Origin of the sequence: Geobacillus sp. G4 (assembly GCF_040327975.1) — a bacterium.
Lineage (GTDB): Bacteria > Bacillota > Bacilli > Bacillales > Anoxybacillaceae > Geobacillus > Geobacillus thermoleovorans.
Window position 1 is genome coordinate 167,898 of the sequence record NZ_JBEPJY010000005.1, and the last position, 57,671, is coordinate 225,568.

The following is a 57,671-nucleotide window of genomic DNA, read 5'->3' on the forward strand; positions in this document are numbered from 1 at the left end:
ATGTGGTGCGGCCAAACCATTTCCTTGAATCGGCCAAGCAACGTCCGAAACCATAAAAAATCCCCGCCTTAACAGCGGGTCATACGGATCAATAGGCAATGGTAAGTAGCTGTGATCTCCCCGTGCGCCAAAAAGCGCTGTTCGTATTCGTGCATCATGGCTTTGAAGACAGACGGACGCTGGCAATAGCGGCCAATCATGCTATTCGTGGCACCGATATGGCGCAGCGATAGGAAAAAATCACGGACAGATGGAAATCGCTCCGTTTCCACCCATTCAAACCCGTCAATTTGGGCGGCAGGGGCAGCTTGCTGGCAACGGCCCATCCATTCCGCCAGGGTCGGAAAAGCAGGGCCGATGCGAAACGACTCATGGATGTTCCTAGCTTTCAGCGCGAACGAAAATGAAGTATGCAATTCGTGGAACGTGCGGGCGCCGAAAGTGGAAAACACAAGGCACCCTCCCTCACTTAACGCCCGGTAGAGGCGGGCGATCGTCCTGACGGCGTCATTCAGCCATTGAAATGTTGCATTGGAAATGATCAAATCATATCGCTCATCCCATGTCATATCCTCGATATCGGCGCATATCCATGTCACATCTTCGCCGCTAAGTCGTTCTTTCGCAACGGCGATCATGCCTGGTGCAATGTCGACTGCGGTCATGCGCGCGTGCGGGAACATACGGCACAGTTTTTCAGTGAGATAGCCCGTGCCGCAGCCAACTTCTAAAATGTTGTGGGGGCGTATGCCAATGTGGACAGCCAATAGATCGGCCATTGTTTTTTGGACATTAGCAAACTGGTCATACGTTTTCGCCCGCTCGCTAAACCGTTTTCTCATGAGCTGCTTGTCAATCATCAGTCTCACCAACCCATGTCTGAATAAGATGAGCGCATGTCTCTGCTTGAGTCCAAAACGGAACATGCCCCGCATCAGGGAGCAAAGCCATGATAGCGTTGGGAGCGCGTTCAGCGATATAGCGTGCAGCAGCAGGTGGACAAATTGCATCTTGCTCACCGTGAACGATCAGCATTGGAGCGGAGATGTCCGCCAAAAACGGGCGCGCATCGGCCTCGATCAAATAATCAAGTCCGATCAGCAGATCATCAACCCGATCGCGGTAAAAGAAATCAGAAATATCCCTCTTTTCGCTCTTGGACCATAATGAAGCAAGAAACGCAGCGATCGTGTCAGCTGGACGTACTTGCAGCTGTGTTTTCATCCGCTTGACGATCCGTGGATGCCATCCAGCTTCATAACCCTCATCGGCAATAAAACGGCTCGTGCCGCCGATCAAAATAAGGCGAGAGACCCGCTCGGGATAAGCATAGGCCAACTCCAGAGCTACAAGCGAACCGAGCGACCAGCCGATGACCGTCGCACGCTCATGAAGCACCTGTTCCGCCCGCTTTCGAAAGCAATGAACCGTTTCAATTTCCTTCCATTCGACGGCTGTCGCATTTCCCCTTAATGATAACGAATCGAGCAACGGTGCAAAAATATCCGCCTTCATTCCCCATCCCGGAATGCAGACAATATTCATGGGATCCCCCCTAACATTTGTAAACCAAAAACAAATAAATGTTTACATTAATCGTATCACAGGCGACGGATGGCCACAATCTTTTTTCATTCCCAACGAGTTGAAGAGGGTCTCCCGCATCCATCACCGCCAAAAATGGATTGAAACAGAATCAAAGTGGAATGGGCATCGAATTTACCTGACGATGATGTCGAATCAATCAAAAAAATACGCAACTTGTCCTGCCAAAAGACAGACAAGTTGCGCAATACCACCTACTGCTCGAAATTAGAAAGGAATATAGTCAAGCGGATTGACCGCATTTGTTTTCGCTTCGTTCCACCCGCCGCGGTGCAATTCAAAATGAAGGTGCGGACCGGTCGAATTCCCTGTATTGCCCATGTAGCCAATTATTTGTCCTTTGCGGACATGCTGTCCTTCTCCGACAAGACGTGCTTCCAGATGGGCGTACACGGTCGTATACGTTTGTCCGTCAATGATATGGCTCATGAAAATGACATTGCCGTAGCTGCTAGAATAATAGGAACGGAATACGATTCCATCGGCCGCGGCAACCACTGGCACCACCGGCGCGCGCTTGCCGATATCAACGCCTGGATGGAAATCAGTGCCCCCAAACCGGTAGCCAAAGCCCGAGGTGATCGGTCCGTTGGCCGGGCGGGTGAACGCTCCGCTCGATACAGGCGGCGTGCTGCCGCCGGATGGCGTTTCTCCTGATGACGCTCCTCCACCGTTTGGCGAGGCATATGTATGTCCTCTCTGTTTCGCTTCTTCTTCGGCCCGTTTTTGCCGCTCAAGTTCAGCAAGCTGCTCTTTCACCGCCGCTTCTTGCTTGGCGATCAGTTCTTTTTCTTCTTCAAGCGCCATCTTATGATCATGCTCTTCTTCCTCTTTTTGCTTCAAATCGGCCATCAGGCGGTTTTTCTGTTCCAGCTGGCCGGCGAGTTTCGATTGCAGCTGCTTCAATTCTTGCAAATCAGCTTGCAGCTTGTTCCGCTTCTCCGTCAATTCGGCTTCCTTTTTCTCTTTTAACGCTTTATCGGCTTCCTGCTCGCGGATGATTTGTTGGTCCGCTTCCATGATCGTCGTCACGGCGCTCATCCGGTCGATGAAGTCGCTGAAGCTTTGCGCGCCGAGCAACACTTCCAAGTAGCTGACGGCCCCGCCGTTTTCCTGCAAAGAACGAAGCCGCTCCTTCAAAATTTCATTTCGCTTTTTAATCCGTTCTTGAATTTCGGCAATTTCTTGCTTCAATTGGTCAATGGCTTGCTCCGTTTGGTCAATATCGGCGCTGACGTTGCGGATTTTGCCGCTCGTTTCCTCAATGGCAATGTTCAGCTTTTCAATATCGTTGGCGACTTGTTTTTGTTGCGACTGAAGGGCCTCGATGTTTTTTTGCGCCTCGCTGATCTTGTCTTGCACCTCTGACCGCTTCGAGCGAAGCGAGTCGATTTCGTTTCGCTTTTGTTCGATGTCGCGAGTGCTGACGGCGTCCACCGCCGGCGGCAGAACGCCAATCCCAAGCGCCGCAGCGACGGCGAGCGCCATCATGTTTTTCTTTTTCATCGCTTTCCCCTCTCCCTATGACTCTTTTTTTACACTTTCAAAAACTTGCGCACCGACATGACGCTTCCCCAAATGCCGATGCCTGCGCCGATCGCCAGCAGCAGTGCGCTCAACTGCCATATAAACGGCGAAAACGGAAGAAGTTCGAAAAACGGCAAGGAAACCCGCTGTTCATACACTTGATACACGTTGTAGTACACGATCGAAAGCGCCGCGATCGGGAAGAGAGCGCCAAGCATTCCAAGCCATAACCCTTCCAAAAAGAACGGCCAGCGGATGAATCCGTTCGTCGCCCCGACAAGCCGCATAATTTCGATTTCGCGGCGGCGGGCGAAAATCGTAATTTTGATCGTGTTGGAAATGAGAAACATCGCCGTAAACAACAATCCAAGAATGAGCACGAGCCCCACGTTGCGCGCCACTTTCAGCGCGTCAAACAGCTTCTCGACCGTCCCTTGGCCATAATTGACTTTATGGACGAACGGCAATGTTTCGATTTGTTTGGCGATTTTCACCGTATCTTGCGGATGGGCCGCTTTCACGACGTATACATCGCTCAACGGGTTGTCCTGTTCAAACAATCGGAACGACGAACCCTCGTCCCCCATGCTTTTGATCAGCCGCTTCAGCTCTTCGTCCTTCGACGAATAGCGCACTTCCTTCACGTTTGGAATGGCTTCAATTTGCCGGCGCAAAGCGTCTTTTTGCCGGTTGTCAGCCGTCAGCTCGATATGGACGCGAATTTCGACATCGTTTTCGACTTTTTTAGCAAAATGGTTGATGTTGAACATGACGACAAAAAAGACGCCGACAAGCAACAATGTGACCGTGACGGCGCTGGCGGATGCAAACGTCATCCAACCGTTGCGGCCAAGGCTTTTGATGCTTTCCCGGACGTGGCGCTTAAACGTATGAAGCGTCATAGCCGTATTCCCCCTTCGCCTCGTCGCGGACGATTTTCCCGTTTTCGATGGCGATGACGCGCCGCCGGGTCGCGTTGACGATCTCTTTATTGTGGGTCGCCATCACAATCGTCGTTCCCCGGTCGTTGATTTTTTCAAACAGCTCGACAATGCCCCATGAGGTTTCCGGGTCCAAGTTTCCTGTTGGTTCGTCGGCAATCACGATCTTCGGGGAGTTGACGATTGAGCGGGCGATCGAGACGCGCTGCTGCTCGCCGCCGGACAATTCGTTCGGATAAGAGCGGATTTTATGCTTGAGGCCGACTAGGTCGAGTACTTCCATCACTTTTTTGCGGATCACTTTCGGCGATTCTTCAATGACTTCCAAGGCAAAGGCGACGTTTTCGTAAACGTTGAGCTTCGGTAGCAGCTTGAAATCTTGGAATACAACGCCGATATGGCGGCGCAAAAGAGGGACTTTGTTGTCTTTGAGCTTGGCAAGGTTGACGCCGTTGACCATAATGGTCCCGCTCGTCGGCTTTTCCTCGCGGTACATCATTTTAATAAACGTCGATTTCCCAGCTCCGCTGGGTCCAACGACATAGACGAATTCTCCTTGCTTGATGCGGACGTTGACGCCGTTTAACGCCACAACGCCGTTTGGATACGTTTTGTATACATCTTGCATTTCAATCATCGCAATCACCTATTTTCGACTCGTTTGCTGCCATTTCTCGAGCTGTTTCGAACGAATCTTGCAAAATTCCGCAAGGATTATTATAACACGATTTTCTATTGTCGAATTTTACATTTATATTTCAAATGAAGGGACACTGGCGAAACTAGGACAAAAGATTCAAAAACAGAAAACACCGCCCCGTTCTTAGCGAACAAGGCGGTGCACCTTCCGTAAGCGAAACGATCTTTTCCTTTCAAAGAGCCAGGAACATCCGACCACTATTTTTTCGAAGCGAGCCATTCCGCGACTTTGTCGGCGTCTTCCCCTTTAATGATTCCGGCCGGCATCGCGCCGCGGCCGTTGGCGATAATGTCTTTAATCTGATCTTTCGAATACTTGCTTCCAACCTTTTGCAAGTTCGGGCCGACCCCGCCCGACAGGTCTTGTCCATGACAGGACGCACAGTTTTGTTTAAAAATTTGCTCGGCAGCCGCTGCAGTATCCCCTCCGCCGTTGCTGCCGTCGTTTTTCTCCCCAGCGTTGTCCCCGCCACCGCCGCACGCGGCAAGCGCCAACGAAGCGCCGAGAAACAGAGCAGCTAACTTCCACTTCATGGCGAACTCCCCCCAGAAAACAAAAATTTCATTCTCCTTTATTATAACCGATTTTTTCCGCTTTACGTACGTTGAAATCCCTCTCCAAGCACTTCGGCGGCGTTGGCCACGACGACAAACGCTGTCGGATCAATGGTTCGGACCAATTGTTTCAATTTCGTGAACTCGGATTGCGCGACGACGCACATCAGCACTGGCCGTTCGTGTTCGGTGTAACCACCGTACGCCGGCAGCCGCGTCACCCCGCGATCGATTTCGTGCAAAATGGCGCGGCGCACTTTTTCCTCTTCATTGGTAATAATCAAGGCAATTTTCGAATAGCCAAGCCCGACTTGGACGAGGTCGATCGTTTTGCTCGTCACATACAAGGCGATCAGCGCGTAGAGCGCTCGCTCAATGTCAAAGACAAACGCCGCGGTCAACACGATCAAGCCGTCAATCAAAATCACACACATGCCGAGCGACAGCCCGGTATATTTATGGATGATTTGCGCCGCCAAATCGGTTCCTCCGGTCGACGCCCGGCCGCGGAAAACAACGCCGAGGCCAAGCCCGACACCGATACCGCCAAAGATCGCGCCAAGAAGCGGATTCGTCGTCGCCGGCTCCATCCCTTTCGTCAAATAGACGACAAGCGGCAAGAACACCGTTCCGACAAACGTCTTGACGCCAAACTGCCGGCCTAGCAGCACAACGCCAGCGATAAAGAGCGGAATGTTAAGCGCCCATTGGACGTAGGCAGGCTCAATGCCAAACAGCGCGTGCATAATCGTGCTCACGCCGCTTACCCCGCCCGAGGCGATCCGATTCGGCAGCAAAAACACGTTAAACGCCACCGCGACGACTGCCGCGCCGACCAGAACATACACATACTCCAAAGCTCCCTCCACCGTCGGAGGCATCGCTTTCTCTCTTCGCTTCCGCATGCTTCCCCACCTTCCTCTGTGAGTATAGCATGCCCGTTTTGGCAAGTAAATGACAGCCGGTTAACGCGATAACGGTCTGCTATGATAAAGGAAAAAAGGACGATCCGATGATCGCCCTAGCCAAAAAATACAAGCCTCAATACACATCGCCACGGTTGCCGATCGCCTCAATATAGATGATTCGTTCATCATGATCGATGCGAAACAAAACACGATATGTTCCGATTCGCAGCCGATATAATCCATCCTGCCCCTTCAACTTTTTAATATCCCCCTGTGGTGGGATCGCAAGCAGACCTTGCAACCCAGAGGCCAACCGTTCTTGAACCTCTTTTTCTTGCCTAGCGATGAATTTGACTGCAGCCTTACGGTAAATCAACTTGTAGCCCGAATTCACGCTTGGCTTCTCCCCCGGTGATATATCCTTCATCGCTTTGCAGCTGCTGGCGCTCTTCTTCCGTCAACGCTTCTTCATCTGTTTCGTCAATCCGCTCCCATACCATTCGTTCCTTTCTGGATCGATCAAGCAAGTACATCAAAAAATCGTACGCTGTTTGATGATCCGTTTCATCCAACCGGTCAATCAGTTCGTAAAGCAATTGTTTGCGCACAGCCAAAGCCATCGCCCTCCTTTTTCCTTATCATTACCTTCAGCGTATCACGAAAGCATAGATGCGTCAAAAGGCCAAAACACGATTTTGAAGCGAAAAAAGGACGATCCGATGATCGCCCTTTACTTCAACTTCGCACGCAAATACGCGTCAATAAACACATCAATTTCCCCATCCATCACCGCTTGCACGTTGCCGACCTCAACGTTCGTCCGATGGTCTTTGACAAGCGAATACGGATGGAAGACGTACGAACGAATTTGGTTGCCCCAGCCGATTTCTTTTTGCTCGCCGCGCAGCTCAGCGAGCTCGGCTTGCTGCTCCTCGAGTTTCTTTTGGTACAATTTCGCCTTCAACATATTCATCGCTTTTTCGCGGTTTTTGATTTGCGACCGCTCCGATTGGCACGTGACGACGATCCCGGTCGGCAAGTGGGTGATGCGCACGGCCGAGTCGGTCGTGTTGACGTGCTGCCCGCCCGCGCCGCTTGAGCGGTACGTGTCGATTTTCAGCTCTTCCGGCCGGATCTCAATTTCAATGTTATCATCCAATTCCGGCACAACCTCGCACGACACGAACGACGTATGGCGGCGGCCTGAGGCGTCAAACGGCGAGATGCGAACCAGCCGATGCACCCCTTTTTCCGCTTTTAAATAGCCGTAGGCGTTGTGCCCTTTAATGAGCAGCGTGACGCTTTTAATCCCGGCTTCCTCGCCCGGGAGGTAATCGAGCGTCTCGACTTTAAACCCTTTTTTCTCCGCCCAGCGCGTGTACATGCGCAAAAGCATCGACGCCCAGTCTTGCGATTCCGTGCCGCCCGCGCCCGGGTGGAGCTCCAAAATGGCGTTGTTTTGGTCGTACGGTTCGTTGAGCAGCAGCTGCAGCTCGAACTCGCTGAAGTCTTTCATCAGCTTTTTCGCTTCCTCGACGAGTTCAGCTTGGAGCTCGTCATCCGGCTCTTCCTTGAGCAATTCGTACGTCACTTCCAAGTTGTCAAACCGTTCTTCAAGCGAGGAAAATTCCTCGACGAGATCTTTGAGCGCATTCGCTTCGGAAATGACCGCCTGCGCCGATTTTTGATCATCCCAAAAGTTTGGCGCGGCCATTTGCTCTTCTAATTCGCGAATGCGCGCCTGCTTCGCTTCGAGGTCAAAGAGACCCCCTGATTTCCGCTAATCGCTTAGCCATTTTCTCAAGCTCTTGCTTGATTTCCACCAAATCGATCATGTTGTCCTCACCTCATCATCAATATAGTATGCCAACGATGAATGTCTGCCATTCAAAAGGGAGGCAGAGCCTTCCTTTTATATTTATAAACGGTCACACCGTTCTTCCGCAACAATGTTTATATTTTTTCCCGCTCCCGCACGGGCACGGGTCGTTGCGGCCGACGCGCACCGCCTTGCGGACCGGTTTTCTCTTCGGTTCTTCGCCGTCTTCTTTCGGGTGAACCGCTTCGCCTTTGGCCACCTCTTGGCGCTCAAGGTTATGGTGAATTTCCGCCTTCATAATATAGGTGGCGACTTCCTCTTCAATCGCCGCAATCATCTCCTCAAACATGGCGTAGCCTTCCATCTGATATTCGCGCAGCGGGTCGACTTGCCCGTAGGCGCGCAAATGGATGCCTTGGCGAAGCTGCTCCATCGCGTCGATATGGTTCATCCATTTCATATCGACAGCGCGCAAGACGACGACGCGTTCAAACTCGCGCATTTGTTCAGGCGGGATTTGCGCTTCTTTCTCATCATAGCGCGCCTTCACTTTCGCCCAAATGAGCTCGATCATCTCTTCGGGCTCTTTGCCGCGCAAGTCAGCTTCCGTTACATCCCCTTCCGGAAGCAGATGGGCGTTGAGATACTCAACGAGCCCTTTCAAATTCCACTCTTCCGGAACCTCTTCTTTCGGCGTATGAGCGTTGACGACGCGCTCGATCACCGATTGGATCATCTTTTCGATAATGCCGCGCAGGTTGTCGGAATCGAGCACTTCATAGCGCTGGCGGTAAATGATTTCCCGCTGCTCGCGCAGGACATCGTCATATTGAAGCAGCTGTTTGCGGGCGTCGAAGTTGTTGCCTTCGACCCGCTTTTGCGCCGACTCGACCGCTCTCGTCACCATTTTGCTTTGGATCGGCTGCGAGTCGTCCATTCCAAGGCGGTCCATCATCGCCATTAAGCTTTCCGAGCCGAAACGGCGCATCAATTCGTCTTCAAGCGACAAGTAAAACTGCGACACCCCAGGATCGCCTTGACGCCCGGAACGGCCGCGCAGCTGGTTGTCGATCCGCCGGCTTTCGTGACGCTCCGTGCCGATGACCGCAAGCCCGCCAAGCTCCTTTACCCCTTCGCCAAGCTTAATGTCCGTCCCGCGCCCGGCCATGTTCGTCGCAATCGTCACCGCACCTTTTTGCCCGGCTTGGGCGATGATTTCCGCCTCTTTCGCATGGTTTTTCGCGTTTAAGACGTTGTGCGGGATGCCGCGTTTTTTCAGCATCTCCGACAACATCTCGGACGTTTCGATCGCCACCGTGCCGACAAGCACGGGCTGCCCTTTCGCATGGCGGGCGGCGATGTCCTCAACCACGGCGCGGAACTTCCCTTCCATCGTCCGATAAATCAAATCCGGACGGTCTTCGCGGATGACCGGGCGGTTCGTCGGAATGACGACGACGCGCATGTTGTAAATGTTGCGGAACTCTTCCTCTTCCGTCTTCGCCGTCCCCGTCATCCCCGCCAATTTTTCGTACATGCGGAAATAGTTTTGGAACGTGATCGTGGCTAAGGTCATCGACTCGTTTTGAATCTCGAGCCCCTCTTTCGCCTCAATGGCTTGATGAAGCCCATCGCTGTAGCGGCGGCCGTGCATCAAGCGCCCGGTGAACGGGTCGACGATGATCACTTTTCCGTCTTGCACGACATAGTCGACATCGCGCTGCATCGTCACGTGCGCCCTTAGCGCCAGCTGAATATGGTGGTTGAGCGTGACGTGTTTCAAATCGAACAAGTTGTCGATGCCAAACGCGCGCTCCGCTTTGTTGATTCCTTCTTCCGTCAGCTGGACGCTTTTCGTTTTTTCATCGTATGTGTAATCGACATCTTTGCGCAACGTGCGGACAAACGCATTCGCCTGCACATACAGCTTAGTCGACTTCTGCGCCGTGCCGGAAATGATGAGCGGCGTCCGCGCTTCATCGATCAAAATCGAGTCGACCTCGTCGATGATCGCATAATAGAGCGGCCGCTGCACAATGTGCTCTTTATAGAGCACCATGTTGTCGCGCAAATAGTCAAAGCCAAACTCGTTGTTCGTCCCGTACGTAATGTCGGCGTTGTACGCCGCCTGCTTCTCCTCGCGCGACATGCCGCTTAAGTTCAAGCCGACGGTCATGCCTAAAAACTCATACAGTTTGCCCATTTCCGTCGCATCGCGCGTCGCCAAGTATTCGTTGACCGTCACGACATGCACGCCGCGCCCCGTCAAGGCGTTCAAATAGACGGGCATCGTCGCCGTCAACGTTTTCCCTTCCCCGGTTTTCATCTCGGCGATGTCGCCCTCATGCAAGACGACGCCGCCCATAATTTGCACTTTATATGGGTACAAGCCAAGGACGCGCTTCGCCCCTTCGCGCACAACGGCAAACGCCTCAACAAGCAAATCATCGAGCGATTCGCCTTGTTGGTAGCGGGCTTTGAATTCCTCGGTTTTTTGCCGCAGCTGTTCATCGGACAGTCGGGCCATCTCCGGACCGAGCGCATCCACTTGATCCGCAATTTTCTCGAGCCTTGCCAACTGACGCTTGTTCGGGTCAAATACTTTTTTTAAGACTCCAAGCATAGGAAACGCTCCTTATTTTTCATGGACTCACTTATTCATCATATCATTTACAGGGATAGGTGACAACTGTTGCACAGGCTTAGAGAGGGGCATGTCCAAAAGAGGGAATCACGCCTTGGACTGAAGCTGCTCAATCGCCGCTTCCGCATGGTGAAGCCGCCGGTTCAGCGCATAAATTTCAAAACTTTTCTCCTCAACTTTTTCATGAATTTTGCGAAGCAATATTTGCACATCATCCACAAGCGGCGTTTCGACCCGATGAAGCGTCTCTTTCACTTCCGTCAATTCAGTTTCCACACCATCCAACCGGGTCTCCACGCCATCTAACCGCGTTTCCACGCCGTCCAACCGGGTCTCTACACCATTCAACCGCGTTTCCACACGGTCTAACCGCTCTTTCACCGCGCCCATTTCCTGTTCGAGGCCGACGAGGCGTCCGTTCATCTCCGTCAAACGGCCATCCATCTGCTCAAACCGTTGGCGAGTTTCTTCTTGGAACACCAAAAATCCTTTTTCCATGTTGTCCAACTTGGACAAGATTTGACGCAACAGTTCCTCCATCGCTCTCCCCCATTTTGATTTTTCTCATGCATATTATAACATCCCCTGCCAAAAAAAGCAGGGGATGCGCATAGGGAGGCTGTTCAATTTGCCTCGATCAATCCGTATTTTCCGTCTTTGCGGCGGTAGACGATGTTCGTCCGGTTTGTTTCCGCGTTGGTGAAAATGAAGAAGTTGTGCCCCAACAAATTCATTTGCAAAATCGCTTCTTCGCTGTCCATCGGCTTCAAGCTGAAATGTTTCGTTCGCACGATTTCAAACTCCTCTTCATTCTCCGCCGCGGAAGCGCCGATCGAGACAGGGGCAGCCAGCTTCGCTTCTTTCTCGCGGTCGCGCAGCTTCCGATTGACTTTCGTTTTATGTTTGCGGATTTGCCGCTCCAGTTTATCCGTCACTAAATCGATCGCCGCATACATATCTTCATGGCGCTCTTCAGCGCGCAGCAACAAATGCGGCATCGGAATGGTCACTTCGATTTTCCCTTGTCCATCGTTGTATACTTTTAAATTGACGTGCACATGCACGTCTTCGGTGCCATCAAAGTAGCGTTCCAGTTTCCCGATTTTTTTCTCCACGTACTCGCGCAACGCTGGAGTTACTTCGAGGTTTTCCCCGCGAACGTTATACATCATCGCTGACCACTCCTTATCTTATAAAACTGTAAATCCCTACACTTTTTATTACCCATCCAATCCATGTTTCAATCAAAAATATTTTTGAAGATTTTGTGAAAAACATAGGAAAATATGGTAAGATAGGCATAGGTGTTTTTTCTTATGATGTGGAAGGTACGGAGTGTGTGAACGATGCGAAAGGTCCATATTTCCCATGCGAAAAGCGGTGACGTGCTCGCTGTCGACTTGTTTGCCGCCAACGGCAGCGTCCTTTTGTCGCGCGGTGTGCGGCTGACAAGCGGCTACATCCGTTCTTTAGCACAAAAAGGGGTTCAATACATTTATATTGACGACAAACAAACATATGACATCCGCCCGCGCCCGCTCATCAGCCCGACCGTGCGCCAGCAGGCGGTCAAGAAAGTGTACGAGACGATGACCGCTTTGATCGAGCAAAAAAAGCTGCTCCGCCGCGCCTCCTCGCTCGATTTAGGAAAAGAGTACGAGAAGGTGTTCAAAGACATTTTGGATTACTTGCTGAAGCAGGAGAACTTGCTCATCAATTTGTCGGATTTGGTCATCTCAAACGGCTACTTTTTCCATCATTCGGTCAACGTCGCCACCATCGCCGGCGTCATCGGCATCGCCAAAGGCTACCGCCCCCAACAGCTGCTTGACCTCGGCGTCGGGGCGCTTCTGTTTGACATCGGCATGACCCAACTGCCCGATGGCCTTTGGCGGAAAAAAGGGGAACTGACCGAAGAAGAAAAGGAAATCGTCCGCCGCCACACCTATCTCGGCTTTGAGCTGCTTCGGCGCCAGCGCAACATTTCGCTCTTTTCCGCCCATTGCGCCTTGCAGCACCACGAGCGTTGCGACGGCAGCGGCTACCCGCGCGCCTTATCCGGAAACGAGATTCACGAATATGCCCGCATCGTCGCCATCGCCGACGTCTTTGACGCCTTGACATCGGCCCGCTACCACCGAAAGCAATATTCGCCACACGAAGCGGCCGAATACTTATCCGCCGCCGGCGGCCTTTTGGACTATGAACTGATCAAGCTGTTTCTCTCCTACATCGCCATCTATCCGGTCGCCGCGACCGTCTTGCTCAACACCGGGCATATCGGCGTCGTCTCGCAAGTGTTCCCGGGTTTCCCGCTCCGCCCCGTCGTTCGGATTGTTAAAAATCCGGCGGGCGAGGAGCTGAAAAGCCCATATGAGATCGACTTGCGGAAAGAGATGAACATCACCATTGTCAAGGCCGTTTGACTCTTTTGCCGCTCACGGCAAAAACAGGCGAACGAATGCCGGTTTCATTCGCCCTGCCGCACAAAAGCGGGTGCCCTCGATTCCAGCAAGAGGACACCCGCTTTCGCTTGCACGGCTGGCAAAGCACCGCCGTTCGTTCTTCACTGCACAACATACCGCCGCAGACCGCTCTCCATCGCACTCTTCCACGCCTGAAACGCCGGCGACAACCGTCCACAGACAATACGCTCTTTCGCCGCCGCATCGGAAAATTGCCCGTCAAGCGCCGCTGCCGCTTCCAGCACATCCGCAAACCGTTCGATATGGCCGACCAAATCGCTCTCGTCAGCGAACAGCTGGCATAAATAAACGTTCGTCTCACCGATTTTCCCAAGCGCCAATAAAAGATCCGCCAGCAACACATCCGCATGCATCCGCCGCGGGTCAGAAAAACTCGCCTCCACATAATCGAGCCCTTCTTCGACCGTCTCAAGCAGCGCCGCGTATTGGCGGATGATATTCAGCGCCTCGCTTGTCAATTCCGCCATCCTGAATCCCACCTATCGCCGTTTGTCGTAAAACATCCCGTCAAACGAAAGCGGCTGCTCGTACGGGTGAACATAGCGGGCGTTCGCCTGCCGCTTCGCCCCTGTCATCCGCAAGTCGCGGCGAATTTCTTCGCACACCCGAAGCAGCCGTGCCTCAATCTCTTGATTCCAAACGATAATCTCACGGCCAAGCTCTTGTTCTTCCTCGCTGTATGGCGGCCGCAGCTTCCGAAGCAGCTCCTCACGCTCCCGAAGCAGCCGATCGACCGCCGCAAGCCGCTCTTCGCGCTCCTCGGACGGCCACGGCAGCGCCGTCGCCTCAAGCAACTCCTTCGTCACCAACCAAACATCGTGCACAACGCCCATTACGCCTGCCCGCCTTCCGCGTATTGGCGCTGCCGATTGAGCTGAATCACCTGCTTCCACGTATCGCGAAACTCGACGACATACCCTTCCACCTCATCCAAAATCGCCGCATCGTTTTTCACATTCGCCTCGACTAGGCGGCGGTAGATGTAGTCATACATGGTCATCATCGATTTCGCGACGTCATATTCCATTTTCAGCGTCGCCATCAATTCCAAAATGATCTTTTGCGCCTTCAACAAGTTTTCATTACGCGCCGCGATATCGCCCGTCTCCATCGCCTGGCGCGCGAGCTTGATAAACTTCAAGCAGCCGTTATACAGCATCAATGTCAACTCCCCAGGCGACGCCGTCTGCACAGCGTTCGCTTGGTAGTGTTGATACGGATTGTTCGTTGCCATCCCGATCACTCCTCTTCCACGTCAAGTGCTGCACACGTTTCAAGACTGAAGCAAGAACGTTTTTTTCAGCCAAACCGCCCCTTTCAAGAGGCGTCGCGCCTTTTCAGTTGTCTCAGCCTAAAACCTCCATCATCAGGAAGCGGATCGCTTTCCGATGATGGCCAAGCGCCTACGGACGCCTGCATGCCACAGCCGCTGATCGTTATCTTTGCATGCCGCCAAAGGCATTCATCAAATACATGCTTTGTTGGTTGGCGCGCTGAATCGCCTCTTCCATCGCTGTGAATTGGCGGTAGTAGCGGTCTTCAATCTGTTTCAGCCGATCTTGAAACCGGTCAATTTGGTCATTGATCTGGATTAAATCGCGCCCGATCGCAAACTGTTGGTTTGTCCAAACGGTTTTCCCCGCCTTTTGCTCGATTTTCCCGATCGTTTCCTTGATCGTATCGCGCAGGCGGCGGGCGATGCCTTTCTCCGCATCGGTCGCACCGTCTTGGTTAAACAACTGATAGACGGCATCCGGATTTTCCTTGATTTTCTCCCGCAGCTTCGTTTCGTCAATGATCAACTTCCCGCCGTCTAGATAATTTGACGACGTCGTAATCCCGATTTGCGCGAGCTGCGAGAACCCGCTTGGGATGTTCGCCCCTTCGACTTTCGTGTACACATTCATCCGCATTTTGCTTAGGGCGCTGGACAAAATCGAATCACCGCGAAGCATCCCGCTCCGCGCCTTTTCTTCCCACAGCTCAATTTGCTTTTCCGTCATCGCTTCCTTTTGCTCGTCGGTAAGCGGCGGATAGTCGCGGTAGCGCTCTTCTTTCAGCTCGGCGTTGATTTTGGCGATCGTTTCGTTGTATTTGTCGACAAACCCTTTAATGGCGTTAAACATCGCGTCCGCATCCGTCGCCACCGACACTGTCGCCGTGCCCGTCCCTTTCACCGTATACGTCACACCGTTGATCGTAAATGTATTCGACGAGCGGGTCGTTCGCAAGCCGTTGATGGTGATGTCGGCGTCTTTCCCTGCCGTTTTCCCCGTGAGCTCTTGCCCCGCTACGGTATTCGTAAACCCAAGCTTTTGCGCAAAAAAGTCAGCCGTCGCCTGATCGGCGAGCACCAGACTCGCTTGCGCTCCCGTGTCTTTTTTCATGATCGAAACCCGCCCGGTCTGCTCGTCGTAAAACGCGCTGACGCCAAGATCTAGGTTGCTGTTGAGTTGGGCGATCAATCCGTCTAACGTCGTTCCTTGTTTCACCATGATCGACGCCTGCTTCGTCGTCCCATCCCCGTTTGTCACGTTGATCGTCAGCGTCACATCAGCGGCAACGGAAAAACTCGCCTTGTCCACTCTCACGGCGGCATCCGACAGCCAGACGGCCGATGTGGCCACTTGGTTTACTTGCATCGTCGTCGCCACGTTCGCCGCACTCGATCCCGCCGTCGCTGTGACGACCGATTCGTTCGAACTCGAGACAGTTTTTTTGAGCATGCTGCTTTGGAGCGTGATGTTGGAAAACAAGTAGTCGTCAAGCCCCTGAAGCAACGTGTTCATCGCTCGGTAATCATCACGCTGCCACTCGAGCAGCTGCTTTTTCTGCTTCAATTTATCCAGCGGCGCCCGCTCTGCTTTCATCAAATCGCTCACGATTTTGTCAATGTCCATTCCACTCGCGAGGCCGCTGATGCGCATCGTATTCGCCATGTCGACTCACCACCGTTAAATTTTTTTATCCACTAAAAGCCCGACAAACTCCATCATCGCCGCGTACATATCAAGCAGCTTTTTCGGCGGGATTTCGCGGATCACTTCCTGCGTTTTTTCATCCACCACTTGCACGTAATATTCATGCAGCTCTTTATGCAGCTCAAACCGGATTGATGTATGGCTCGGCTGCACGAGCTCATTCAAGCCGTTGACCACTTTCTCCACAGCTTCTTCCGAAAGCGGTTGAAAAAGGGAAGAAGCAGAACCCCCCACCTCTTGAGGCTGCACTGCCGCGCGTTCGACGGTTGCATGCACCTGCTCGCTTCGCGTCGGTTCATAGGAAGGAAAAGAAGAAGACACCCGTTCAATCGTCATACGATCCCGCTCCTTTGGTTTGGACGCTTTCTATGGTTTATATCGGATGAAACGTAGGGAGTGTGAAGGGGGAAAGGGGAATTTCATTTAGGCGAAAGGTGACTAGGGAGTGGTGTATAATCTCGAAGCAACTAAAATCGCTATTCTGAAAATACCCGAACGCCAAAATGTGCAAGGTTGTAGAATTCAACATAGAGGCATTTTCATCCTTCTGATGGTGACAAAATTTTTTGTCATGGGAGTCTATATAGAAAGGTTCCCTAAACATATAAGAATATATTATAATAAAACCAGAACAAACGTTCCCAAAAGAAAGGAGAAACGGTCATGGACGACTTATCCAAATTAACCCCTGTACAACAAAACGTTCTAATTGCTAGCATTATCGGAGACGGAGAAATTACAAAGCTTTATAAAAAGAGCCGACGGAAAAACCATAGTTACCGGGAACATTTCGGCATGGAACAGGCTGAGTATCGAAAATGGAAGATTTCATTTTTCGACAATCTTTTGTACATCACTCCCCGAAGTCAATGTGTTCGATCATCGTCTCTTCCGCTATTTACAAGGCTATATCCATACTTTTACCATGATGATGGTTCTAAACATATCCCGATTCCTTTATTGACGTATTGCACGTTGCCTCATTTCCTTGCTGTTTTATATATGGATGATGGCTCGCTCTGTATTTCTCCTAATATCAATAAACGCAAAAAAGTAATTTACCTGACACCTCATATTTACCTTTATCTACAGAATTATCCTCGCGAAGAATTAAAAAAGTTGCAACAACACATTCTTTCTCATTTCGGTGTCACCTTCCGTTTAAGTAAACATCCAAATGGACAAGGCTGCATTTTACGAACAACCTCTGTGAGGGATACGTTTCATTTTCTTAATATAATCTCCTCAGCAATCTCAACTTGCCCGTCTATGTATTACAAAACCAACTGGAACGAGCGACTCAAAATAGAAAAGGAAAAATGGCAAAAGATATTCCCAGATTTCGAATTGCGGACGAGCAGCCACGAACGTTCAAAGCGATACTCTAAGAAGGAGATTCAACAACTAAAGGACATGAAGCAAAAAGGCGCGACGATTCAAGAAATTGCTGATACCTTGCACCGAAGTTATTGGTCTATCGTGTATAAATGGCGTGAAATACAAAAAGAGTGACAACAAACAAGAGACCCTAGGCCACCCTAAGGTCTCTTGTCTTATGATTAACGAAGCAATTGCAATACCCCTTGCGGTTGTTGGTTGGCTTGCCATGCCTCAACGTCTTTCGACCGTTGTGCAGACTACCTCTTCACCCTCAGCTTGACCTGTTAGGGGCTGGGCGCTTCGGTTCGGCATCGGCCTCCCCTACGGGCTTCATCACCATAGCACTCGCCTTAGGTGGTATGCCCTAGTCGTTGAACCTTCTCCACCCTTTCGGGACAGGAGCTTGGCTGCTGATTGCCCAATCCTTTGGCTTTTTCCGCCGTCACGTCTGCCGTTTCCAGCTCCGTTGTGGCGCCAAAGGCTCTTAGGGTTTCCCAGCAATTCACCCAGTCATCCTCTTAGCCGTTTCCAGCTAAGACGCCCGCCAAACCAGCCTACCGAAGCAGCTGCAACACCGCTTGCGGCAGTTGGTTTGATTGAGCCAACATCGCTTGCGCTGCTTGCGCCAAGATGTTGTTTTTCGTGAATTCCATCATTTCTTTGGCCATGTCGACGTCACGGATGCGGGATTCCGCAGCGGTTAAGTTTTCCGCCGATGTGCCTAAGTTGTTGATCGTGTGTTCGAGGCGGTTTTGGACAGCGCCAAGTTTAGCACGCTCTGCAGATACTGTTTCAATCGCTCTGTTGATAGTTGTCACTGCCTTATTCGCAGTGGCTTGGCTTGTAATATCTACGCCTCCTACAGTAAATGAATCTCCGTCGGCTACAGTTACTCCCGTTGTATCTAGAACAACTTTCCCATTTTTATCAATAAATGTAACTCCACTATCTGTTGTCCAAGCAACAGCGTTCCCATTGCTATCTTTAAGAGCATTTTCAGATGCTACATAAGTATATGTCCCAGCTTGCAAACCATTATTTGTTAGTGAACCAGTCGCAGAAACCTTTGTTCCATTCCCGCTTAACGTTACTGTCCCAGCCTTAACAGCAGCAGTAAACGTAAATGTATCGTCTTTCTCTCCAATAGCTGAAGTCCATGATTTCCCATCGTTGCTTGTAGCTACAGTATTGCCATTGGAATCAACCATTTTATAACTGCCAGTATTGGTTGTTTGAATCTGATAAGTGCCGTCAGCTATATCTTGGAGGGTTCCGGTTTTTGTGAATGAAGCATCCCCATCAGCATCACTAATTACTGTTGTCACATCTCCTGCTACACCTAATGCGAATGCACTCATGTCACTGATATTCAACTTAATGTTTTGTGATTCATTCGCACCAATATGGAAAGTGCCAGAAAACGTCCCGTTAAGAAGTTTTTGCGTGTTAAACTCAGTAGTACTCGAAATCCTTGATAATTCTTGTGCAAGCTGATCAACTTCTTTTTGAAGTTCAACGCGATCTGTAGCAGTATTCGTATCGTTCGCTGCTTGAACCGCCAGCTCCCGCATCCGCTGCAAAATCGAGTGAGTCTCGTTCAAAGCACCTTCTGCTGTTTGGATGAGGCTGATTGCATCTTGAGAGTTTTTCGAAGCCATCTCCAACCCACGAATTTGCCCTCTCATTTTTTCAGAGATCGCAAGACCCGCCGCATCGTCACCCGCGCGGTTAATGCGAAGGCCGGAAGACAGCTTTTCAATGTTTTTAGACGCCTGCGTGTTGTTGAACGTCAACTGCCGATACGTGTTCAACGCCGCGATGTTGTGGTTGATTCGCATAGTTTCTTCCTCCTTGAATGGATATTCTCTTCCACGTCCCTGTGGAAGTCATCGGCACGGGGCGAAAGTCGGCCGCCTTTCGCCGCAAGCCGCGCTCACTTTTTATATCGGCGCATTTTTTGGAAGTTTAATAGGGAACGTTAAATTTTTTGTCGATGATGACAAAAAAGCGCCGCTTGGGCGCCTGATTCGTTTATGAGGTGTTCCATTGTTTCAGCTTGGCGGTCAGTGCGGCGAGCGAGGCTTCGGACGCTTCGGAGGCGGCGCTGTTTTCCGCTTGGATGGCGAGGTACACTTCTTTGCGATGAATGTCGACGTGTTTGGGCGCGTTGATGCCGAGTTTCACTTGGTCGCCTTGAATGGCGAGGACGGTGATTTCGATGTCATCGCCGATTTGGATCGCTTCTTTGATTTTCCGCGTTAGGACAAGCATCAAGCCGCCCCCTTTATGTCGCCACTTTGTCCGGGAAGAGGCGATGTTTCGTTTGGTACGGGGGGTTCGTTAAGATCACTTGCTTGCCGAGGCGCTTATGGACGTTAATGACCACGGGCGCCTGCAAGTTCGCCGTCGTCTCGTGAAACGGGTCGGCGACGGTGAGGATGACATACACGGCGACGTCGCGTTCGCTTTCGATGTTAAGTTGTTCGACCGTCGCTTCATCCAGTTCAAATTCGTACGATGGAAAGTACGAAAACGGCTCAATCAGCACAAACCCGAGCGCAGGGATCTCGACCGACTGCAAGATGACAAACGGCGTGTCGGCGAGCGGAAGAAGGACGAACCGCTTTTCGTCGGCGAATCCGGGCAAGCCATGTGGGAAATGGATAATGTCTTCTTCCTTCACCGCCACGGTTCCGTGGTATTTCGTGTCGATATTCATGAATCGTTCCTCCTGTTTTCTCAAATGACGACGTCAATGTGAAGCGACGGGCGCTGGGCGAGGGCGATCTTGACCGTTCCTTGCTGGTAGCGGATGATCGGCGCATGCGCCTTCACATCAATGCGCGGCGCGTGGGTGTTCCAGTCGATCGCCAGCCGTCCTGGTTCATAGTCGACCTTGACGCTAAACGGCGGCGGGACGAGGGCGATGTTGAACTCGAGCGGCGGGTCTTCACTGTTTACAACGGCTTGGTCGGCGAGCGGGTTGCCGCCGTCCTCGATGCGCATCAGTTCATCGCCTTGGACCGCAGCGCGCTCGATGAAATCGAGCACCGCTTGCCGCCCGTCAGCGGCCGCATCCCGAATGAGCCGAAACACGTGCTTGTTGTTCACCGCCGCCCACGCCTCGGTCTGGTCGATCGTCAGGCGGGCGGGGATGGAAGCGATGCGCATGTCGGCGGACGGCTGCTCGATCGCCATGTCGGCATGGGGCTGGGCAATCTCGAGCCGCGCGGGTTCGCTTGAGATCGCCAGCTTGGCGTACGTCGCTTCCATCCTAAGCTGCGGAATGCGCATGCCCTTCCCCCTTTCAATGGTTGGGATGGATACCAAAACAGCGCGGGACTGTTCGGTGAAAAAAGCCAGCAGGAAGCTGGCTTAGCGCAAAAAGTCAACCAGCGTCGGCTGAATGACGCGCGCGCCGACGGCCAAAGCGGCTCGGTGGACGCTTTCTTGCGTTTTCAAGTCGGTGATGACTTTTTCAAGATCAACGTCTTCGTTGTCCGACAACATTTTTTCCGCGATCACCTGCTGGCTGTCGATGCGGTCTTCCATCAGCTCGATCCGGTTCATGCGCGCGCCGAGTTCGGCGCGGACGCCGAGCAAATTTGTCAAATGGCTGTCGAGTTTGTCTAAATAGCCCGTTAAATCATTACCGGTCGTACTCGGATTTTCGAGGGAAGCGGCCAAGTTTTGCAAGTCGGAAAACAATCCGCTGCCCGCCCCGAACGCTGTGCTCGGCGGAATGTTGACCGGAATGTAAATGCCTTTGGCGAGCTCAATGTTCAGCTGTTGGCTGTTCGTCGACACGGAAATCGTGCCGTCCGGGTTCACAGTAACAGGTGGCTCCGTCGTTTTCGCGCCGTTAAAGATGTATTTGTCGCCGACTTTCGTATTGGCGATCGTGACCAAATGTTCGGTGAGCTGGCGCACTTCTTTGGCGATCGACTGGCGCTGCGTTTCTTCGTATGTGTCGTTGCTCGCCTGCACGACGAGCTCGCGGATGCGCTGCAGCGCCTGCGTCGCCTTGTCAAGCGCCGAATCAGAGTTTTCGACCCAGTTGTACGCTTCCGAGAAATTGCGTTTGAACTGCTCGACTTCGGCTAAATTCGAACGGTAGGCGATTCCTTTCATCGCCACAACAGGATCGTCGGACGGGCGGGTGATTTTTTTCCCCGTCGAAAGCTGGGTTTGATATTGATCTAACTTTTCGTAGCTGCGGGTGATTTGTTTCAACATATTATTCGCCAACATGCTTTGCGTAATACGCATCACCGTTCACCTACCTTCCAACGACGCCCATGCCGTTGATGAGTTTATCGAGCATCTCGTCAATCACCGTAATTTGACGCGCCGCGGCGTTGTAGGCGTGCTGGAATTTGATCATGTTCATCATCTCTTCATCCAGCGACACGGAGCTGACCGACTGCCGTTTTTCCTCCACCGACTGGCGCAGAATTTCACTATTGCTTTTCATCCGGTTCGCCTGCTCACCGTCGACGCCAAGCTGTCCGATCCAGCCTTGGTAGTTCGTTTCGACCGTGCCTGAGGAAAGCGGCAAATTAAGGGACGCCAAGTTGACGGAGATGCCGTCTTGCAGCGAAACGGTCGCATTGGACAGAAGCAGGCTGCGGACGTTGGCGAGGTTGATGGCGTTGTTGCCATTCCCTGTTTCCCCGCTTTTCGTTGACGCCGCGATGTTCGCCAAATCGTCGATGTCGGCGGCGAGTTTGATCGTTTTCGCCGCGCCGCTCACTGCGCCGATCCCGTCAAAAAACGGGTGATTCGTGCTCCCGTTTAGCCCGTAGCCTTGTTGATGAACGTCGTTGAACACCTTGCCGAACGTGTAGGCGAGCTTGTCCAAATTCGCCAGCATGTCTGGGTACAGCCCTTTGACGATCGGCTGGCCGCTGGCGTCGGTTCCTGTTTGATAGCCGTATCCTTCGATCAGCCCGCGCAATTTGCCGTTCGGAAGAGAGGAAAAGGAAACGGTCGTCCCGCTGACATCGAGCGTATTGATGCCTAGATCGGGAGGCATCTCCTTCACCCCGTCGCCGTCGACATCGCTGCCATCGGAAAACGACACGACAGACGCCGTTCGGCCTTGAACGAGATACACTTTCGCGCTCCCGTTCATCACGTAAACATCGTACGTTCCTTCCGCCATGGGCAAGGCGTTTCCGCCAGTTGGATGCTTTTCCACACCGATCTCCATATATTGCGACAGCTGGTCGATCAACCGATCGCGCTCATCGTACAAGTCGTTGGGCAAATAGCCGTTCGGCTCGATTTCGGCGATCCGTTCATTCAATGCGCTGATTTGGTTGAGAAGGGAATTGATTTCCGTCACCGTCGTACCGATTTGCGTGCCAAGATCCGTGCGGATTTGCGCCAAGGAATTTGACAAGTAATGGAACGTCTCGACGACCGCTAACCCGCGCTGGCGGACGACGGAGCGCGCTCCTTCGTTCTCCGGGTGGGTGCTCAAATCTTGAAGCGCCTGCCAAAACTGGTCCATCGTTTTCGCCAGTCCGCTGTCGGACGGCTCATTCATAATGTCTTCCATCTTCGACACCGCATCCGCGCGCGCTTCCCAATAGCCGAGTTTGCTGTTTTCGCCGCGGTATTGGATGTCGAGGAAATATTCACGCACCCGTTCGACCGACGACGCTTCCACCCCTGTCCCCATTTGCCCTGGGATGTTCGGGCGGTTGAGCCCGGGCGTCGGAAACGGCGGCGTCGCCTTGAGTTGGACGCGTTGCCGTGTATACCCTTCCGTATTGGCGTTGGCGATGTTATGTCCTGTCGTATACAACGCCGCTTGCTGGGCCATCATGGCGCGCCGAGCGGCTTCTAATCCGTGGAATGTCGAGAGCATCGTTCTCCCCCTTACGCTTTCGATTCAAACAGCGGGCGGTCTGGCGATGGCGCGTACCCTTGCGTGCGGCTGTAAGTGGACGGCGTTGGGGTGAACGTCTCGATCATGGCGGTGACAAACTGGAGTGACTGCTCAATGAGCTGGCGGTTCAACTCATTCGCTTCCGCCACCGCGTTCACCGCCTGTTTCAGCCGCTCACGGCATTCACGCAATTCCTCGCGCTCCTTGCCTTTCGCCATCGCCTCGCATTGGGCGATTGTCACCGTTTCATCGCCGAGCACCTCTTTCAGCCAGCGCCGCCGCCGTTCTTCGAGTTGACGGATGGCCAAAATATGCTTTTGTTCATCCGTAAGCAAAGCCGACAGCGCCTCGATATCGTTTTTTTTCAACGCTTCCGTTTTCCGCCGCGAAAGCGCCAGCAAGCTTTCATGCAGCTCGATATGCGCCCGCAAAAGATGGATGAGTGCCGCAAACGTCATCACGATCCGCTTCCTTTATCGATGGTTTCGATAATACTCGATCATCCGCTTGGCGACCGCCCGCGGGTCGACTTGGTATGTGCCGTTTTCAATTTGTTGGCGCAGCTCATCCAATTTCGCCTGCCGCGCCTGTTCCCAGCTCGCCGCTTCTTGCAGCTCTTTTGCTTCTTTCGAAATTTCCACTTGATCTCTAGACGCCTTCTCCGTCGCCAGCCGCTCCGTTTTGGCGAGCTGACGCTGGTACGGGTTGACGCCCATCGGTCCAATATGGTGGATTTTCATCACATTCACCTCGCTTGACCGGCGCTTGTTTGCATTTGGCTATTGTTTATATCGGAACGTTGACGGAAATGTTTAGCGTTCTTGATAGTCTTGGGTGTAATAAGTGGCGCGGCGGGAACGAGCTTCTTTTTCCTTTTCCCCCTCCGCCCGTCGCAAGTCGGCTTGCAGCTGGCCAAGGCACTTGGCGCACAGCCGCCCTTCACGGATCATCGCTCCGCACGAGTCGCAAGGGTAGCCGAGATTTGGAAAATGGACGAGCTGCAGCCGCCCCGCGCGAATCCATTTGATGATCAGCTTCTCCTCCACCCCTGTCGCCTCAACAACTTGCGCCATCGTCGCCGTGCGGTTTTCCCGTTTGCGCAAAAACGCGTAGACACGCTCAAACTGCCGCTCTTCCTCTTGGTGGCACGATTCGCATACATCACGCGTCGATAATTTGACAAACAACCGCCCGCACTTCGAGCAATTGGATAGTTCCGCCATCGTGGATCCCTCCCGATCATTGCCTATGAAGCCGCCGTATAAAAACTTATTAGGTTGAATAATGGCGCCCGCCTGGTGGTCACCAACTCGTCGCCAACACCGCCCCTCCTGTCAGTGACGCGTCCCTGCATGCGGCGCCGTTGAACATATTCCACAGCCGCAAGCAGATCGATAATCTGTCAATATTGATGACCAACGCAACATTGCGGAATCGATCTTGTACTCTTAAACGATTCCGTCATGTGTAAATATTAATGATCAGCCCTTGAATCTCGCCGACAAGCCGCAAAATCTCGAGTCCACGCTGTTCTTTTTGCAGCACTTCATTCGTCAGTTCAACGAGCTTTTGATCGACTTCCTTCACGAGCTTATAAATGCGCGCCCGCCCGCCGCGGCTGAAGCCGCGCTGTTCTTCCAGCTGCAGGCCGTTTTTCACCGCATCGTCCAAAAACGACTTGACGAGCTGCTTATATTTGCGCAAATCCTCAACCGTCCGCGACTCGGCAAGCTTTTTCCCTTGCTCCTCGATTTGCCGGACTTGTTCGTTGATCCGCTCCCATACGACGTTGTGGCGCGTTTTCGCCATGACTTCGGTGAAGGACACCGATTCCATCGGGACGTCATCCTTGCGGCTCACGTTCGCCAGCCCAGCGCGCGTTACTTTTTGCACTTCCATCGTCATCACCTCTCGCTACCCCCATTATCGCACAATCATAGCAAAAGGGCGAGGCGTTTATGCCCCGCCCAACGCGGATTCAATTAACTTTTCAACAGCTGCAAAATCCCTTGCGGCAGCTGATTCGACTGCGCGAGCATCGCCTGCGCCGCCTGCGTCAAAATGTTGTTTTTCGTAAACTCGGCCATCTCCATCGCCATATCCGTATCGCGGATGCGGGATTCGGCGGCGGTCAAGTTTTCGTTCGCGGTTGTCAAGTTGTTAATGGTATGCTCGAGGCGGTTTTGGTAAGCCCCCATCTTAGAACGGGATTTGGATACGGAGATGATGGCATTATCCAATGTTGTGATCGCATTCTGGGCATCAGTAATCGTTTTAATATTTAAATTGCTAATGTCTGTAGCATCCTCGCCAAGAGAGTTTTTCAATTGCTGTTTCCAAGATAATGTCAACGTTTGCCCATTGTTGGCTCCAAGTTGGATATCGATATTTTGATCAGTAGCAAGAATATTCATTTTGTTAAATTGCGTATCTTGCCCAATACGGTCAATTTCTTCAATCAACTGCTGAAACTCGCTGTCAAGCGCTTCGCGATCCGTATCTTGGTTCGTCCCATTCGCCGCCTGCACAGCCAGCTCGCGCATCCGTTGCAGGATGCTGTGGACTTCGTTTAACGCCCCTTCCGCCGTTTGAATGAGCGAAATCGCATCGAGCGCGTTCCGTTCCGCCATCTGCAGGCCGCGAATTTGCGAGCGCATTTTTTCCGAAATGGCAAGCCCCGCCGCGTCGTCAGCCGCACGGTTAATGCGCAAGCCGGAGGAGAGGCGCTCCAAGTTTTTCGAAATGCTCGATTGATTGGCCGCCAAATTGCGGTAGGCGTTGAGCGCCTGAATGTTATGGTTGATTCGCATCGAAACCGACTCCTTTGCTTAAGATTGCTCATAGGCGATGAACTGCTCATACTCTGCTGTTTTGGGCTTTCGCACCGTTTGCGCGGGGGAGGCGCCGCTCTTCAGCGCCTCGTTCCACGCGGTGGCGATCGTAGTCGTTAATTGCCACACTTCCTGAACAATCTTCACGTCTTTTTTCATATTCGCCTCGATGAGGCGCTCAGCCATATAGTTGTAGAGCGCATCCAACTGATGGGCGATGATGCCCGCGTCATAGCGCAATCCAACGCCGAGGCGGCGGAGGATGTCGTTTCCTTTTTGCAGCTGTTTGTTCGCTTGGAAATAATCTTTTTGTTCAATGGACGCAATGGCTTCTTCCAAACATTCGATGAGCCCCTCATATAACAACGCCGTCAGCTGTTGCGAGTTTTTTTGGTAAATCCATTCTTCTGTAAAAAAATCCACTATGTATTACCCCCATTTTTATATCGGTCGTTATTTCAGGCATGTTTAGTGATTTTTTTCAAATTCCTGAATTAAAATGAGTATTTCAGCGATGACCGCATACAATTGCGGCGGAATGCGGTCGCCAAGATCAAGCTGAAGCAAGTTTTGCACGAGCAATGGGTCCTCTTGAATAGGGACGTGGTGCTGTTTCGCCAGTTCAATGATTTTCTGCGCCACATGCCCGCTTCCTTGCGCGACGACAGTAGGCGACTGGCCCGTCGCTTCGTCATAGCGAATGACGGCTGCCGTCGGGCCAGTCATTTGCTTTCGTTTTTTTTGATTGAAATATTGCGCCATCATATCGTGAAATCGTACCCTCTTTCCGTAAACGGTCCGTACAGGCGAACGGATGGCACCCGTTTTTCTTCTTCCTGCCGCTTCGTTTCATTCGTCAGCTTTGTGATGTTGACCATTTTGACGTGGTAGCCGATCTCCTCCAATCGCTTTTTCGCCATATCGATGAACGGCGCGGCTTTCTCGGCAAAGTCATCGCGGTCGTTGCGAAAGGTGACGGACAAGCTTCGCTCATTGGCTTGAAGCAAAATGCCGAGGTCTCCCAGTTTTTTCGTCTCCAGCAAGAAATACAGCTGACAGTTTTCCCAATCGATTCGCTCGCCATCTTGGCGGGCGTTGACATAGACGTTGACGTTCCGCACTTCATTTTGCCATCGCAACGGCAAGGAGAAGAACAGGCTTTGCATGCCCACTCCTGCGTCCCAGCGGTTCAACAGCTGTTGGCCAGTCAAATTGGCCAGCGCTTGCACCGACTGGCGCGCGATGGGTTCATTTTCGCTTTGCACAAGCTGCAAGAGCGCCGCCTTCATATTTTGCAGTGTTCCTTCCTCGTCCGCACCTTTTTGCACGAACGATTCAGCCGCCTCATACTCGTGGGTAAAACCAAACCGTCGGAATGCTTCAAACAGTTGCCGTGCTGATGGGCCGTCAACGAACGGCTGCGTCGCTTCGTTTATGTGCCGGAGAAATGCTTTGGACGCATCTTCCTGCGGTTCGCCCAACCCAACCACAAAATGCTTCACTTTTGCTTCGGAAAGTTTCAGTTCCATATTCGCAAGGGTCTCTTTTACCCCATTGACCAATTTTCGAGCGCCTTGCTCATCCCCTTGACGAAGCCGCTTTTTCGCTTCAGCCAGCTGGGAGCTCGCCTTCATCAGCTGCTTTTCCGTCGCCATGTCCGTAAACAGCATCAAATCACTTTTTAAAATGACGTTGTCCAACTGCTTAATTGCGCTTTCCAAGTACTGTTTTGCCTGCAAGCGGGCGGCTTGTCCTCTTTGTTCCGCCCAGTGCAGCACCGTCTCCAAATGGCGCATCACATTGCGCTTCACAATCTGAAAGTCACGGGACGCCTGTGCCATTTTGGCTGTGACCGTTTGCACGAGAAAGTCTTTCGTTTGCATCGGCACACTCACTTGCATCCATGTTCCATTAAGCGGAACATGGTCCAATGATCCCGAAGAAAGGGTTTGTTCCATGTCACTCAACATATCGAATAACGATTTCCGGGCAGCAAGCTCTCTTCCGTTTTCCATCAACTGGCGCACTTCTGTCAATGCTTCGTTGAACGCCTGCCTCCAGGCAGGATGAATCTGAACTCCTTCTCCAATCTCCTTTTGAATCAAGTCAAGCACTTGTTCAAGATGCGGCTCTTTTTTCAGTTGCTCGATGGCATGAAGAACCTTGTCGCGCAATAAATTGATCGCTTGCATCATCTCTGTGCCGTTTGCCTTTTGATGCGGTTCGGACAAAAGAGCTGTTAATCGTTGCAGCAATTGTTGAACGAATTCTTGTGGAGAACCAACAAGGGACATAGAAGTTGACGCACTGTCGTCCAATTTTCCTTCCATGGAAACGCGGACTTTCTTTTGTTCATTCACCTTAAGCTCCTCTACCATATCTACGAGCCTCTCTCCGAGCGGCTTCCCATGCAGCGCCTCATGGACGGCCGCAAGATGAACGTTCGTCAGTTCTAAATGCTTATTGATGACCGCGCGGACGGTATCGAGTTTTTGCTCTACGGTGCCTGGAGCTTCGGCGAAAAACGTTCGCAAGGTGGAAACGATCTCTTTCGTGAGCGGCTGCCCGTGTTTTTGCAGCCAAGCGTCGACCTGCCTTAGCTCGGTCGATAACGGTTCAGAGGCAGAAAAACGAACCGCTTGTTCATTCGCCTCTTGTGGCGGGCGGGGAACGATTCGCGCCACAGGGACTCCCGCTTGTTCACCGACGACCTTGATCGTCACACGCCCTTCCTGTGGCCACTCTCCTTCTGTCCGAACCCGTACATCCGTTCCTTTGAGATGGACGACCGCTTCGTCACCTTTTTTCTCCTTGACCACCGCGTCATACGTTTCACCTTTTTGCAACACAACTGGCTGGTCAGGCGCGATCATCGCTTGCTTCACAAAAATGTTACGAACTTCCATCTCTGTTCACTCTCCGCTCGATCGGTTACCACTGTTTATATCGGCATCCCTCAGGCAAATGTTTAGCCCACTCACGCCCTCACTAGCGTCAACGCCCCCACCTCTGCCGCCCCCGCTTCAAGCAAAACAAGGGCCGCGTGGCGGACGGTGATGCCCGTCGTGTAAATGTCATCGATGAGAACGATTCGTTTTCCGTCAATCGGCGGATGTCCGGAGAGAAAAAACGGGTTGTCGGTCTCGAGCCGCTCACGGCGCGATTTTTTCGATTGTTTTTCGGAATGCTTGCGAGAAAGCCAAGGGAAACACGGAAACGGAAGCAGGCGGGCGAGCGCTTCCGCTTGGTTGAAGCCGCGCTCATACAGCCGTTCGGGGCTCAGCGGGATTGGGACGATGTGCCAATCGCGGCCGAAATGTCGGCGAAACGCTTGGGAAAACGGACGGCGGAATGCCTCGACGATGACATAGTCGCCGCGGAATTTCCATAAGGCGACGACGTCTTTCATCCAGTCGTTGTATATATACACAGATCGGTTTTTCACGAGCACCCTCCCCCATTGTTCATCTTCCTGCCACCGGAGACAGTCGGCGCACAGCGATGGCTTGGCTTCCTCGAGCGGGCGGCCGCACATCTCGCAAAGGCGGCCGTCAATGAGTTTGAACGACCCGCGGCAGCGTGGGCAAAGGACGTCAAGGTCTTCGAGGAAAAGAAGCTGGCGCCAGCTCGCGATCGGGTTGTACGGAGAATGGCAAAGGAGGCAGTTCATCGATGCAGCAACCCCCTTTTCTTTGCTGTCTCATTCATGCGTACAATGTGGCGGCGCGCCCGCACCATCTCGTTCGTTTTCCCGTGATGGAAAAAGCGGACATCGCCATCCGGAAATACGGCGTGGCGGCCCACACGGCCGGCGATTTGCACGAGAGCGCTTTCCGTGAAGATGCGGTCTTCGGCGCCGAGAACGGCGACATCGATGTTCGGCACCGTCACTCCCCGTTCAAGGATCGTCGTTGTGACGAGCAGCGGCACGCGCCCATCGCGAAATGCCTGAACGTGCTCGGCTCTGTCTGGGGCTTCGGCATGAACGCCGACGATGCGGGGATCGACCCGTTGCAACAGGCCGGCGACCGCCTCAAGCTCATCGATATGAGGAACGAACAAAAACGCCTGCTTTCTCTGTTCCAAACGATGGCGAACCCACGCAAGGACGTTTTCGGGCAAGCGGCCGCGCTCGAGCCGCTTGCGCCAATTGCCGCACCATTCGAACACGGGGACGGGGAGCGGATGGCCGTGATAGCGGGCGGGGATGACGACGGCGTTCCGTTTGCCACGCGCAATGTCACGCTGCCAAGCGCGGGAGGGAGTGGCGGTGAGATAGATGAGGCTTGATCGTTCTTTCCGCGCTTGACTGACGGCGTATTCAAGCATCGGTTCAACCGAATACGGGAAGGCGTCGACTTCATCGACGATCATGACGTCAAATGCGCGGTAGGCCCGCAGCAACTGGTGGGTGGTGGAGAGGACCAAAGAAGCGATCCGCCCGCGCTCATCGCTTCCGCCGTGCCATACGGCGAGCGGAACGCGCGGGAACGCTTGGCGAAAGCGGGGAGCAAGCTCGCGGACAACATCGGTCCGTGGCGTGGCGAGGCCAACGCGCCAGCCCTTCTCGAGCGCGGCGGCGATGGCGGGAAACAACATCTCGGTTTTCCCTGCCCCGCATACGGCCCAAACGAGCAGCTCGCTTCGGTCCAGCACCGCCTGGCGGACTGCCTGGGCAGCCTCCGCCTGAGCGGCGGACAGTTCCCCGTCCCAGGAAAGCGGCGCTTCGTGCGGCTCGGACGGAAGCGGCATCGTCACGTGCACAAGGCGGGTGCAGGAGCTGATGCGCCCCATCACGAGACACTTGCGGCAATACGCGCAATCTGCCCCGCAGCGGGCGCACGGAAACGAGGCGAACAGACGACGATCGTCGTTTCCGCAACGGACGCAGCGCCAGCCGCGCGCTGTGTTGATGAGCCCGGGCTGTTCGCATAGCGAACCGGTCTGGATGGCGGCAGCGACTTCTCCATCGGGAAACGGCAGCTGCTCTCGGGGTAGGCGCTGGCCATTGAGCCAGACGACAAGCGGCGAAGCAGCGGTTGATGGGGGGATGTACAATGAGCATCACTCCTTTTGTCATTCAGGAAAAGCATGTCTCTGAGATCCTAACAGAGCGGGTGACGCGGCAAAAACGCCTTGGAAAACACCCTCTCCCCAAGTTGAGAGGCTTGAAACGCATAAAGGGACAGAAAGAGCGATCTCACGGCATTCTTTAGAAGGCTGGTAATAAAAAACAGACGCCATGCACAAAACGGCAACATTCGATCAAAAAAGAAAGTGGAGGTGAAAAGGCCTTTCCAAATGGAACAAGGATGTGGTTTGACCGTCTTTTTCACGACATATCGGTCTTCAAAAGAAATGGATGCAGCAAAACTTGACGCTAGCGAAGATTCACAGAAGAGTCACGGAGTTGATCGACAACGTGTTTCGACAACATTCCCAGGGAAATAGCGACAAATTTTTCAGGAAAGGAAAACGTTCGACAAGTTCAGCCAGCCCCACATCTCCGGTCCGTTTCATAAGGAGGTGAGAAAACGAATGTAAAACAAATTCGCCGCCGCACAAGGCGGAGCACACCGTTCCGCCTTGTGCTCGGCTGCAGCGCCTCGAGGCGGCGCTTTGCGGCCTCGACTTATGGCTGATACCACGTCAACCCGAGCGCCCCTTCGCCGACGTGCGTGGCGATGACGGGGCCGAAATAGCTGATAAGAAACTCAACGTGCGGATAGCGGGCGGCCAGCTCATCGCGCCAACGGCTCGCTTCATCGGGCTGGTTGGCATGGATGATAGCGGCTTTGAGCGGAACGCCTTTGTCCGCATCTTCGTCAAACAGCTCTTCGATGCGGTGGATCGCTTTTTTGCGCGTGCGGATTTTTTCAAACGGCACGATCACTTTGTTTTCAAAGCGAAGGAGCGGCTTGATTTGCAAGAGGCCGCCGATGAACGCCTGCGCCCCGGTCAGCCGTCCGCCCCGCTGCAGATGGGCCAAGTCATCGACCATAAAGTAGGCGCGCAGCGTTTGTTTCATTTCATCCAAGCGAGCGATGATATCCTCAGGAGACCTCCCCGCCTGCGCCATTTCCGCCGCTTCGATCGCATAAAACCCTTGTGCCATGCAGCTGATTTCCGAGTCGTATGCGTAAACACGCAATCCGTCCACCATCGTCCCTGCCGTGACCGCCCCTTGGTACGTGCCGCTGATGCCGCTTGAGAGGTGGATGCTGACGACCGCCTCGTATCCTTCCTCGCGAATGGCGGTGAACAAGTCAACAAACTCACCGACCGACGGTTGGGACGTCGTCGGCAACGTCGGATGCTGCTTGATTTTGGCAAAAAATTCATCGGCCGTCATATCAATCTCTTCGCGGTACGTCTCATTCCCGAAAATGACGCTGAGCGGAATCAGGCGAATGCCCAACCTCTCGCGCACCTCTTTCGGCAAGTAGGCCGTGCTGTCGGTGACAATTGCCGTTTTCACGAACGCCATTCCTTCCTGATTTCAAATTTTCTTCCATTATACCAAAAAGACAAACCGCCCACCACTACGAATCCAAATGGGGGATAGCGCACCGCAAGGACCTAAACAAAGCCGCTTGCCGCCAACTACAAAACAGCTTGTCCTCACCACGGACACACCAACAACGAAGCATCGCTGCCTCGATCCCCTCAACACCAGCCGCCAGACGCCCATCCAATCCGCTGACAATAGGCGGAAACGAAGGGGGCATTGCCATTAGCGCACTTCCACCCAGCCGTTTTTGATCGCAACCACAACGGCTTGCGTCCGGTCGTTGACGTTTAACTTTTGCAGGATGCTGCTGACATGGTTTTTCACCGTTTTTTCGCTAATGTAAAGCGCCTCGCCGATGGCGCGGTTGCTTTTGCCGTCAGCCAACAGCTGCAGCACTTCGCACTCGCGCCGCGTCAGCAAATGAAGCGGGCGGCGCACCTCCTGCTTAACCACTGCGCCGCCTTTTTCCGTCGTCAATCGGCGGTATTCGCGAATCAAGTTGTGCGTCACTTTCGGATGCAAGTACGAACCGCCTTCCGCGACGATTCTCACCGCCTCAATGAGTGTATCGGCGTCCATCTCCTTCAACAAATACCCGGTCGCTCCCGTCTGCAAGGCGCGCATGACATAGTTTTCATCGTCATGAATCGACAGCACGACGACTTTCGTATCAGGGTAAGCTTCAATCAGCTGTTTCGTCGCCTCAACGCCGTTGATGTCCGGCATGTTAATGTCCATCAGCACCAAATCGGGTCGGTATGTTTCGACGATTGAAAGCGCTTCGCTTCCGTCGCTTCCTTCCGCCACGCCTTCAAAATCGCCCTCAAATTCCAAAATGCGCTTGATGCCCTCGCGAAACAGCTGGTGATCGTCGATAATCGCGATGCGTGTTTTCATCGTTTCCTTTCCTCCTTGTTCGTTTTGTCAGTCGAACGGTCGAGCGGAACGCGAATGAACACGGTCGTTCCGCTGCCAATCTTTGAGCGGATGTCGAGCGTGCCGCCGAGCAGCTCCACCCGCTCCCGCATTCCAATCAAGCCGAACGCATTTTCCTTTTTGACCGATGGATCAAATCCTTTGCCATCGTCTTTGACACTGACAAGCAGATGGTGGCACGTCACTTCCATTTTGACGTCGATATGGCGCGCTTCGGCATGCTTCAAGGCGTTTTGCACCGATTCTTGGACAAGCCGAAACACGGCCGCCTCCATCCGCGACGGCAGCCGAATTTCTTCGCCGATATGTACAAAGGAAATGTGGACTCCCTTGTTATATTCTTCGGTCGTTTGCAAGTATTTTTTTAGCGTCGGAACCAATCCTAAATCATCAAGCGCCATCGGCCGCAAATCGTAAATGATGCGGCGCACTTCGGACAAAGCCGAACGCACCATTTTGCGAAAATCACGAATCTCGGCGATCGCCGCCTCTGTCCCTCGCTCTTTGATCACCTTTTCGACCAAATCAGACCGAAGAAGGACGTGAGCGAGCAGCTGCGCCGGGCCGTCATGGATTTCCCGCGACAGCCGCCGCCGCTCTTCTTCCTGGGCTTCGATGATTTTCAGCCCAAATTCCTGCTTTTGCTTCGCTCCTTCAATAAGCTCGCCGACCTGGCGGAAATCGCTGTTTAAGTAGTGGAGCACGACCGTAATTTGTCCAACTAAATAATCGGCGCGTTCGATAATTTGCGCAAGGCTCGCCAATCTCCGCTCGAGTTCATCACGGCGCAGCCGCAGCTGTTTCTCCCGCTCGCGCACCATCGTCAGCTTCATATGCAGCTCGTGCGCCGCTTCATACGCCTCGCGAATATCTTGCTCCGAGTGGGTGGAAAAGTTTTGACTCACTTCCGACAGGCGGCGGCGCGCCTGACGCGCCTTCATTTCCAGCTGATCCGCTTCTTCGATCGCCTGCACGGTCAGCCGCTTCACCTCCTCAAGTTCGCGAAGCAAATGGTCGTGCTCTTGACGCGACTGCTCCCCGATGCGGAAAATTTCGTCTTTGCTGTGTTGAACGGTGTCGATCATTTTTTCGACAATCCGATCTAATTGCTTCACGTCCCACTGTTTTGCCTCAGCCATTTGCCAACCTCCAACAGCGCTGCCAAGCGGTGCGCATGGGCGCCAGCAAAATTTGTTTGAAGGAAAAAAGTTGTCGATTTATAATAATAAAAGCATGCCCTATCTATTGCTCTTTTATTTTCAGTTTACCATAATTAGAGTAGAGCGCTAGCCATTCATGCAAAAAAATGAACAAAATTAAACCGTTTTCGCGTTTTTTGTATGTTGAGGTGTTTTGCTTTGTTGCAAACATATTACACGGTCAAAGGATACGGCGAACGCGAGATCGTGATCGAAAAATCACGGTTCATCTGCTATATCAATCGCGCTGAAACCGAGGAAGAGGCCGTCGCCTTTATTCAACAAATCAAGAAGAAGCATTGGGATGCCACCCACAACTGCTCCGCCTATTTGATCGGCGAGCATGACCAAATCCAAAAAGCGAACGATGACGGCGAGCCGAGCGGCACCGCAGGGGTGCCCATGCTTGAGGTGCTGAAGAAAAAAGGGGTGAAAGACACCGTCGCCGTTGTCACCCGCTACTTTGGCGGCATCAAGCTCGGCGCGGGCGGGTTGGTGCGCGCTTACAGCCGCGCCGTCTCCGAGGGGCTGAACGCCGCCGGCATCGTCGAGCGTCGGCTCATGCGCGTCATGCATGTCACGATCGACTACCCGTGGCTTGGGAAGGTGGAAAATGAGCTGCGCTCTTCCGTATATACTATTAAAAATATCCAATATGCCGACCGCGTCACGTTTGATGTTCTCGTTCCCGAGGACGGCCAGTCTTCGTTCGGCGAGTGGATGACCGAACTGACAAACGGAAGGGCGGACATTCAGGCGGGAGCGATGGAGTATGCCGAACGGTTGCTTCCGTCTTCCTAAAACGACACCGTAAAGGAAAGAAGGGTTAAACGATGAATCATACAAGAAAAACGGTGAAAAAGCGAAAGAAAAAAAAGCGGCTCCGCCGATTATTTTTGCTCGTGTTTCTTCTTTTGCTCGGGGGTGTCGGCGCCTTTGGCTACAATATTTACTCCGAGACGAAACAGGCGTCAAGCAAAATTTATCAAGCGCTTGATCCATCAAGCAAGCCTGCAAGAAATATTGAAATGCGCAAAGATCCGTTTACCGTGCTGTTGGTTGGAGTGGAAAACCAGTACCACGACGAGGAGGGGCGGTCTGATGTCGTCATGCTTTTGACCGTCAATCCGAAGACGAACAAAGTGTATTTGTTGAGCATTCCGCGCGACACGCGCGTTTACATCCCGAGCGAAGGGCGGAAAGACAAAATCACCCACTCCTACAGTCATGGAGGCATTCAATCGACGATTGCAGCCGTCAATGAGCTGATCGATGTTCCGATCGACTATTACGTGACAACCGATTTTGACGGGTTCCAGAAAATTGTCGATTCCCTCGGCGGCGTCACGGTAGATGTTCCGTTTACATTCAAAGCTCAGCTGACAGGTTCGCTCAAATGGCATACGTTCCATAAAGGCAAACAAGAGTTGAACGGCAATGAAGCGCTCGCCTATGTGCGCATGAGAAAATCGGACCCCCGCGGCGATTTTGGCCGAAACGAGCGGCAAAAACAAGTCATTCGCGCCATTATTGACAAAAGCACGTCCATCACCTCGCTGCCGAAGCTGGATGACGTCATCGCCGATTTAGGGGATCACGTGCGGACGAACATCCCTCCGTCCGATTTGTTGTCGTTCATCTATGTCTATCAAAAAATGAAAAACGCGGATGTAGAAAATTTGCATTTGAAAGGATACGACGAAACGATCAACGGCGTGTACTACTACATCCCCGACGAGCAATCGGTCAGCTCAATCAATGAAACGCTGCGGCAAGCGCTCGAGACGTCCAACGCCTCCCTCACGCGCAGCGATTCACCATCCACACAAAGCCAAAATTAACGATCACAAAGAAGGTGCTCCCAAAAGCAATGGGGCGCCTTTTTCCATTTACAGCGTATATCATGCCGCAATGATGATGAAAGAACACAACTTTTCATGTCCTCTGCTTTTTTTCTCTCTTTTTCAACAAAACTTTTCATTTTTTCTCATAATAGGACTGAATTCGGGTTGGATAAAACGGCAAAATTCGCTATGATAGTATAGAAAACGCAAACTTGAGAAAAAAGGGGGGATCGAATCCTTGAAAAAAACGCTTCTTTCCGTCTTGTTGGCGACTTGCCCGCTGTGGCCGTCGGCCGCCTTGGCCGCCGATGGAAGTCCGTCCTCATCCTCACCGACACTCATGGTCGCTGAGCATAACGCTTTGCTGAGGAGAGGAGCGACGGATTCCTATCAAATCGTCGAATCCATTTCCGCTGGCCAACAAGTAAAGGTCATCGACAAGTTCCAAAACGCTGCTGGCGAAACGTGGTATCGCATCGAATATAAGGGCATCACGGGCTGGGCGCGGGCAGACGACTTTTCTGAAGCGCATGTCTCTTCCGCCTTCCCTAACGTGATGTTCGCCAAGCAAGACTCGTTGCTGAGAAGAGGGGCAACCGATTCATATCGGTCCGTTGGTTCGATTCCCGCTGGCCAACAAGTGAAAGTCATAGACGAGTTTCAAAATGCCTATGGTGAAACGTGGTACCGCATCGAGTACGGAGGCGTCACCGGCTGGACGCGTGCGGACAGCTTTTCCAACCAACCGCCTTCCATGCTCGTCGGAAAGCGTGCGGTGATCGCCGCCAACGACATCGCGATGCGCAAGGGGGCATCCCCTTACTATCCGGTCGTCAAAACACTGTCTAACGGCGATGTCGTCTCCATCATTGCCGAGTTCACCAATTCGCTCGGGGAACAGTATGTGCGTGCGGAGTGGGCGGGAGTCAAAGGATGGGTGAAAACGGAACAGATCTACATACCCAAACAGCTTCCGACACTTTTGCCGACATTCATGAACGTTGTGCAGTCCTCCCCGGTTCGCCGCGGGGCGAGCGTCCATTACCGCGCCGTCGCCACAGTGTCACGCGGTCAATCTGTCAAAGTGATCGATTTGTTCGTCACAAATGGTCAGGAACTTTGGTGCCGCGTTGATCTCGGACATGTCCGGGGATGGGTGTCGGAAAAAGTGTTGACGATGTCATCAACCATGTCGGTTCCAAGCGGTGTCTCGGATACGTCCAGCGTCTCAGGCCAGCCGCTGACGGTCAGCGTTTCGGTCGCCAATGTGCGGCAAGCTCCATCTTTAAAAGCAAAAGTCGTCACCCAACTGAAAAAAGGAACCAAACTGAACAGCCTGTCAAGCGCCAAAGATGCGTCGGGAGCGCTTTGGTACAAAGTGTCCCTCAATGGAAAAACGCTCGGCTGGGTGCACGAGACGGTCGTAACCAAATCCTACCTTTCCCCACCAGCCAGCCAGGGGATGCAAAAGCAGGTGACAACCGCTAATGCGGCGCTGTTTGCCGAACCTTCGTTGAGCGCCGCCGTCATCGAGCGGATTGCGAAAAACCGAACGGTCACGGTTTTGAAGACGACAGAAGCATCTCCGTTCGACTGGGTGCAAGTCACCTCTGCATCGGGGAAAACGGGATGGATGCCGGTGTTTGAAGTAAAAGCCCCATCCTACGTATACGTCAAACAGGCGGGCACTCCGCTGCGCCGAGGTGCATCTTCGAACTATCAATCGTTGAAGGCGTTGGCAGCGAATGAGCGGCTTGCTGTCCTTTACGAATATCATGGATGGCTGAATGTCGAAACATCCAATGGCGTCCGCGGATGGGTGGAGGAATCAAGCACCTCTACCGTCGCCTTAAATAGTCTCGTTGAACCGACGTTTTCGACCATCAACGAAGATGCCTATTTGACGTGGAAAAAAACTTCTAATTTCCGCGTCTCCTATTCGTTGTTGCCGGGCAATCGTCTGAAAATCACCGGCTCGTTTTCCTACGCTGAAGTCCCGTCGACCGACATTCCAGGCATACAAACGGTGGAGTGGAACGGCAGCAGCCTGCTCATCACCTTTGAACCGGGGTACACGTTCACCCTTCGCCATTACAGCGACCGATTGGCGCTGAAAATTCTCGAGACCGGACTCAAGGGCAAAAAAATCATCATTGACGCAGGGCATGGGGCGCACGACACCGGGGCGATCGGCCCTGGCGGCACGCGGGAAAAAGATATTACTCTCGACACCGCCTTATTGCTAAAAGAAGAATTGGAGCGGGCCGGAGCGATCGTGAAATTGACGCGAAGCACCGACATCTTTTTGGAGCTGTCTGAACGGACATGGATCGCCAACAGTTCCGACTACGACGCCTTTATCAGCATTCACGCCGACTCGTACTCGCGGACATCTCGCGGAACGACAACGTACTACAACGTATCGAGCAACTTCAATGGGCCAAAAAGCGAGCAGTTGGCCGCCATCGTGCAAAAACATCTTGTCCAACAGCTCGGAACATATGACCGCGGCCATAAAACGCAAGACTTTTACGTCAACCGGAAAAACGAGCTGCCGAGCATTCTCGTTGAGCTCGCCTTCATCTCCAATCCAAATGAAGAGGCGCTGCTCAAAACGAAAGCGTTCCGCCAAAAAGCGGCCGTCGGCATTCGCGAAGGACTGGAAGAGTATTTCAGCCAATTCTAGTTTGTTCGCGTTCGGAGAATAATAGCATGAGAAGGCCGGTAATGCAACGGATTGCAAAGCTTTACGACGGAGTTCGTCAAACTGAGAAACATGGCAGCATCGCGTTTTCATTCCTTGCGATTCCTCATGAACCGAGCGAATCCGTTGTTTTTCACTGGCCTTTTAGGAAAGCTATTATTCTCCTTTCTTTCCATATCCAAAAACGGGGGAGATGAGCATGATGAAACGAAAATCCAAATGGGCCGTTGCTGCCAGCCTGGCGGTCGGAATGACGGCAGGCGCCCTCTTGTTTACGCCATCGGCGATGAAAGCATCGGAAGAAGTCGTGTTAGCGAGCGTCGACTGGGTGACTTCCCAGCTCAACCCGATGAAAAACGACATTGCCAACCTGAAAGCACAACTGGCCGCCCAGCAACAACAAATTCAACAACTTCAACAACAACTTGCCAGCAAACCCGCTTCGCCTTCTTTGCCTTCTGTCGTCTATGTAGTGAAAAACAATGCGGCCGTCCGCAGCGGAGCGTCAACGAGCTACCGCGTCATCACTTATAAACAGGCAGGGGCTTCACTGCAAGTGGTCGGGGCGCACCTTACTTCCCAAGGATTGTGGTACAACATCATCCTCTCCTCATCGTTGAAAGGTTGGATTTATTCCGGCGATGTCTCGACATCCGCCGTCAGCAGCGACAGCACCAAGCACGTCATCGCCACGGCCGCGGTCAATATTCGAAAAGGAGCGACGACTTCTTATCTGATTATTGCGACCGTTCCAAAAGGGACAGAGATGGTCTATATTCAGCCGTTTACCAACAGCAAAGGGGAGAAATGGTACAACGTGCAACTGTCTGATGGGCGTCGGGGTTGGATGGCCGCTGAATTTGGTGAGGTGAAGTAGACGGTGAAAAAATTGGCGTGGTTGGCCGTCGGCCTGTTTTTGCTCATCGTCTCTCCTTCCGCGTCGAACGCCGCTGGGGTGAAAACGTACAACAATCCCGTGCAAGTCCTTTTATATAAAGGGACATCGGTGACAGTCGCCGTCGAAGGAAACTATCAAATCGTCAATAAAGAGACGTTGACGATCACCCCGCTGCCAAGCGGGACAAATCTGACATTTCAGTCTTCCTCTTCGACCGTGTTTGTCACGTACAATGGAAAGACGGATTTTTCAAGCACCGGATTTACCATTCAAGAAACGATCGGCGCTGCGCCGTTGTCGCTTGTGAAAGTGAATCAAACCCGTTATCGCGGCAGCGTCGACATTCGCCGGCAAAGCAACGTCTTGTATGCTGTCAATATTTTAGATATGGAAGATTATTTAAAAGGAGTCGTGCCGAGCGAGATGCCCGCCTCTTGGCCGCTCGAAGCGCTGAAGGCGCAAGCCATTGCGGCCCGAAACTATGCCTATAAACATAAAACAAGTTTGACGACCAATCCAAACACACAGACGTATAAAGGATATGATGGAGAATCTCCACGATCGAACGCGGCAGTGGATGCAACAAGAGGATTGTATCTGAAATATAATGGCAGTATCATTGAAACGTATTACCACTCGACAAGCGGCGGCAGAACCGCCAATGTAAGCGACGTCTGGAACTCGTCGCAAACCGCCTACCCATATTTGGCGAGCGTCGATGACCCGTATGAATCATCGCCGTACAGCCGATGGTCATTCATCTTCTCCCCAGCTGTGCTGTTGCGTTCGTTCGGGTTCACCGATCCATCGGTTGTTTTATACGACGTCTCGATCGCCAAAACCGGCGCGAACGGAGAAGTGGGTGCCGTCACGATTGAAACCTCGGCAGGCGAAAAAACGGTGAAAGGCAATGAAACGACCATCCGCAAACTGTTCCCGCTAGACGGCAATCAATTTTACGGCATCTTGCCGTCCAACTGGTTTGACATTCAAGTGCAAAAAAGCGGTCCATCCGTGTCGATTCAAACGGCCAGCGGCAACATCGCCGCCTCTTCCTTGTCATCTTACTCCGTCCAAACAGGGAGCGGAACCGTTTCGCTCGCCGGCGTCGAAGGAATCAAGGTGCAAACAACGGATGGCATCGTGCCGCTTTCCGCCTCGCCGTCAGGGGTTAGCTCGATCACTGTCACTGGAAAAGGATGGGGGCACCGGATCGGCATGAGCCAATACGGAGCAAAAGCATTTGCCGAGCGTGGATGGACGGCGGAGCAAATTTTAGAGCATTACTTCCGCGGGGCGGAAGTCTCGTTCGAGTGAAAGCATGACGATTGTGAAGGAAAACATCACTCGCATTCCAACACTCCCGACGCGGTCGGAAAATATCTTTCCAAATGGAAACATAGCCGCTTTTCACATAAAGGAAAGGGCATCCTGCTTATGAGCGGGACACCCTTTTCTTTTTTATTGTTCCGTCGGCCAAACGGATTCGCGTTTTGTTTCATCGCCAAGGGCGTGAAGCAAATCGTCGACAATGCGAATCCATGAGTATTGCTCCACCGCCAACTTGCGCCCATTTTCCGCCATCTTTTCGTATTCCTCGCTCGGAAGGCAAAGCAACTCGAGAACCGCTGCAGCGATCTGTTCAGGATTTTCTGGAGGAGCGATTTTTCCGCAATGATATGTTTCTAAAATCTCAGCGCTCTCCCCTTCGCCGCAATACAGCACCGGGGTTCCGGTGGCGATCGCCGGGAAAATTTTCGACGGCCTTGCCCCTTTAAACAAATCGATGTTGCGCAGCGAAACGATGCTGTAATCGGTGATGGAGAAAATCTCCGGCATCTTCTCAACCGGAACGGATCCGTAAAACGTCACATTGTCAAGGCCGAGCTCTTCTTTTAACGCCATCAGCTTTTCTCGCTCTTGGCCGTCGCCGACAAACAGGAAATGCGCCCGTTCATCTTTTGCTTTGACGATGGCCGCCGCCCGCAGCACCGAATCGAGCCCTTGGGCGTATCCCATCGTTCCGGCGTACGTAAACACCACTTTTCCTTCGAGCCCTAATTCCGCAAGCAGCTTCTTGTTTTTCGGCAGCGGGCGAAACACATCCGTGTTGACGCCGTTCGGCAATAAAAAGACATCCTCGGGCGCCTTCCCTTGCTCAATCATATAATCGCGAATGCCTTCCGTCGCGGCGGCGATTTTCCACGCCTTCCGGTATAAAAACAGCTCGAGCCATCTCGCCATTCGGATGAACAGCCGATTTTTCAAAATGCCGAGCTCAACGGCCGATTCCGGCCAAATGTCGGCGACGTTGAAAACAAACTTCGCCCGTTTCAACTTCGCGCCCACGTACCCGGTGATCCCTAAAAACAACGGCGGGGAATTGCAAATGATCACATCCGTCGGCTTCGCTTTCACAAGCAGCGAATAAAACGAGCTGAACGTAAACGAAAAATACGAAGCGAGCCGTTTCCAAAAGCTCCCCTTTGGCGACGGATAAATCCATGTCCGATGAACGGGAATGCCGTCCCATTGTTCGAACAAATAAAACAGGCCGCGGTATGGCTTGGGGATGACGCCGTGCGGGTGATGCGGGAACGCCGTGAGCACTTCCACTTGATGCCCCCGTTTGATCAGCTCCTTGCTCACCTCATACACACGAATTTGCGGTGCGCCTGTTTCCGGCGGGAAGTGTTGGCATAGGTAAATGATCCTCATGGCCCGCTCCACACCACTTTCCCAAAAAATCGCAAACGAACGTTCCATTTCGAGCGCCAAGAGGCGAGCGCAAACGAGGCGTGGAAAAGGGGAAACGCCCCCCTGGCATCGTCCCGCTGTCCTTGGATGTATAATCGTTGCCGCGAACCGACGGTCATCATGAGCTTGCCAACGGAAAGCCGCCGGCTTCGCGACTTAGCCTCCGCTTTCGGCAACAAACGAGCACCAACCGCGGCGGCTGATATGACGGCTTTGTTCCTCATCGACTCCCTCCACCGCCTTTCAACGTTTGCTCATACAATCGGATCATGCGCATCGCATTTTCCGTCCAATCGTAATGTTCATGGACATGGTTGACGCCGTTTTCCCCCATTCGTTGCCGCAGCCTCTCATCAAGCAGCAGCCGTTCGAACGCCTCCGCCAGCTTTTCCGGACTGTTTTTCGGCACGATCAACCCCGTTGTTCCCTCACGGACGACTTCCGGCAGCCCGCCGACGTTGGAGACGACAACGGGAACGCCGCACGCCATCGCCTCGACGGCGGCAACGCCAAAACTTTCGCTGTCTTCAGTCGAAGGCACGGCGAAAATATCCATTTGATTGATATACAGCGGCACTTGTTCGTTCGGAACTTTGCCGGCAAACGTCGTCACGGATTGGATGCCGAGGCGGGCGCACAGCTCCTCGTATTCACTCCGCTGCGGCCCGTCGCCGACGATCAACAGCTCCGTTTGCGGATGCCGCTCGTGCACAATGGCAAACGCCCGAATCAAATCGGCGATCCCGTACTTGTCGGAAAGAGCTTTCACCGTGCCGATCGTCACGGTCCGTTTCGGCTGTTTCGGCAACGGTTTGAAGCGGGCGACATCAACACCAAACGGCGTCACTTCGATCGGTTTGTCCGTATACTTTCCGGTTTCTTTCGCCATCACACGGCTTGTCGAACAAATGACATCCGCACGCTGGAATGTATATTCAAGCATCCGTCGGTTCCAACGATTGGCATTCGGAAACTGATACACGTCGCGCCCCCAGACGGAGACGTAAAACGGATGATACCCCGCAAGCGCCCCGATCAACCCGTAGCTGGAGGCATAATGGGCGTGCAAAATATCTGGTCGAAACGAAGCGAGCAGCCGCTTTAATGAAAAGACAGTGGAAAAATACGACAACTTCCCCGGCAGCCATTTCGGCAGCACGACTGTCTCGACTTCTTTCGCTTGCTCCGGCCCGTAATGGTCTTTAAACGTCACGACTTTCACATCGATGCCTTGCGTTTGGTAAAAGCGGGCCCACTTATGCGTATGGATCGATTTGCTTGGAGCCAATAAGGCGACTTTCATCGGAGGCCCCCCACCAACGTTTCTTTCACCTTTTCCACTCTCGCTTCCCACGAATGTTTCGCCATAAACGTCTGCTCAATGCGCAAGCGGCACTCCTCGAGCATGTCCGCCATCTTGGCGATCGCTTCTGCCATCGACGACGGGTTGTCGTCGCAAATGACGCCGTACCCATCCGCTTCAATCAACCGCTTTTGCGCTGAGCAAGCGGTGGCGACAATCGGCAGGCCGCTCGACAGATAGTCAACCAGCTTGACGGGAACGGAAAAATCATTGTACTCGCTCCGCCGCCGCGGGATGAAGGCGAAATCCATCTCCGCATACAAACGGTCGAGCGCTTCGCCGCTGACGTGCTCGACGCGCACTTGCAAGGCGGCAAGCTCTTCTTTCACCGCAAGCGGCTGCCGCTCGTACTCGTCTTTTCGGCAGACGACGGTGAGCGAAACAAGCGGCTTGCGGCGGTTTGCCAAGCGAATCGCCTCAAGCAGGAGCAAAAGCCCATAGTCGGCATTGTTGATGCCGCCAACATAAATGGCATTCAGCGGCTGTTTCGCCGTCCCGAACCGCTGAAACGGCTTTTGCTTCCCACCCGGCGGCAAATCGACCATCGGGCGGCGGATCGCGACATATGTTCCCATTTCGAGGCTCGGCAAAAAGATGACATCGCAGTACCGCTCGTAAAACCGTTCTTCCCAACGGTACATCATTTGCATGGCCGCTTTTTTCCAACCGCGGAGCGGATACAAATCAGGAAACTTCCAATAGACGTCGCGGTAAAAGACGCCGATCGGAACGTTGCGGGCTTTCAAGTAGCGGAGAACGTCCCGATCGACGAACGGACGTTGCGGCCGGTGTCCTGGGTCAGTGAGCCAAAGCGGAATCGTCTGGTTTTCCATATAGCAAAACCAGACATCATCGAGCTTGCCTTGGCTGCGGAGCTCTTGAAATTGCTTCTCCCGCTCGGCTGACGTGCCGGCGATCAGAAGAACGTCCACTCCCTCTTTCGCTCCCCAGCGCAAAAACGCCTGATGCATTTCATACGGCCGCAGCTTTGACCCGCTGTTTCGTTCCGCGGCGAGTGAAAACGGGTAATAAATCAATACGGTTTTCATCATTCATCCCTCATCAGTGATTCGCCTTTTCGTTGCAAACCATGCCCGTAAATCCCCCTGCACCCGCAGCCATAACGCCATTCCGCCAAACAACGCCACGAGCAGCACCCAGGTCGGATTGAACAAAAAATCGGTGAACCCACCGACGAGCGTGCGGGGGATGTTAATGGAAAAATAAACGAACAAACTTAAAAACAAAGGATTTTTTGGCAGCCGTAGAAACCCAATGTACAACAGCTGCGTCACGACACCGACATACAGCGTGCCGATGACGATTCCAACGTAGCCAAAGTTCGCATACGCCTCAGCGACAAAGAGCGTATTGAGCACCCCTCCCGTTCCATCCTCGATCCGCTCCGGGAACACGTGCGCCATCACGAGGCGGGCGGAGCGGACGTTCTCGACGTCAAACAACCCTGTTAAAATCGAGGGCAAGCTTTTTCCATAAAGAAATGGCAGCGCTTCGCCGAACAAATTCAAATGAAGAAACGTCGGCGCGATTTGCGCCAAAATCATGCGGCCGATCGGGCCCTTGTTGTAAGACAAAAAGGTCGTGGCATCTTGCACCCCTTGAATGACGATGTACATGCCGACGAGCACCGCCGCCCCCACTCCCCCATACAGCGCCAGTTTCACCGCCGACAGCCTTGTTTTTCCAATGTAAATGCGAATGAGGAAAAACATCATCACATAAAAGAAAATCGGCGATTTGGCCAAATCATACACATTGACGAACACCGCCCCGACAAACAGACAGATAAACAGCAGCTTCCACCGCCACTCGTGCGTCAGCTCGGCAAACAAATAAGCGATAAACGACAAAAGCGGCGTGAGCGTAATGGCAAAAATATTGCGAACGAGCACGTTTCCGGCAAAATGGCGCGACGCCTCAATGCGCAACGCAGCCAAGCTCTCATCCGTCCCTGTCAAGAGCGCAAACACCGGAATCGTCGGCGTTTTCCAAATCATATACGCAATGGCGGCAAAACTGAGCAGCGACAGCGCCAAAAACGCATAAAACACTTGGCTGCCCGTCGCTCCGGCCAACGGGGAAAGCGGCTTTTGCAAATAGGCGCGAAACTCCTGCCTGGCTTCAAATCCGCACAGCCTTGAAACGACCACCATCGACAGCGGGAACACGATCATAACGAAGCTGACGACGAAAAACCCGATCTGCCGGTATTCCTCGGGCCGAAACAACTTGCGAATCATGTAGTAATCATCCATTCCCAATGCGATCAGCAGCGCGCCGATGAAGCTCGACAGAAGGAACGAGTAATAGTACACAATCGACACGAGATTCGGCGCCGTCCATGAAAGCGTCCCCGCTGCATAGCGAAACATCAAGGTGGAGGCGACAAGAACAATCAACCAGATCAACACGTCCAACATGCCGACGCACCCTTATCGCTGTCCGATCGCCGCCACGATTTTCTCCGCCGCATGCCCATCGCCAAAGACGTCCGCATAAACAGGGGCGACTTCCTTGTGGACCGCCGCGACGATCTTCTCGCGGTCCGTGCCGGTTAAGATGTTCGCCCCGCCTTTGAGCGTTTCCACCCATTCGGTTTGTTCGCGCACCGTCACGCAAGGCACGCGCAAGAAATACGCCTCCTTTTGCACGCCGCCTGAATCGGTGATGATTTTTTTCGCGCCGCTCTCTAGCCGAAGCATGTCCAAATAACCGACCGGATCGATCAGCCGAAGCCCTGGAATCGCCGAAGCGTCCAAGCCGTACTCTTCAAGCTTATGCCGCGTCCGCGGATGAATCGGCCACACTTTCGTCCCGTCGATGTCCGCAAAAGCAGCCAAAATGGCTTTCAATTTGTCGGGGTCATCGGTATTTTCCGCTCGGTGAATGGTAATCAAGTAGTAGGATTGTTCCGCCAGCGACAAATCAGCCAAAATCGTCGATTGGCGCTGTGCGAGCTCCTTGTTGTACAAAATGGCGTCATACATGACGTCGCCGACATTCCAGACGTTTCGCGTAATATTTTCTTTTCGTAAATTTTCCACGGCCGTCTCCGTTGGACAAAATAAGAGCTCGGAGACATGATCGGTCATGATGCGGTTGATTTCTTCCGGCATCTGCTTGTTGAAGCTGCGCAGCCCGGCTTCGACGTGGATGACCGGAATGTGCAACTTCGAAGCGACCAACGCGCCGGCGAGCGTCGAGTTCGTATCGCCATAGACGAGCACATAATCCGGTTTTTCTTGCATGACAATTTCTTCAATTTTCATCAGCATTTCGCCCGTTTGCTTTCCATGGCTGCCTGAACCCACCCCAAGATAGTAGTCAGGCGTCGGAATATTCAACTCCTCAAAAAAAATGGCCGACATATTCGGGTCATAGTGCTGCCCGGTATGGATCAGCACTTCGGTATATTGTTTTCGCAAGACGCGCGAGACGGGGGCAGCCTTGATAAACTGCGGTCTGGCGCCTAACACGGTGGCGATTTTCATCCGAAACACCTCCTAGATCAGATGAGCGGTTATCAAGTATTTTGCGCATTTTCATCCTCGATCGTGCGCACCGGACGGCGCAAATCACGATCAACCCGGCTGGCAAAGAGCGTGGCGGCAAACAAGCCCCAACCAGCGAGCACCCAGCCGTCAGCAAGCGGCGCCTGCTGAACGTAGACGATGACGATGAGGGCGAGCAATGTGCCGACCAAAACCAAAGCCATCTTTTTCCATGACACTGGCACAGGATACACTTGCTGGCTTTTGCGAAAAATGAAAGCCACAGCGACAATATACGTAATGAGGCTGGCCGCGACCGCCCCCCAGCTGAGCCAAAGCGGCACCAAAACGGCGTTCAACGCAAGATGAAGAAGCGCCGCTAGCGTGAACACCCGTGAAATATAGCCGGTTTCCTTTGTCAAAAACAAGCCGGTGGAAACAATCAGATAATAAAAGTTCAAAAACGTGACGGCCGATAAAAACGGGATATAGGACGCTGCATCGCGATATTCCGGTTTGAAAAAGGTTTCCACAAGCCACGGGCTCGCCGTGGCGATCAAAAGCAGCCCAAACGCTCCAATGAGCAAAAGCGCCATATACACTTTCGCAAACAGCGCACGGCTTTCCGGCCGGTCTTTCATCGACATCGAATACGGACGCCACGCCATCTGCACGCCGCTCGTGATGAGCGTGATCACGGTCGCGAGACGCAAGGCAACCCCAAACACCCCGACTTCCTCCAACGACGCAAACCGTTGGATGAAAAACGTGCTGACGTTGGCGATCACCCAAAAGGCGAGCGAAGTCGGCACGAGCGGGGCGGCGTAGGCAAGCAGCTCCTTTAACACGTCAAAGCGCACGCGCCACACCATATACTTTACGGTCAAATGCAGCATCAACAAAAACACGAGCGCGCTGCTGACGAGCCGGCCGATGAGCAGCCCTTCCGGCGTCGCCGCGAACCACCGGAGCGCCGCATACGACAGCACAGAGACAAGCAGCATTTTCACGAGCGTCCAAATCACGACTTTTTTCGTCTGAAATTCAAACCGCAGCACCGTCGTCGCCATGACGAAAATCGTATCGAGCAGCAACGTCGCGATACTGATGTACAGCAAATCGACATAGCGAGGTTCTTGAAACAGCGCGCCTGCGATCCACGGACCGGCCAAAACGACAGCCAAAAATAAGATGGCGACGACAAACAGCCGGAAGTACATGACGTTGCGCACATACAAAAGGCGCTTCTCTTTGTCGTCCGTGTCGTAATAGTAAAAAGAGAGCGCCGAATCCGTACCGAAAATGACGAGAAATGTCAGCATCGACGTCCATTGGTCGATCAAGTAGACCGCCCCGTACTGCGCCTTTGACAAATAGCTTGTATAAATCGGCAGCATCAAAAAGGCAATCAGCTTCGTGCCGACGTTCATAAACGCGTAAAGGAGCGAATCCGCTCCTAAACGCTTGAATGCCGAGAACAATTTATAACAACTCCCGCTCGTCGACCATTTTGCTGAAGCGCGCCGGGAATCCTTTCACGACCGTCCTCGGTTCCGTATCTTTTGTGACGAGCGCCCCAGCGGCGACAAACGTCTCTTCCGCCACCCTCACGCCCGGCAGCAAAATCGCTCCGCCTCCGACGCGCGCCCCGCGCTTGACGGTCGCCCCTTTGATTTTGGCGAACCGTTCTTCCGTCCGCCCCATGTAGTTGTCATTGGTCGTCGTGACGCACGGGGCGATGAACACATGGTCTTCGAGCGTCGTGTAGGCCGTGATGTAGGAGTTTGACTGGATTTTCGTCCGATCGCCGATTTGGACGTGGTTTTCGACGCACACCCCGCGCCCGACGATCACATATTGGCCGATGTGCACGTTTTCGCGCACGCTCGCCAAATCAGCGATCAATGTGTAGGCGCCGATCGTCGCGCCTCGATAGATGACGGCGTTGGCGCCGATCGTGCAATGGTCGCCGATGACAAGCGGCGGCAGCTCGCCCGACAGCTTGACGGTGCTCGTTTTCGCCGGCTTCGGCGGTTTGCCGAGCACCGCTCCGTCGGCGATCGTCACGCCGTCGCCGATGACGGTTCCTTCGTGAATCGTGACGCGATGTCCGATTTTAACGTCGTTTCCGATTTTTACATTCGCCTCGATGACAGTGAAATGGCCCATTTCGACACGTTCACCGCAAACAACAGAGGGATCGACAACGTTCATGGTTTCGTCTCCTTCGCTTACAATTTGACGTATTTTGCCGGTTTCGACACATCTTTCATAGCATTGCGTGTGTCAAACACGACCCGGCTGTGACGAGCGACCATTTCATAGTCGATGTTGGAATGATCCGTCGTAATCAAGACAAGATCTGACTGTGCAAGCAGTTCCGGCGTCAGCTCGACCGTCTCAATCACCCGGTTGCACGCCCGGAACGACGGAACATACGGGTCGACGACCGCAAATTCCGCTCCGTATTGCTCGAGCAGCTCGACGATTTTCAACACTGGCGATTCGCGCACATCATCAATGTCTTTTTTGTAGGCGACGCCGAGCACCGTCACTTTCGAACCGCGCAGCGCCTTCCCTTCTTCGTTCAAAATGAGCATCGCGCGGTTGACGACATATTCCGGCATTGCGTTGTTGATTTCTCCGGCCAGCTCGATCAAGCGCGTATGGTAGTTGTATTCGCGCGCCTTCCATGTCAAATAAAACGGGTCGATTGGAATGCAATGGCCGCCAAGCCCCGGCCCCGGATAAAACGCCATAAATCCGTACGGCTTCGTTTTCGCTGCATCGATGACTTCCCAGACATCAATGCCCATCCGTTCGCACAAAATGGCCATTTCGTTCGCTAACGCAATGTTGATATGGCGAAACGTGTTTTCAAAAATTTTCTCCATTTCCGCCACCGCCGGACTCGACACTTCGTGCACATCGCCTTCAAGCACAGCTCGATACATGGCCGCTGCCACTTTCGTGCACGTCTTTGTCACGCCGCCGACGACTTTCGGCGTATTTTTCGTCTTAAACTGCTTGTTGCCCGGGTCAACCCGCTCCGGCGAATAGGCAACGAACACCGTTTCCCCGACGACGAGCCCCTTTTTCTCCAGCGCCGGTTTCACGATTTCTTCCGTCGTGCCTGGATAGGTGGTCGATTCCAAAACGACAAGCATCCCTTCATGGGCGTATTTGGCGACTTCGTTTGCCGAGTTTTCAACGTAGGACGTATCCGGCTGGTGATGCGCATCGAGCGGGGTCGGCACCGCGATCGCCACGGCATCGACTTCCGCGATCCGGGCGTAATCGGTCGTCGCCACAAGCCGCCCTTGTTTGACCATCTCATGCAAATCTTCATCGACGACATCGCCGATGTAGTTGATCCCATTGTTCACTTGATCGACGCGGCTTTGTTGGATGTCAAAGCCAATGACATGAAACCCTGCTTTTGCTTTTTCGACTGCCAGCGGCAGCCCGACGTAGCCAAGCCCGACCACGCCGATGACCGCGTCGCGTTTCTCAAACTTTTGCAACAGCCGTTCCGCGTAGTTCATTCCTCTCATTCCTTTCTACTCAGATAGTTGCACTCTTGTCCCCGTTTCCGCCGAACGCAAAATCGCTTCGATCAGCCGAACAGGAGCCAATCCGTCCCAACCAGTGACGATCGGCTCGCGGTTTTCGCGAATCGCTTGCACCATATCTTCAATGATCCATTGGTGCCCCGGCTTGCCAAACGGGTCGGCGTTGATCTCATCGATGAGCTTTGCCCGTTCTTCCTCGCTGACGCCTTCCGCTTCCCACGTTTCGATAAAGTTGGCCGTCCGGCCGCCGATTTTCACTGATGCCGTTTCGCCGAAAATGGCGATCGATTCCTCCAAGTTTTGCGGATAAATCGTCGTCGCTGCCTCAATGACGCCAAGCGCCCCGCTTTCAAACTCGACGACCGCCGCCGCGACATCTTCCGTCTCAATCTTGCGCAGACGGGTCGCCGCCATCGCTTGCACCGCCTTGACCGGCCCCATCAGCCAAAGCAGCAAATCCAAATTGTGAATGGCTTGATTCATCAGGACGCCGCCGTCAAACTCTTTCGTCCCCCGCCACGCCGCCTGGTCATAATAGGCTTGATTTCGATTCCAGCGCACCGTGGCGTTCGCATGGCTCAGTTTTCCGAACATCCCGCGCTCCATCGCCTCTTTCAGCTTCCGAATAGCCGGACGAAAGCGGTTCGGATGAACGACCGCGAGCTTCACGTCGTATTCTTTCGCCGCGCGGATCATCTCTTCGGCGTCGCTCACACGGAGCGCCATCGGCTTTTCCACAATGATATGACGGCGATAGCGGGCCGCCAGCTTGGCCAGCCGCGCGTGCAATCCAGACGGAACACAAATGTTGACGACATCGATCTGTTCGTTCTCCTTCAACATCGTCTCCATATCAGTGTAAACAGGAACGTCCGACACGTCGCGCAAACGTTCCGGATTCGTGTCGCACACTGCCGCCAGCTCGGCGCCGTCCGCCTTTTCAATGGCATCGATATGTTTTTTGGCGATATGCCCCATGCCGACAATGGCAAAACGGATCATGAAGAATAGTACCTCCTCGCGTCCAATATATACTTCCAAAGCACGAGCCAAACGACCGTCAAAAACAGGCCGAGGACAAGGCCGACGGCCATCAGCTGCCCCGTATACGTTTTCGATTTCGCCACCGTTTCCGACAACACGGCCGGTTTTTCGTAAAAGACAAGATTGCCGCGGATGCGATTGACGCGCTCCATCACTTCGGTCAAGTTGTTTTCCGACTCGACCAACAAGTCGCTGATGTCATTGAGCTGTTCTGGATTCAAGCGGCCCGACTGTATTTGTTCGCTATAATAATCGACTTTTTGCTGCAATGCGCGCTCCCGTTCTTCCAGCGCATGCAAGTATTTCGTGGTGACATCAATCCGCTCTTGCGAATGGCGCTTGAGCTCCTGACTGTATTCCGACACAACAAGCTTCAATTCTCGACTCACGTCTTGTTCATCGTCGCCTTTGACAGTGATTTGCACGTACTGTTCCTCAGGAACGACGACATCCAAGTTTTTCACCTCAGGAAACTTCGCTTCTATATTTTTCGGATCCGTCAACTCTTTTACGTCAATCGATCCGGTAAACACGACAGCTTTCCCCGTATACTTCTCCCCCTGCAGCAAAAACCGCCCTGCGATGACGGTCAAAACGATCGTTGCAAGCGGAACGAGAAGAAACCACCATTTTCGCTGCCAAAAAAAGCGCAAATATTCGTATAGCACAAACGGTCGTTTTTCCGCCGTCAATCCGGCCACCATCCCTTATCATAAAATAACAAAGTGTTGTGAACAAAACAAATGATCCAACGCCAAAGAAAACGCCATTGCTGTGCGCAAGTGACGTCTCCTTTGGCCGGTTGGACGATCAAGCGGAATGACGGTAAAATTCCGCAATTTTCTCCACGACGTACTGTTGCTGCTCCTCTTTCAGCTCTGGGAACATCGGCAGCGACAGCGCTTCTTTCGCCGCTTTTTCCGCCTCCGGCAACTGCCCTTCCTTATACCCGAGCGAAGCAAACACCGGTTGCAAATGCAGCGGCAGCGGATAGTACACCATCGTCGCGATCCCTTGTTCTTTCAAAAACGCTTGCAGCTCGTCTCGCTTCGGCGCTCGAATCGTGTATTGATGGAACACATGATAGCGCCCATCGACTTCTTTCGGCGTCACAACAAGGTCGCCGACCGCCTCCTCGAGCAGGCGCGTATACGTCGCCGCATGCTTGCGCCGCTGTTCCGTCCACCGATCCAGATGCGGGAATTTGACGCTTAAAATCGCCGCTTGCATCTCATCGAGGCGGCTGTTGTAGCCAAGTACATGATGGTAATATTTCGGCTTGCTGCCATGAACGCGGATGACCCGGCATTTTTCCGCCAGTTCGTCATCGTTCGTAATGATCATGCCGCCATCCCCGTAGGCGCCCAAGTTTTTCGTCGGGAAGAAACTGTACGTCGCCGCCGTCCCAAGCTCGCCGACGCATTTCCCGTTGTATTTCGCGCCGATCGCCTGGGCGGCGTCCTCGATGACAACCAATCCATGCCGCTTGGCAATCGCGGCGATCGCCTCCATATCCGCCATTTGCCCGTACAAATGCACCGGGATGATGGCTTTCGTTTTCTCCGTCACCGCCGCTTCAATTTGCGCCGGATCGATGTTGAACGTCACCGGATCGATATCGACAAACACCGGTTTGGCGCCGGCCCGCGCAATCGATCCTGCCGTCGCGAAAAAGGTGAACGCCGTTGTGATGACTTCATCGCCCGGCCCGACGCCGGCCGCTTGCAAAGCAATATGTATCGCATCGCTTCCGTTGCCGCAGCCGATTCCGTGTTTCGCCCGGCTGTAGGCAGCAATATCTGCTTCTAGCTTTTTGACATAATCTCCTAAAATAAAGCGAGAGGAGCGCATCACTTCATCCAATACGCGCATGATCTCCGGCTTCAATTGTTCATACTGTTCGCTTAAATCCAACATTGGCACGTTCATCGCAAGTTCCTCCAAATCCAAAAAATATATAGAATAAACATGTTTAGTTTATCACATTTGCGTCAATATATAATGACAGTTTTGTGGCAATCTTGGCCTTGCCGCAAAAAAAATCAGCGAAGGAACGGCAGAAGCTGCATAAACAACGAAAAAGAAGGGTATAATTTTCCAAAGAAGGGTAATTCCTGAAAAAAGCCGTTTGTCCCTTTCATGACACAAACGGCCCATTTGCTATTTATCGGTCATTTCCGTATACTTTTCGGCTTCCCCGAAGCAGCTTGCGAATAAAGGTCATAAACGGCTTGTACTGATCATTGACCAAGCCGATCAGTTCAGCAAGCAGTTCCCCGAAGACGATCAAGGCAAAGACGATGAGAATGGACTGCCATAACGTCGAGGCGGAGAACAAAATCGCGCTGATGGCAAACATCAGGCCAAACGCATAAATGAGCAAGACCGTGTTGCGATGCGAAAAGCCGAGAGCCAGCAGTCGATGATGAAGATGCGACTTATCCGGCGCCGAGATCGGCCTTTTATTCACAATGCGGCGAATAATGGCAAATGTCGTATCGAAAATCGGCACGCCCAAAATGATCACCGGAACGACGAAGCTGAAGAGCGTCACGCTTTTGTAAAGCCCTAGCACCGACAGGACGGAAATGGCATAACCTAAAAACAACGCGCCGGTATCCCCCATGAAAATTTTCGCCGGGTGGAAGTTGTAAAACAAGAAAGCGATGACGCTGCCCAAGATGATCAAGCAGAGCGTGAAAATGAGCATTTTGCCCGCCATGCCCGCCATGACGGCAATGGCCGCAATTCCAATGGCGGAAATGCCTGCGGACAATCCGTCCAACCCGTCGATCAAGTTGATGGCGTTCGTAATCGCGATAATCCAAAATATGGTGATCGGGTAGCTCCACAGCCCCAACTCAAACGTGCCGACAAACGGGACAGTCAAAAGATCGACCTTCAGCCCGGAAGCGACAACGACGAACGCCGCCAGCAGCTGGCCGGCCAGCTTCACTTTTGGCGACAGCTCGTACAAATCGTCGAGCATCCCGACGAGCACGATGATGATGGCGCCGACCGTCATCCCCGTCACTTGCTCTTTATACACCCCGCCGACAAAATAGCCGACGGCGACACCGATAAAAATGGCCAATCCGCCAAGCCTTGGCATGACTTTTGTATGCACTTTTCTCCCGTTCGGCCGATCGACCGCCCCAATTTTGATGGCGAGCTTGATCACGAACGGGGTGATGACCAATACTGTAATAAACGAAGCCAAACATGCGGCAAATGCTTCCATATTCATGTGCAATCACCTTGGCCTTATAAAATCGCGGAAACACACATCATCTTTATGTTACCATATACGATGAGTAAATCAATCTTTTTTTACACCCCTTTTTTGTCCCCAAGGATGGAAAATTTCTTTTTCCCTTGCCGCGAGAAGCTCGAGCGCCAATCCGGCGAACGATTCCACATTTTACATCCTCCCTCCACAGGAAACATCTTGTGCTATAATTAGGTTTTAGAGCACTTGATGTGAATCACGCCTGTTTAGGAGAGGAATGGACATATGTTTGCAAAAGTAAAGCAACTATTTGACGAAAGCGCGCGAGAAGTGCAGCGTCTTGCCAAGCTGGCGGCGCAAATCAATGAATGGGAACCAACCATTTCTTCGCTGAGCGATGAACAACTGCGCCAAAAAACGGTTGCCTTCAAAGAACGGCTCGAACGCGGTGAGACGCTCGATGACATAAAAACCGAGGCGTTTGCCGTCGTCCGGGAGGCAGCGCGGCGCGTGCTCGGTCTGCGCCATTACGACGTGCAACTGATGGGCGGATTGGCGATGCATGAAGGAAACATCGCTGAAATGCAGACCGGGGAAGGAAAGACGTTGGCGGCCACTTTGCCAAGCTACTTGCACGCCCTCCTTGGAAAAGGCGTCCACATTATTACGGCCAACGAATATTTGGCGCGCCGGGACTGCGAACAAATGGGCCGTGTGTTCCGCTTTCTCGGCTTAACCGTCGGCCTGAATGTGTCGCAAATGACGGCCAGCGAGAAAAAAGAAGCGTACGCGGCCGACATCACGTACGGCACCGGCACCGAGTTCGGCTTTGATTATTTGCGCGACAACATGGTGTACCGCCTCGAAGATAAAGTGCAGCGCCCGCTGTATTACGCCATCATCGATGAAATCGACAGCATTTTAATCGACGAAGCGCGCACCCCGCTCATCATCGCCAATAAATCGGGAATCGGAGCCGAATTGTTCCCGATTATGGCACGCATCGTCCGCACCTTCGAAGAAGGAAAAGAGTATGAACGGTCTCCGGAGACGAAACAAATTTTCCTCACCGAAGAAGGGGCGCAAAAAATCGAGCGGGCGTTTGGCATCGATAACCTATACGACTGGGAGCATCACGTGCTGCTCCATCATGCGATGCAGTCGCTGCGCGCTTGGTTTATCATGCGGCGGGATGTCGATTACATCGTCAAAAACGGCAAAGTGATGATCGTTGACCCGTTCACCGGCCGGGTGATGGAAGGACGCTCGTTCAGCGACGGCCTGCATCAAGCGATTGAAGCGAAAGAAGGTGTGGAAATCACCGAAGAAAACGACATCCAAGCAACGATTACGATCCAAAACTATTTTCGCATGTATGAGAAGCTGGCCGGGATGACCGGCAGCGCTACGCCGTCGAAAGAAGAATTTTGGCAAACGTACCGGCTGCGCGTTATTACGATTCCGACAAACCGGCCATCCCGACGCACCGACTGGAACGACCTCGTCTACCAGACGTACGAGGCGAAAGTACGGAAAATTATTGACGAAGTGAAAAAAATGAATGCCATCGGCCGCCCTGTTCTCATCGGCACGACATCGGTCGCTCAGTCGGAACGGTTGTCAGCAGCGTTTTCGAAAGCAGGCATCCCTCACCACCTGCTCAATGCCAAAACGGAGGAAGAAGAGGCGCGCATCATCGCGACCGCCGGGCAAAAAGGGCAAGTGATGATCGCCACCAATATGGCCGGGCGCGGGACCGATATTTTGCTTGGGGAAGGCGTCAAGGAACTGGGCGGGCTGCACATCATTGGCACAGAGCGCCATGAAAGC

Annotated in this window: 58 protein-coding genes (1 of these 58 only partly in view); 8 read left to right on the forward strand and 50 right to left on the reverse strand. The window is 53.0% G+C overall.

Annotated elements, in window-relative coordinates; translation table 11 throughout:
• Nucleotides 1–68: 68 nt before the first annotated feature.
• From bioC to hpf, 13 genes are all read right to left on the reverse strand, one after another.
• The gene (gene bioC / locus ABS784_RS08395; protein ID WP_352512114.1) at nt 69–860 is read right to left on the reverse strand and encodes a malonyl-ACP O-methyltransferase BioC; all 792 of its coding nucleotides are present in this window, start codon (nt 858–860) and stop codon (nt 69–71) included.
• A complete protein-coding gene (locus ABS784_RS08400) occupies nt 853–1,545 on the reverse strand; it encodes an alpha/beta fold hydrolase (RefSeq protein WP_352512116.1) in 693 nt (230 codons plus the stop codon). Before ABS784_RS08400 ends, bioC begins: the two co-directional genes overlap by 8 nt.
• A 267-nt stretch (nt 1,546–1,812) precedes the next feature.
• Nucleotides 1,813–3,111, reverse strand: a complete 1,299-nt coding sequence (locus ABS784_RS08405; protein WP_352512118.1) for a murein hydrolase activator EnvC family protein — start codon at nt 3,109–3,111, stop codon at nt 1,813–1,815.
• Nucleotides 3,112–3,140: 29 nt separating this feature from the next.
• Nucleotides 3,141–4,034 carry a permease-like cell division protein FtsX gene (gene ftsX, locus ABS784_RS08410; RefSeq protein WP_352512119.1) on the reverse strand — a complete coding sequence of 298 codons (894 nt, stop codon included), beginning with the start codon at nt 4,032–4,034 and terminating at the stop codon, nt 3,141–3,143.
• Nucleotides 4,015–4,710, reverse strand: coding sequence for a cell division ATP-binding protein FtsE (gene ftsE, locus ABS784_RS08415; RefSeq protein ID WP_044732643.1), 696 nt, complete (start codon nt 4,708–4,710; stop codon nt 4,015–4,017). Before ftsE ends, ftsX begins: the two co-directional genes overlap by 20 nt.
• 260 nt (nt 4,711–4,970) lie before the next feature.
• On the reverse strand, nt 4,971–5,306 hold the full coding sequence (gene cccB / locus ABS784_RS08420; RefSeq protein WP_352512121.1) for a cytochrome c551: 336 nt from the start codon (nt 5,304–5,306) through the stop codon (nt 4,971–4,973).
• Nucleotides 5,307–5,368: 62 nt separating this feature from the next.
• Nucleotides 5,369–6,232, reverse strand: coding sequence for a YitT family protein (locus tag ABS784_RS08425; RefSeq protein ID WP_352512123.1), 864 nt, complete (start codon nt 6,230–6,232; stop codon nt 5,369–5,371).
• 136 nt (nt 6,233–6,368) lie between these two features.
• A complete protein-coding gene (locus tag ABS784_RS08430; protein WP_013524619.1) occupies nt 6,369–6,629 on the reverse strand; it encodes a type II toxin-antitoxin system RelE family toxin in 261 nt (86 codons plus the stop codon).
• Nucleotides 6,598–6,855, reverse strand: a complete 258-nt coding sequence (locus tag ABS784_RS08435; RefSeq protein WP_080729666.1) for a hypothetical protein — start codon at nt 6,853–6,855, stop codon at nt 6,598–6,600. Before ABS784_RS08435 ends, ABS784_RS08430 begins: the two co-directional genes overlap by 32 nt.
• 110 nt (nt 6,856–6,965) lie before the next feature.
• Nucleotides 6,966–8,070 (reverse strand): peptide chain release factor 2 gene (gene prfB / locus ABS784_RS08440; RefSeq protein WP_112111375.1). Its coding sequence is split into 2 segments (ribosomal slippage): nt 6,966–7,994 and nt 7,996–8,070, totalling 1,104 coding nucleotides; the frame shifts between segments, so codons are not numbered across the junction.
• 93 nt (nt 8,071–8,163) lie between these two features.
• Entirely contained in the window at nt 8,164–10,677 is a 2,514-nt protein-coding gene (gene secA / locus ABS784_RS08445; RefSeq protein WP_020278901.1) for a preprotein translocase subunit SecA, read from the reverse strand.
• 108 nt (nt 10,678–10,785) lie between these two features.
• Nucleotides 10,786–11,238, reverse strand: a complete 453-nt coding sequence (locus tag ABS784_RS08450; protein WP_352512125.1) for a hypothetical protein — start codon at nt 11,236–11,238, stop codon at nt 10,786–10,788.
• An 83-nt stretch (nt 11,239–11,321) separates the two neighbouring features.
• Nucleotides 11,322–11,870 carry a ribosome hibernation-promoting factor, HPF/YfiA family gene (gene hpf / locus ABS784_RS08455; protein ID WP_014196756.1) on the reverse strand — a complete coding sequence of 183 codons (549 nt, stop codon included), beginning with the start codon at nt 11,868–11,870 and terminating at the stop codon, nt 11,322–11,324.
• A 174-nt stretch (nt 11,871–12,044) separates the two neighbouring features.
• On the opposite strand from hpf, the gene ABS784_RS08460 reads away from it, so the two are divergent.
• Entirely contained in the window at nt 12,045–13,124 is a 1,080-nt protein-coding gene (locus ABS784_RS08460) for an HD-GYP domain-containing protein (RefSeq protein ID WP_352512127.1), read from the forward strand.
• Nucleotides 13,125–13,264: 140 nt separating this feature from the next.
• Here ABS784_RS08460 and ABS784_RS08465 read toward each other — a convergent pair whose 3' ends face one another.
• From ABS784_RS08465 to flaG, 5 genes are all read right to left on the reverse strand, one after another.
• On the reverse strand, nt 13,265–13,651 hold the full coding sequence (locus tag ABS784_RS08465; protein WP_042382733.1) for a DUF8042 domain-containing protein: 387 nt from the start codon (nt 13,649–13,651) through the stop codon (nt 13,265–13,267).
• A 12-nt stretch (nt 13,652–13,663) separates the two neighbouring features.
• Nucleotides 13,664–14,017: a flagellar protein FliT gene (gene fliT, locus ABS784_RS08470; protein WP_042382731.1), complete on the reverse strand. Its 354-nt coding sequence runs from the start codon at nt 14,015–14,017 to the stop codon at nt 13,664–13,666.
• Complete coding sequence (gene fliS / locus ABS784_RS08475) at nt 14,017–14,418, reverse strand: flagellar export chaperone FliS (RefSeq protein ID WP_042382728.1); 402 nt, start codon at nt 14,416–14,418, stop codon at nt 14,017–14,019. The genes fliT and fliS (ABS784_RS08475) overlap by 1 nt, the downstream gene beginning before the upstream one ends.
• Before the next feature lie 202 nt (nt 14,419–14,620).
• Nucleotides 14,621–16,123, reverse strand: coding sequence for a flagellar hook-associated protein 2 (locus ABS784_RS08480; RefSeq protein ID WP_352512129.1), 1,503 nt, complete (start codon nt 16,121–16,123; stop codon nt 14,621–14,623).
• A gap of 15 nt (nt 16,124–16,138) precedes the next feature.
• Nucleotides 16,139–16,501 carry a flagellar protein FlaG gene (gene flaG / locus ABS784_RS08485; protein ID WP_013146424.1) on the reverse strand — a complete coding sequence of 121 codons (363 nt, stop codon included), beginning with the start codon at nt 16,499–16,501 and terminating at the stop codon, nt 16,139–16,141.
• Between the two features lie 327 nt (nt 16,502–16,828).
• Here flaG and ABS784_RS08490 point away from each other — a divergent pair, with 327 nt between their 5' ends.
• Nucleotides 16,829–17,677 (forward strand): DNA endonuclease, encoded by an 849-nt coding sequence (locus ABS784_RS08490; protein WP_013146425.1) that lies wholly within the window; start codon nt 16,829–16,831, stop codon nt 17,675–17,677.
• 422 nt (nt 17,678–18,099) lie between these two features.
• On the opposite strand, the gene ABS784_RS08495 is transcribed toward ABS784_RS08490, so the two are convergent.
• From ABS784_RS08495 to ABS784_RS08585, 19 genes are all read right to left on the reverse strand, one after another.
• Nucleotides 18,100–19,383 carry a flagellin N-terminal helical domain-containing protein gene (locus ABS784_RS08495; RefSeq protein WP_352512132.1) on the reverse strand — a complete coding sequence of 428 codons (1,284 nt, stop codon included), beginning with the start codon at nt 19,381–19,383 and terminating at the stop codon, nt 18,100–18,102.
• A gap of 193 nt (nt 19,384–19,576) precedes the next feature.
• Nucleotides 19,577–19,816: a carbon storage regulator CsrA gene (gene csrA, locus ABS784_RS08500; RefSeq protein WP_352512134.1), complete on the reverse strand. Its 240-nt coding sequence runs from the start codon at nt 19,814–19,816 to the stop codon at nt 19,577–19,579.
• A 13-nt stretch (nt 19,817–19,829) separates the two neighbouring features.
• Nucleotides 19,830–20,264, reverse strand: coding sequence for a flagellar assembly protein FliW (gene fliW, locus ABS784_RS08505; protein WP_047819029.1), 435 nt, complete (start codon nt 20,262–20,264; stop codon nt 19,830–19,832).
• Nucleotides 20,265–20,284: 20 nt separating this feature from the next.
• Nucleotides 20,285–20,839: a DUF6470 family protein gene (locus ABS784_RS08510; RefSeq protein ID WP_014196771.1), complete on the reverse strand. Its 555-nt coding sequence runs from the start codon at nt 20,837–20,839 to the stop codon at nt 20,285–20,287.
• An 81-nt stretch (nt 20,840–20,920) separates the two neighbouring features.
• Entirely contained in the window at nt 20,921–21,814 is an 894-nt protein-coding gene (flgL, locus tag ABS784_RS08515) for a flagellar hook-associated protein FlgL (RefSeq protein ID WP_011232606.1), read from the reverse strand.
• A gap of 10 nt (nt 21,815–21,824) precedes the next feature.
• Entirely contained in the window at nt 21,825–23,420 is a 1,596-nt protein-coding gene (gene flgK / locus ABS784_RS08520; RefSeq protein WP_011232607.1) for a flagellar hook-associated protein FlgK, read from the reverse strand.
• An 11-nt stretch (nt 23,421–23,431) separates the two neighbouring features.
• The gene (locus ABS784_RS08525; RefSeq protein ID WP_014196773.1) at nt 23,432–23,899 is read right to left on the reverse strand and encodes a flagellar protein FlgN; all 468 of its coding nucleotides are present in this window, start codon (nt 23,897–23,899) and stop codon (nt 23,432–23,434) included.
• Nucleotides 23,900–23,914: 15 nt separating this feature from the next.
• Nucleotides 23,915–24,181, reverse strand: a complete 267-nt coding sequence (gene flgM / locus ABS784_RS08530; RefSeq protein WP_011232609.1) for a flagellar biosynthesis anti-sigma factor FlgM — start codon at nt 24,179–24,181, stop codon at nt 23,915–23,917.
• Between the two features lie 72 nt (nt 24,182–24,253).
• Complete coding sequence (locus ABS784_RS08535) at nt 24,254–24,664, reverse strand: TIGR03826 family flagellar region protein (RefSeq protein ID WP_014196774.1); 411 nt, start codon at nt 24,662–24,664, stop codon at nt 24,254–24,256.
• Between the two features lie 238 nt (nt 24,665–24,902).
• Nucleotides 24,903–25,340 (reverse strand): YaaR family protein, encoded by a 438-nt coding sequence (locus tag ABS784_RS08540; protein ID WP_011232611.1) that lies wholly within the window; start codon nt 25,338–25,340, stop codon nt 24,903–24,905.
• An 83-nt stretch (nt 25,341–25,423) separates the two neighbouring features.
• On the reverse strand, nt 25,424–26,251 hold the full coding sequence (locus ABS784_RS08545; RefSeq protein ID WP_014196776.1) for a flagellin N-terminal helical domain-containing protein: 828 nt from the start codon (nt 26,249–26,251) through the stop codon (nt 25,424–25,426).
• 18 nt (nt 26,252–26,269) lie between these two features.
• The gene (gene fliS, locus ABS784_RS08550; protein ID WP_352512138.1) at nt 26,270–26,695 is read right to left on the reverse strand and encodes a flagellar export chaperone FliS; all 426 of its coding nucleotides are present in this window, start codon (nt 26,693–26,695) and stop codon (nt 26,270–26,272) included.
• A 45-nt stretch (nt 26,696–26,740) separates the two neighbouring features.
• Nucleotides 26,741–27,037, reverse strand: a complete 297-nt coding sequence (locus ABS784_RS08555) for an EscU/YscU/HrcU family type III secretion system export apparatus switch protein (RefSeq protein WP_352512140.1) — start codon at nt 27,035–27,037, stop codon at nt 26,741–26,743.
• Nucleotides 27,034–29,178 (reverse strand): hypothetical protein, encoded by a 2,145-nt coding sequence (locus ABS784_RS08560; RefSeq protein ID WP_352512141.1) that lies wholly within the window; start codon nt 29,176–29,178, stop codon nt 27,034–27,036. The genes ABS784_RS08555 and ABS784_RS08560 overlap by 4 nt, the downstream gene beginning before the upstream one ends.
• A 71-nt stretch (nt 29,179–29,249) precedes the next feature.
• A complete protein-coding gene (locus ABS784_RS08565; RefSeq protein ID WP_014196780.1) occupies nt 29,250–29,942 on the reverse strand; it encodes a ComF family protein in 693 nt (230 codons plus the stop codon).
• The gene (locus tag ABS784_RS08570; protein WP_352512142.1) at nt 29,939–31,330 is read right to left on the reverse strand and encodes an ATP-dependent helicase ComFA; all 1,392 of its coding nucleotides are present in this window, start codon (nt 31,328–31,330) and stop codon (nt 29,939–29,941) included. Before ABS784_RS08570 ends, ABS784_RS08565 begins: the two co-directional genes overlap by 4 nt.
• Nucleotides 31,331–31,904: 574 nt before the next feature.
• Nucleotides 31,905–32,750, reverse strand: a complete 846-nt coding sequence (locus ABS784_RS08575; protein WP_352512144.1) for a DegV family protein — start codon at nt 32,748–32,750, stop codon at nt 31,905–31,907.
• Nucleotides 32,751–33,005: 255 nt separating this feature from the next.
• The gene (locus tag ABS784_RS08580) at nt 33,006–33,680 is read right to left on the reverse strand and encodes a response regulator (protein WP_352512145.1); all 675 of its coding nucleotides are present in this window, start codon (nt 33,678–33,680) and stop codon (nt 33,006–33,008) included.
• Entirely contained in the window at nt 33,677–34,858 is a 1,182-nt protein-coding gene (locus ABS784_RS08585) for a sensor histidine kinase (RefSeq protein WP_042379189.1), read from the reverse strand. Before ABS784_RS08585 ends, ABS784_RS08580 begins: the two co-directional genes overlap by 4 nt.
• A gap of 219 nt (nt 34,859–35,077) precedes the next feature.
• On the opposite strand from ABS784_RS08585, the gene ABS784_RS08590 reads away from it, so the two are divergent.
• The 5 genes from ABS784_RS08590 to ABS784_RS08610 all read left to right on the forward strand — a co-directional run bounded on the left by ABS784_RS08590 (nt 35,078) and on the right by ABS784_RS08610 (nt 41,681).
• Nucleotides 35,078–35,719, forward strand: a complete 642-nt coding sequence (locus ABS784_RS08590) for a YigZ family protein (RefSeq protein ID WP_014196788.1) — start codon at nt 35,078–35,080, stop codon at nt 35,717–35,719.
• A 32-nt stretch (nt 35,720–35,751) separates the two neighbouring features.
• Nucleotides 35,752–36,759 (forward strand): LCP family protein, encoded by a 1,008-nt coding sequence (locus ABS784_RS08595; RefSeq protein WP_044736544.1) that lies wholly within the window; start codon nt 35,752–35,754, stop codon nt 36,757–36,759.
• A 241-nt stretch (nt 36,760–37,000) separates the two neighbouring features.
• The gene (locus ABS784_RS08600) at nt 37,001–39,448 is read left to right on the forward strand and encodes an SH3 domain-containing protein (protein ID WP_023633630.1); all 2,448 of its coding nucleotides are present in this window, start codon (nt 37,001–37,003) and stop codon (nt 39,446–39,448) included.
• A 217-nt stretch (nt 39,449–39,665) separates the two neighbouring features.
• Nucleotides 39,666–40,343 carry an SH3 domain-containing protein gene (locus ABS784_RS08605; protein WP_352512149.1) on the forward strand — a complete coding sequence of 226 codons (678 nt, stop codon included), beginning with the start codon at nt 39,666–39,668 and terminating at the stop codon, nt 40,341–40,343.
• Nucleotides 40,344–40,346: 3 nt separating this feature from the next.
• Nucleotides 40,347–41,681, forward strand: coding sequence for a SpoIID/LytB domain-containing protein (locus ABS784_RS08610; protein WP_042379194.1), 1,335 nt, complete (start codon nt 40,347–40,349; stop codon nt 41,679–41,681).
• A 144-nt stretch (nt 41,682–41,825) separates the two neighbouring features.
• Here the strand turns inward: ABS784_RS08610 and ABS784_RS08615 are convergent, their stop codons facing one another.
• The 13 genes from ABS784_RS08615 to ABS784_RS08675 all read right to left on the reverse strand — a co-directional run bounded on the left by ABS784_RS08615 (nt 41,826) and on the right by ABS784_RS08675 (nt 55,859).
• Nucleotides 41,826–43,082: a glycosyltransferase family 4 protein gene (locus ABS784_RS08615; RefSeq protein WP_011232627.1), complete on the reverse strand. Its 1,257-nt coding sequence runs from the start codon at nt 43,080–43,082 to the stop codon at nt 41,826–41,828.
• A complete protein-coding gene (locus ABS784_RS08620; RefSeq protein ID WP_020278882.1) occupies nt 43,079–43,345 on the reverse strand; it encodes a hypothetical protein in 267 nt (88 codons plus the stop codon). The genes ABS784_RS08615 and ABS784_RS08620 overlap by 4 nt, the downstream gene beginning before the upstream one ends.
• Nucleotides 43,342–44,424: a glycosyltransferase gene (locus tag ABS784_RS08625; RefSeq protein ID WP_014196795.1), complete on the reverse strand. Its 1,083-nt coding sequence runs from the start codon at nt 44,422–44,424 to the stop codon at nt 43,342–43,344. The genes ABS784_RS08620 and ABS784_RS08625 overlap by 4 nt, the downstream gene beginning before the upstream one ends.
• Complete coding sequence (locus ABS784_RS08630; RefSeq protein WP_014196796.1) at nt 44,421–45,536, reverse strand: glycosyltransferase; 1,116 nt, start codon at nt 45,534–45,536, stop codon at nt 44,421–44,423. Before ABS784_RS08630 ends, ABS784_RS08625 begins: the two co-directional genes overlap by 4 nt.
• Nucleotides 45,537–46,925 (reverse strand): O-antigen polymerase, encoded by a 1,389-nt coding sequence (locus tag ABS784_RS08635; protein ID WP_021321964.1) that lies wholly within the window; start codon nt 46,923–46,925, stop codon nt 45,537–45,539.
• A gap of 12 nt (nt 46,926–46,937) precedes the next feature.
• Entirely contained in the window at nt 46,938–47,996 is a 1,059-nt protein-coding gene (wecB, locus tag ABS784_RS08640; RefSeq protein WP_011232632.1) for a non-hydrolyzing UDP-N-acetylglucosamine 2-epimerase, read from the reverse strand.
• Nucleotides 47,997–48,028: 32 nt separating this feature from the next.
• Entirely contained in the window at nt 48,029–49,477 is a 1,449-nt protein-coding gene (locus ABS784_RS08645; RefSeq protein ID WP_021321963.1) for a lipopolysaccharide biosynthesis protein, read from the reverse strand.
• A 1-nt stretch (nt 49,478) separates the two neighbouring features.
• The gene (locus ABS784_RS08650; RefSeq protein ID WP_352512152.1) at nt 49,479–50,210 is read right to left on the reverse strand and encodes an N-acetyltransferase; all 732 of its coding nucleotides are present in this window, start codon (nt 50,208–50,210) and stop codon (nt 49,479–49,481) included.
• Nucleotides 50,211–50,227: 17 nt separating this feature from the next.
• Nucleotides 50,228–51,541 (reverse strand): nucleotide sugar dehydrogenase, encoded by a 1,314-nt coding sequence (locus ABS784_RS08655; RefSeq protein WP_020278880.1) that lies wholly within the window; start codon nt 51,539–51,541, stop codon nt 50,228–50,230.
• A gap of 15 nt (nt 51,542–51,556) precedes the next feature.
• Nucleotides 51,557–52,570: a Gfo/Idh/MocA family protein gene (locus ABS784_RS08660; protein WP_011232636.1), complete on the reverse strand. Its 1,014-nt coding sequence runs from the start codon at nt 52,568–52,570 to the stop codon at nt 51,557–51,559.
• The gene (locus ABS784_RS08665) at nt 52,567–53,304 is read right to left on the reverse strand and encodes a GumC domain-containing protein (RefSeq protein WP_031206184.1); all 738 of its coding nucleotides are present in this window, start codon (nt 53,302–53,304) and stop codon (nt 52,567–52,569) included. The genes ABS784_RS08660 and ABS784_RS08665 overlap by 4 nt, the downstream gene beginning before the upstream one ends.
• 118 nt (nt 53,305–53,422) lie before the next feature.
• Nucleotides 53,423–54,541 carry a DegT/DnrJ/EryC1/StrS family aminotransferase gene (locus ABS784_RS08670; RefSeq protein ID WP_021321960.1) on the reverse strand — a complete coding sequence of 373 codons (1,119 nt, stop codon included), beginning with the start codon at nt 54,539–54,541 and terminating at the stop codon, nt 53,423–53,425.
• 235 nt (nt 54,542–54,776) lie between these two features.
• On the reverse strand, nt 54,777–55,859 hold the full coding sequence (locus ABS784_RS08675) for a glycosyltransferase family 4 protein (protein ID WP_020278877.1): 1,083 nt from the start codon (nt 55,857–55,859) through the stop codon (nt 54,777–54,779).
• 267 nt (nt 55,860–56,126) lie between these two features.
• Between ABS784_RS08675 and secA2 the strand changes: the two genes are divergently transcribed.
• A protein-coding gene (gene secA2 / locus ABS784_RS08680; RefSeq protein ID WP_352512155.1) for an accessory Sec system translocase SecA2 crosses the window boundary here: on the forward strand, nt 56,127–57,671 show its 5' portion. It continues 849 nt past the right edge of the window; only the first 1,545 of its 2,394 coding nucleotides appear in the window; it begins with the start codon at nt 56,127–56,129; its stop codon lies off the right edge, out of view.

Bases quoted from the DNA above. Each gene is read 5' to 3' on its own strand.
- bioC (WP_352512114.1), bottom strand. From the start codon at position 860: ATGATTGACAAGCAGCTCATGAGAAAACGGTTTAGCGAGCGGGCGAAA.
- ABS784_RS08400 (WP_352512116.1), bottom strand. From the start codon at position 1,545: ATGAATATTGTCTGCATTCCGGGATGGGGAATGAAGGCGGATATTTTT.
- ABS784_RS08405 (WP_352512118.1), bottom strand. From the start codon at position 3,111: ATGAAAAAGAAAAACATGATGGCGCTCGCCGTCGCTGCGGCGCTTGGG.
- ftsX (WP_352512119.1), bottom strand. From the start codon at position 4,034: ATGACGCTTCATACGTTTAAGCGCCACGTCCGGGAAAGCATCAAAAGC.
- ftsE (WP_044732643.1), bottom strand. From the start codon at position 4,710: ATGATTGAAATGCAAGATGTATACAAAACGTATCCAAACGGCGTTGTG.
- cccB (WP_352512121.1), bottom strand. From the start codon at position 5,306: ATGAAGTGGAAGTTAGCTGCTCTGTTTCTCGGCGCTTCGTTGGCGCTT.
- ABS784_RS08425 (WP_352512123.1), bottom strand. From the start codon at position 6,232: ATGCGGAAGCGAAGAGAGAAAGCGATGCCTCCGACGGTGGAGGGAGCT.
- ABS784_RS08435 (WP_080729666.1), bottom strand. From the start codon at position 6,855: ATGGCTTTGGCTGTGCGCAAACAATTGCTTTACGAACTGATTGACCGG.
- secA (WP_020278901.1), bottom strand. From the start codon at position 10,677: ATGCTTGGAGTCTTAAAAAAAGTATTTGACCCGAACAAGCGTCAGTTG.
- ABS784_RS08450 (WP_352512125.1), bottom strand. From the start codon at position 11,238: ATGGAGGAACTGTTGCGTCAAATCTTGTCCAAGTTGGACAACATGGAA.
- hpf (WP_014196756.1), bottom strand. From the start codon at position 11,870: ATGATGTATAACGTTCGCGGGGAAAACCTCGAAGTAACTCCAGCGTTG.
- ABS784_RS08460 (WP_352512127.1), top strand. From the start codon at position 12,045: ATGCGAAAGGTCCATATTTCCCATGCGAAAAGCGGTGACGTGCTCGCT.
- ABS784_RS08465 (WP_042382733.1), bottom strand. From the start codon at position 13,651: ATGGCGGAATTGACAAGCGAGGCGCTGAATATCATCCGCCAATACGCG.
- fliT (WP_042382731.1), bottom strand. From the start codon at position 14,017: ATGGGCGTTGTGCACGATGTTTGGTTGGTGACGAAGGAGTTGCTTGAG.
- fliS (WP_042382728.1), bottom strand. From the start codon at position 14,418: ATGGCAACGAACAATCCGTATCAACACTACCAAGCGAACGCTGTGCAG.
- ABS784_RS08480 (WP_352512129.1), bottom strand. From the start codon at position 16,123: ATGGCGAATACGATGCGCATCAGCGGCCTCGCGAGTGGAATGGACATT.
- flaG (WP_013146424.1), bottom strand. From the start codon at position 16,501: ATGACGATTGAACGGGTGTCTTCTTCTTTTCCTTCCTATGAACCGACG.
- ABS784_RS08490 (WP_013146425.1), top strand. From the start codon at position 16,829: ATGGACGACTTATCCAAATTAACCCCTGTACAACAAAACGTTCTAATT.
- ABS784_RS08495 (WP_352512132.1), bottom strand. From the start codon at position 19,383: ATGCGAATCAACCACAACATCGCGGCGTTGAACACGTATCGGCAGTTG.
- csrA (WP_352512134.1), bottom strand. From the start codon at position 19,816: ATGCTTGTCCTAACGCGGAAAATCAAAGAAGCGATCCAAATCGGCGAT.
- fliW (WP_047819029.1), bottom strand. From the start codon at position 20,264: ATGAATATCGACACGAAATACCACGGAACCGTGGCGGTGAAGGAAGAA.
- ABS784_RS08510 (WP_014196771.1), bottom strand. From the start codon at position 20,839: ATGCGCATTCCGCAGCTTAGGATGGAAGCGACGTACGCCAAGCTGGCG.
- flgL (WP_011232606.1), bottom strand. From the start codon at position 21,814: ATGCGTATTACGCAAAGCATGTTGGCGAATAATATGTTGAAACAAATC.
- flgK (WP_011232607.1), bottom strand. From the start codon at position 23,420: ATGCTCTCGACATTCCACGGATTAGAAGCCGCTCGGCGCGCCATGATG.
- ABS784_RS08525 (WP_014196773.1), bottom strand. From the start codon at position 23,899: ATGACGTTTGCGGCACTCATCCATCTTTTGCGGGCGCATATCGAGCTG.
- flgM (WP_011232609.1), bottom strand. From the start codon at position 24,181: ATGAAAATCCACCATATTGGACCGATGGGCGTCAACCCGTACCAGCGT.
- ABS784_RS08535 (WP_014196774.1), bottom strand. From the start codon at position 24,664: ATGGCGGAACTATCCAATTGCTCGAAGTGCGGGCGGTTGTTTGTCAAA.
- ABS784_RS08540 (WP_011232611.1), bottom strand. From the start codon at position 25,340: ATGGAAGTGCAAAAAGTAACGCGCGCTGGGCTGGCGAACGTGAGCCGC.
- ABS784_RS08545 (WP_014196776.1), bottom strand. From the start codon at position 26,251: ATGCGAATCAACCATAACATTCAGGCGCTCAACGCCTACCGCAATTTG.
- ABS784_RS08555 (WP_352512140.1), bottom strand. From the start codon at position 27,037: ATGATGGCGCAATATTTCAATCAAAAAAAACGAAAGCAAATGACTGGC.
- ABS784_RS08560 (WP_352512141.1), bottom strand. From the start codon at position 29,178: ATGGAAGTTCGTAACATTTTTGTGAAGCAAGCGATGATCGCGCCTGAC.
- ABS784_RS08565 (WP_014196780.1), bottom strand. From the start codon at position 29,942: ATGAACTGCCTCCTTTGCCATTCTCCGTACAACCCGATCGCGAGCTGG.
- ABS784_RS08580 (WP_352512145.1), bottom strand. From the start codon at position 33,680: ATGAAAACACGCATCGCGATTATCGACGATCACCAGCTGTTTCGCGAG.
- ABS784_RS08585 (WP_042379189.1), bottom strand. From the start codon at position 34,858: ATGGCTGAGGCAAAACAGTGGGACGTGAAGCAATTAGATCGGATTGTC.
- ABS784_RS08595 (WP_044736544.1), top strand. From the start codon at position 35,752: ATGAATCATACAAGAAAAACGGTGAAAAAGCGAAAGAAAAAAAAGCGG.
- ABS784_RS08605 (WP_352512149.1), top strand. From the start codon at position 39,666: ATGATGAAACGAAAATCCAAATGGGCCGTTGCTGCCAGCCTGGCGGTC.
- ABS784_RS08615 (WP_011232627.1), bottom strand. From the start codon at position 43,082: ATGAGGATCATTTACCTATGCCAACACTTCCCGCCGGAAACAGGCGCA.
- ABS784_RS08620 (WP_020278882.1), bottom strand. From the start codon at position 43,345: ATGAGGAACAAAGCCGTCATATCAGCCGCCGCGGTTGGTGCTCGTTTG.
- ABS784_RS08625 (WP_014196795.1), bottom strand. From the start codon at position 44,424: ATGAAAGTCGCCTTATTGGCTCCAAGCAAATCGATCCATACGCATAAG.
- ABS784_RS08630 (WP_014196796.1), bottom strand. From the start codon at position 45,536: ATGATGAAAACCGTATTGATTTATTACCCGTTTTCACTCGCCGCGGAA.
- ABS784_RS08635 (WP_021321964.1), bottom strand. From the start codon at position 46,925: ATGTTGGACGTGTTGATCTGGTTGATTGTTCTTGTCGCCTCCACCTTG.
- wecB (WP_011232632.1), bottom strand. From the start codon at position 47,996: ATGAAAATCGCCACCGTGTTAGGCGCCAGACCGCAGTTTATCAAGGCT.
- ABS784_RS08650 (WP_352512152.1), bottom strand. From the start codon at position 50,210: ATGAACGTTGTCGATCCCTCTGTTGTTTGCGGTGAACGTGTCGAAATG.
- ABS784_RS08655 (WP_020278880.1), bottom strand. From the start codon at position 51,541: ATGAACTACGCGGAACGGCTGTTGCAAAAGTTTGAGAAACGCGACGCG.
- ABS784_RS08660 (WP_011232636.1), bottom strand. From the start codon at position 52,570: ATGATCCGTTTTGCCATTGTCGGCATGGGGCATATCGCCAAAAAACAT.
- ABS784_RS08670 (WP_021321960.1), bottom strand. From the start codon at position 54,541: ATGAACGTGCCAATGTTGGATTTAAGCGAACAGTATGAACAATTGAAG.
- ABS784_RS08675 (WP_020278877.1), bottom strand. From the start codon at position 55,859: ATGAATATGGAAGCATTTGCCGCATGTTTGGCTTCGTTTATTACAGTA.